The sequence below is a fragment of the Campylobacter concisus genome, assembly GCF_003048445.1.
Lineage (GTDB): Bacteria > Campylobacterota > Campylobacteria > Campylobacterales > Campylobacteraceae > Campylobacter_A > Campylobacter_A concisus_BF.
The window spans coordinates 1-44267 of the sequence record NZ_PIQW01000016.1; the positions used below are offsets into that span (position 1 = coordinate 1).

Here is a 44267-nt window from a genome sequence, read left to right on the forward strand (position 1 = left end):
ATTTAGTGCTAAACGAAGTGCAGCCTAGATTTAGTAGTCTGCTAAGGCGAGTGAGTAAGATTTTAAAATTTGCAAAATAATAAATTTCTACTTTTAAAATATAGACTTTAATTTTTAATCTCTTTTATCCAAAAGGAAGACAAGGGGACTTAAATTACGAAGCCGTCCCCTTATCTTCCTTTAGATCCCACAATCCCCTCGCACGTTCAAAGTGGCATGCCCCAGTGCTAACGCACTGCATGCGTTTTAAAACTCTAGCAAGTTTAAATTTGGCGATGTGATATACACGCTCATAAATTTTAAAATTTAATGAAAACTTTTGAAGGTCAAATTTAAATTTATAGCTATTTATGCTTGGCTTCGTGCTCTAGTAGCCAAATTTTAGTTGGCAAGCCTTCGCCGCCTGAGTAGCCACCAAGGCCGCTACTAGAGAGCACTCTATGACAAGGAACGATGATAGGCACTGGGTTTTTGGCATTTGCTGAGCCTGCTGCTCGGTAAGCGTTTTTATGACCTGCAGCAATTGCAAGAGCTGCGTATGTGGTAGTTTCGCCGTATGGCACTTTTTGTAAAACGTCATAAATTTTGGCTCTAAATTTGGTCGTTTTTATATCAAGTCTAACGCTAAATTTTTTAAGCTTGCCCTTAAAATAAGCCTCTAGCTCGTCTAAACAAAGCTTTAAATTTTCATCTTTTATCGCTACTTTTTCAAATTTATCTACAAAATTTATCTCGCAAATTCCACTTTCACTAGCAACGATCTCTAAAATTCCAATGGGCGATTTTAGGTAGGCTTTTGACACATTTGCTCCTTGAAATTTGAAATTTTGGGCAAATTTTACTTTAGATTGTTTTGCTTTTTGATAAAATGCAAGCAAAATCAGCGATTTTGGACTAAAAACGAGCAAAATCACAAAGGAAATTTATGAGCTTTTTTACCGACTACGAAAAACACGTGAGTGAGCGAGAAAAAGAGGGCGTGCCACCGCTTGCGCTAAATGCCAAGCAAACAAGTGAAATTTGTGAGCTAATGAGACTTGCTGGCGACTCTAGCGGCGATGAGAAGGCGCAAAACGAGCTAAAATTTCTTATAAATTTGCTCACAAATCGCGTAAATCCAGGTGTTGATGACGCGGCAAAGATAAAGGCGGAATTTCTTGGCGAGGTGATAGAAGGTCTTAAGATAGACGGCCTTGATGCAGTTTGTGCCATTAAAATTTTAGGCAAGATGCTTGGCGGATACAACGTAGAAATTTTGGTGCGAGCGCTAAAAAATAGCGATGATGTTATCGCGCAAGCTGCGGCAAATGAGCTAAAAAATATCATTTTGGTGCATGAGCATTTTGACGAGATAGCAAGGCTAGCAAATAGCAATAAATTTGCAAAAGAGGTGCTTGCCTCATGGGCAAACGCTGAGTGGTTTACACACAAAAAGCCACTTAGTGAGTGCATAAAGGCAGTGGTTTTTAAGGTGCCTGGCGAGACAAATACTGATGATCTAAGCCCTGCAAGCGAGGCCTATACAAGGGCTGACATACCGCTTCATGCAAAGGCGATGCTCGTTAAAAAGATGCCTGAGGGCTTAGAGGTCCTAAAAGAGCTAAAAAGTCGCGGCAAGAGCGTGGCGTATGTTGGCGACGTGGTCGGCACTGGCAGCAGCAGAAAGAGTGGTATAAACTCTATACAGTGGCACCTTGGCGATGAGATAGAGGGCGTGCCAAACAAAAAAACCGGTGGCATCGTGATCGGCACGACCATAGCTCCGATATTTTTTAACACCGCCGAAGATAGCGGCGCACTGCCGATAGTTGCAAACGTAAATGAGCTAGAAATGGGCGATGAGATAGAAATTTATCCATTTAAAGGCGAAATTTATAAGCTCGCAGGCAATGAAAAAAAGCTCGTGGCAAATTTTAAACTTAGCCCAAACACCCTAAGTGACGAGATAAGAGCAGGTGGCAGGATATCTTTGATGATAGGTAGGCAAGTCACCAAAAAGGCTAGAGAGGCCTTGGGACTTGGAGAGGAGCAAATTTTCATAAAGCCAGATCAGCCAAAAGAGCTAGGCGGTGGCTATACGCTCGCTCAAAAGATGGTCGGCAAGGCTTGCGGTAAGGCTGGCGTGAGAGCTGGGGCCTACGTAGAGCCTGAAATTTTGACCGTTGGCTCGCAAGACACCACTGGGCCTATGACTAGAGATGAGATAAAAGAGCTTGCTAGCCTTAGTTTTGGGGCGGATTTTGTCTTGCAAAGCTTTTGCCACACGGCTGCTTATCCAAAGCCAAGCGACCTTGAGATGCAAAAGAGCTTGCCTAAATTTATAAATTTACGTGGCGGTGTGAGCCTAAAACCAGGTGACGGCGTCATCCACTCGTGGCTAAACCGCATGGTCTTGCCTGACAGCGTTGGCACTGGCGGCGATAGTCACACGAGATTTCCTATTGGCATTAGCTTTCCAGCGGGCAGCGGTCTAGTGGCGTTTGCGGCGGTGCTTGGTATGATGCCGCTAAATATGCCAGAGTCAGTTTTGATCAAATTTAAAGGCGAGCTAAAAGAGGGCGTGACGCTTCGTGATCTTGTCAATGCGATACCTTATTTTGCTATCAAAAAAGGGCTTTTAAGCGTTGAAAAGAAAAATAAAAAGAACATTTTTGCGGGCAAAATTTTAGAGATAGAAGGGCTAGAGAGCCTAAAAGTGGAGCAGGCATTTGAGCTAAGTGACGCTTCGGCTGAGCGCTCGGCGGCTGCTTGCGTGGTAAATTTAAGCGAGGCTAGCGTCGCGGAGTACGTTCGCTCAAACGTTGCGCTAATTGAAGCAATGATAAAAGCAGGATACGAGAGCCATGAAACGCTTGCTAGACGAAAAGAGAAGATGCAAAAATGGCTAGAAAACCCAACTCTTTTAAGAGCCGACAAGGACGCAAGATACGCTGAAATTTTAGAGATTGATTTGTCGCAGATAGATGAGCCGATTTTGGCCTGTCCAAACGACCCAGACGACGTGGCGACTTTAAGTGAAATTTTAGCTGATAGCAAAAGAGCGCACAACATCGACGAGGTCTTTGTGGGTAGCTGTATGACAAATATCGGGCATTACAGGGCGCTTGCTAGGATCTTAGAGCGTGAGAGCAAGCTTACTACTAGGCTTTGGATAGCACCGCCAACAAAGATGGATAAAAAGACGCTTGAAGATGAGGGCGTTTATGAAATTTTTAAAAGGTTAAATGCTAGGACAGAGGTGCCAGGCTGCTCGCTTTGCATGGGCAATCAAGCAAGAGTGAACGATAATGCCATTGTTTTTTCGACCTCGACTAGAAATTTTGACAACAGAATGGGCATGGGCGCAAAGGTCTATCTAGGAAGTGCCGAGCTGGCCGCTGTATGCGCGTTGCTAGGGCGTTTGCCAAGCGTTAGTGAGTATAAAAAAATAGTAAGAGATAGTCTTAGTTTAAACAAAGATCAAATTTATAAATACCTAAATTTTAATGAAATAAGCGAGTTTAGTATATAAATTTGTTACAATATCGCGAAATTTTAAGGAGCTTTGATGAAAAAAGTAGCTTTTTTTCTCTTTTTTAGCAGTTTTCTTTTTGTAAATTTACACGCATTAGAGTGCGGTGATCTTGCTAAAAAAGATAGCTTTAAAACTACTCCAAACGAGCTTGCTTACGCGAATGAGGGGCTATTTTACTGTGATGGCTCACTTTTAAATTTAAAAGAGGTAAAAGAGCTTTTTGATGCGAGTGTGGCTGTGAGGAGTGAGTCTCAAAGCTGCGTTGGCGAGGGCGTTTACAGAGAAAATTTAAATAAATTTAGATGGATCTTACTAAAAGCCTCGTTTGCTCCTGATATCTATCAAAAAGAGCTTGCAAAACCAGAGGCTGCCGAGGCTCAAAAAGATGCTCAAATGGAGTACTTTAGATACTGGGCGAATGAGAGCTTGTTTAACTTTTTAAAATATAAAAAATTCAGCGAAGCTTATAAAAACGCTCAAACTCCGCTGGTTAAATTTTACGAGGCTTTAGGCGTTGATAGTGCAAGTGCCGCCTACTACGCAACTAGCGTGATAAATGAGTTTTTAAGCTTTAGTGTGGGCAAAAAGGTAAATAAGGCTAAAACTCTAACTTCTGAGCAAAAGATGATGGCTCAAAAGCTAAGCCAAGACGAGCTTGCAAATTTGCTTTATTCTAAAAATTTCACCACCGCTGAGCTTACAAATTTACTTGATATTGCACTGCTAAATGACAAAAGTAGCGAGATGATAGAAGAGATTATAAGGCGCGGGGCGGATCTAAATTTAGGCGATGAGACGCCGCTCTTTTTTGCTCTTAAAAATTTAGAAAATGTGAAAATTTTGCTTAAAAACAGAGCCGATGTAAATCACAAAAATTTCTTTGGCAAAAGTGCGCTTTTTTACGCTGTGCAGTTTGAGGATGCGCCTCTTTGCGAGCTTTTGCTAAAGAGCGGGGCCAATGCAAACGAGAGCTACATCGACGAGCAGTCTAAGATGAATATGATAAATTTAGGCATGATGCAAGTAGAAGATACGTGTGGTTTGGAGCATACAAATAGAAGCGTTTTCATGCATGCAGCAGCTCACGCGACGCCAGAAATTTTAAAGCTTTTGATAGATAACGGCGCTGATATGAACGCCACTGATGATGCTGGATTTAACGCGCTTGATTATGCGATTAAAGATAAAAACGAAAAAAATATTAAATTTTTAGAAGAGCTTGGTTTAAAGCCAAATTTTAATTAGGAAGAGATATGAAAAAGACGGCTTTTGTGACAGGTGCGACATCTGGCTTTGGCGAGGCGATCGCTAGAAGACTCTCTAAAGAGGGCTACAAGATAGTAGCTCTTGCAAGGCGCGAAGATAGGCTAAAAAAGCTAGCTAGCGAGCTTGGCGATACGCACATCATCGTAGCTGACATACGTGATAAAAAGGCTGTTTTTGACGCAGTTGATAGCCTGCCTGATAAATTTAAAGACATCGAAGTGCTTGTAAATAACGCTGGACTTGCCTTGGGACAAGAGAAGACGATAGACGCGAAAGTAGAGGACTTTGAGACGATGATAGATACAAATGTAAAGGGTCTTATCTACTCTACAAAGGCGGTTTTGTCATTACTTTACAAGCAAGAAAAGGGCTATATCTTTAATCTTGGCTCAACAGCTGGCTCGTGGCCATATCCAGGTAGCAACGTTTATGGCGCTACAAAGGCCTTTGTAAAGCAGTTTAGTCTAAATTTAAGAAACGATCTAGTTGGCACAAATATCAGAGTGACAAACATCGAGCCAGGGCTTTGCAAGACTGAATTTAGTGAGGTTAGATTTAAGGGAGATAAGGCAAAGGCTGATAGTCTTTATGAAAATACAAATTTCATCACAGCTGAGGATATAGCGACCATTTTGCTTAACTGCCTAAATATGCCTGAGAGTGTAAATATAAACAGGGTCGAAGTCATGGCAAATACGCAGACTTGGGCTGGACTTGCGATAGAAAAATTTTAAGGAGTTTATGTGAGACAAATTTTATTGTTACTATTTTTTAGTGCCGTACTTTTTGGAGTTGATCCAGAAGTGGCAAAGAGAAACGCTGAAATTTACGGCGTATTCACGCTTATACCGCCTGTTGTGGCAATAGCACTCGCTTTTATCACAAAAGACGTTATATTGTCGCTATTTATCGGTGTTTTTAGTGGAACTTTTCTTATAAATATCGTTAATGAAAATGTCTTTATGGGCATCATCAAAGGCTTTACAGGTATCGTTTCAAGAGTGGTTGAGTCAATGGCTGATAGCACCGATGCTGGCATATTGCTTCAAGTGCTTTGTATCGGCGGCGTGGTCGCACTCATCACAAAGATGGGCGGCACAAAAGCGGTTGCTCTTTGGCTTAGCAAAAAGGCAAAAACTGGCGTTTCAGCTCAAATTTCAACTTGGCTTATGGGTATCTTTGTATTTTTCGATGACTACGCAAACGCCCTAATCGTTGGTCCTATCATGAGGCCAATAAGCGATAAATTTAAAATCAGCCGCGAAAAGCTAGCCTTCATCATCGACGCTACTGCAGCACCGATTGCAGGTATTGCTATCATCTCTACATGGGTTGGCCTTGAGGTTTCGCTCATCGAAAAAGGCTATGAGCTTATCGGCGAGACTGGCATAAACGCTTATTCTATATTTATCGAGACCATTCCATATAGATTTTACAACCTCTTTATCTTGTTTTTTATCGTCTGCACAGCCTTGATGCAACGCGAGTATGGTCCTATGCTAGCAGCCGAAAGACGCGCTAGAAGAGGCGAGCTTCACTCAGGCAAAACTCAAATTCAAGACCTTGAAGATAAGACTCTTGAGCCAAAAGAGGGCGTAAAGCTAAGCGCTTCAAATGCTATCGTGCCGCTTCTTGTGCTAGTTATCGGTGCATTTACTAGCTTTTATTTCAGCGGTCTTGCTGCACTTGAGGGCGATACTCTTAAAAATGCACTTGCAAATCCACTTTCATTTTCAACATTTAAAGATACTTTTGGCGCAGCTGACTCTGCTACATCGCTATTTCAAGCAGCACTACTTGCTAGTATAGTAGCTATTGTCATGGGTGTTTGGCGCAAAATTTTTGATGTAAAAGAGGCTATTAGCACATGGGTAAAGGGCTGGAAAACTATGATCATCACGGTCGTCATCTTGCTTCTTGCTTGGAGCCTTAGCGCGGTTATAAAAGAGCTTGGCACTTCAAGATATTTGGTTGATTTGCTAAGTGATTCAACGCCTAAATTTATCTTGCCAGTGGCTGTTTTCATCCTTGGCTCATTTATCAGCTTCTCAACTGGCACCAGCTACGGCACGATGGGCATTTTGATGCCTCTAGCTATCCCGCTAGCTTATGCAGTGGGCAAAAACTACGGCTTAGATGGCGATGCGATGCATGCTTATATGATCGTAAATATCTCAAGCGTTCTAACTGGCGCTATCTTTGGTGATCACTGCTCGCCGATCTCTGATACTACGATACTTTCATCAATGGGCGCAGGATGTAGCCACATCGATCACGTCTCAACGCAGATGATCTACGCACTTAGCGTTTGTGCGGTTTGTGTGCTTGTTGGCTACTTGCCGGTCGCACTTGGTCTTAGCGTTTGGATTGCACTTCCTTGCGGATTTTTAGCGATTTGGGCTTTGGTTAGATTTGTCGGTAAAAAAGTCGAAGAGAAAGCGGCATAAATTTGGACTGCAAATACCTAAAAGAGTGCGGATCATGCACTCTTTTTACCCCTTATAGTGAGCAAATTTCATTTAAAACTGATCTTATCAAGCAAAATTTCTCCCACTTTTATGAGGGTAAATTTGATGTTTTTAGCTCAAGCCCAAAGCACTACCGCACGAGGGCTGAGTTTGGCATCTGGCACGAGGGCAGCAAGCTTAGCTATACGATGCACGCAAGCGAAAAAGGTAAAAAGGTCTTCATAGATGAGTGCCCAAAGGTTTGCGAGCAAATTTCACATCTCATGCCAAGGCTACTTGAGAGCTTGCAAGATGATGAAATTTTACGCACAAAGCTCTTTGGAGTGGAGTTTATCGCCTGTAAAAGCGGCACCTTAGTCACGCTTCTTTATCACAAAAAGCTTGATAGTGAGTTTGAAGCGGTGATGAAAACTCTAGCTAGCAAGCTTGATGTCATGATCCTAGCTAGATCTCGTGGTCAAAAGCTTCTAAGTGGCGAGCTAAATTTAGTTGATGAGCTAAATGTTGATGGGCAAATTTATAAATTTAGCCTAAGTGAAAATGCCTTTATCCAGCCAAATAAAGCGGTAAATGAGAAGATGATAGCTTGGGCAAAAGAGTGCGTGCAAGGTGGCGCTGACCTACTGGAGCTTTACTGCGGACATGGGAATTTTACTATCCCGCTTTCGTTTAAATTTAAAAACGTCCTTGCCACTGAAATTTCAAAAAGCTCGATCGCAAATGCCCTTAAAAACTGCGAGCTAAATGGGGCAGAAAATATCAAATTTTTACGCATGGACGCTGATGAGCTGATGAGCGCATTTGCTGGCGTTAGGGAGTTTAATAGGCTAAAAGATATAAGCTTAAACGACTTTAACTTCTCTCATGTCCTTGTAGATCCGCCACGCGCAGGACTTAGTGAAAGCGTCATAAATTTCATTAGAAATTTCAAAAACATCATCTACATCTCGTGCAATCCAGAGACATTAAAAGAAAATCTAAATGAGCTTACTAAAAGCCATAAAGTGATAAAATTTGCGCTCTTTGATCAGTTTGCTAACACTCATCACATCGAGTGTGGCGTGCTACTAGAGGCAAAAGATAAATTTTAAAAGGAAAGTTGAAAAATGGTTTCATTAAACAAAATCATCCAAGCAAAGATAACGATCGGTCACTTTGTAAATAAAACTCCGTTTGCGCTAAGTGCAAAACTTAGCAAAATTTTAGGCGCAAATGTCTATCTGAAAGAGGAAAATTTACAACGAACCGGAGCTTATAAGATAAGAGGCGCTTACAATAAAATAGCTAGCCTAAGCGAGGAGGAGCGAAAACGTGGCGTCGTGGCTGCAAGCGCTGGCAATCACGCTCAAGGTGTGGCGATAAGTGCAAAAGAATTTGGCGTGCATGCTTGCATCGTCATGCCAGAATCAACCCCACTTCTAAAGGTAGCTGGCACAAAGGATCTTGGCGCTGAAGTGATCTTAAAAGGTGATAACTTTGATGAGGCGTATGAATTTGCAGTAAATTACGCCAAAGAAAAAGATATGACCTTTGTTCATCCATTTAACGATGAGTACGTCATGGCAGGGCAGGGTACTGTGGGTCTTGAGATGCTTGATGAGATAAGCGACCTTGATATGGTTGTAGTGCCAGTTGGTGGCGGTGGCCTAGCTAGCGGCGTGGCAAGCTGTATAAAACAAGTAAATCCAAAAACTAAAGTCGTTTGCGTCGGCGCAAAGGGCGCTCCAGCGATGTTTAACAGCTACGGCGCTAAAAAGAGCATAAACTCAAAGTCAGTTCGCACCATAGCTGATGGCATCGCTGTGCGTGATGCGAGCGAGATAACGCTTAAAAATATCGTTGAGTGCGTTGATGAGTTTGTGCAGGTCGATGATGAGGAGATCGCAACTGCGATTTTATTTTTGCTAGAGACGCAAAAGATCGTGGTTGAGGGAGCTGGCGCAGCTGGCGTGGCAGCACTTATGCATGATAAGATCAAATTTAAAAAAGGCGCAAAGATAGGCGTGGTGCTAAGTGGCGGAAATATCGATGTTCAGGTGCTTTCTATCATCATCGAAAAGGGTCTTATCAAGTCTCACCGCAAGATGACCTTGCAAATCACACTTGTAGATAAGCCAGGAGCGCTCATGAGCCTAACTGATAGCCTAAAATCAGCAAATGCAAACATCGTCAAGATCGACTACGACCGCTTCTCTACTAAGCTTGACTACGGCGATGCAAGCATCACTATCACGCTTGAGACAAAGGGTCTTGAGCATCAAGAAAAGATCAAAGATACACTTAATAAAAACGGCTTTTCTTTCACTCAACTCTTCTAAATTTATAAGCTCGCTACCTTTTAAAGTAGCGAGCATTTCTAACTAAAACAATATCTCAAATTTAGCATTTACGCTGTTTGATCTTACATCTTTAGCAAAAGCTCCAGTGTAAGAAAGGCCTAAATTTACATTTTTATAGACATTTGCTTTTATGCCAAGGCTAGCTGTGCCAAGGTTTTTAACCTCTTTGCCCTCTAGCTCTAGGTATCCAGCATTTGCGACATTCACGCCGATAGTTGGTTTTGTGTCGCCAACTAGTCTGTTGTATGCTAGATCAGCTTCAAATTTCATCTTAGTGCTACCTAGGCTAAATGGTACGCTAGGGTTTAGACCAAGGCTAAAAATGCCTAAATTTCTAGTTTTTTCATCAACATCCATTTTGAAAATTCCTACATTTTGGCTTGTGCTATCAGTTTTCATGCGTAGATAGCTTGCACCCACATAAGGATTTAGTGAGAAATTTTCTGTATTAAAGCTAGTTAGGGCTAAATTTGCATAAGCATTAAGCGCTTTTTCTTTGCTTTTTATATGATCGTTTGAGTAAAAGCTTGCGATTGTTGCACCATTTTGAGTTTTGCGCTTAGCATCTGTGTATAGTACTCCAAGGTCTAGTTTAGTGCTAGCGATCTCGCTTTTGCCGTAGATGCCGATGCTTTTGCCTTTTGTCTTATAGACATCATCGCCGTCTTCTTTTACTTTTTCTGTGCTAGCACCAAGAACACCGCCAAGTACAAATGCGTCATTTACGCTGCCGTCAAATCCAAAAAGCTGTGTCATAGAGTTTGCTTTTATGTCATTAAATTTCATAGCGTCAAACATGGTATTTGACCAAAATTTCATACCATTTGAGTCGCTTGCTCTTATGCCAAATGGGTCAGATTCGTGGTTGATGACTGCATTTTTTAGCATGATACTTTCTAGTAAAAATGCATTGTGCTGAGCTAAATTTGCTTCATTTGCAAATGTTTTTAGGGTTTGTTTTGCCTCTTTTGGTGTAGTGTAGATGAAGTGTCTATAAAGATCGCTTGTAATAACTGCTGGCCTGCTTCTAAATGGCGAAGGAAGTAGCGCTGGCTTGCTAGCTGTGCTTTCTATGAGCTCTGCAACTTTCTTTTGGTTGTCATTAGCTGCGATGCTTGTCATTGTATTTTTTGATTTTTTAAGAGTAAGCTCTAGCTTGTTGTCATTATAGTTTTTGCTAAGATCAAAAAATGCATACTCTTTTGAAAGGGTATCTTCATAGCCTTTGAAATTTCCAGTTGCAGTAAATGTCTTTGATTTTGTGCTGTCGTTATAGAGCCTTTGCATGATCTCTAAGCTTGGCTCACTTATGTTTATAAATGAGTTTTTCTCAAAGTTTAGATCTAAATTTGAAGCGCCGTTTGAGACGATGTAGCTACCGCCTGATTTGATAGTGGCTTTTACTACGTCATTTGAGCTTTTTTTGGTCACTTCTCCTAAAGATAGTTGCAAGGTAAATTTATTTCTACTAACCTTTGGCACGCTCATTTCTCTTACAATTTCTAGTGCGCCGCCATTTTCTACTATCACGTCGCTTGATTTCAGAGATTGATTAAGAGCTGTGATCTTGCCGCCTTTTATTATGGTCTTGCCAGTGTAAGAGTTGTCTCCTGCTAGGCTTAGTGTGCCTTGACCTCTTTTTATAAGAGTACCTTCGTAGCCTTCACTTGCCCTTAGCTCTCTTGCTCTTTCTCTAGCATTACCTATCTCAAGTTCGGCTTTTTGCTCTGGTGTTAAATTTGCTATTTTCTCTAGCTCAGCCTTGCGCTCGGTCCAAATTTTAGCCTCTGCATCATCTTCTGTTTTTCTAAATTTGATAGCCACATCGCTTATATTGTTTGAGTAGATATCATCGCTATTTAAATTTACATCAAACACTCCTAGAAGCTGACCTGGTCCAAACATCGCCTTATATAGATCCACTACGCCCCAGCCCCAGCGCTCATCAGGCACTCCAAGTGCAGCACTAAAGCCTGAAATTTTTCTAGTATCAGCTGGCTCTTTGAAGTCATCATGAATTTGCCTTGCAGTAGTTAGTAGCACCTCTCTTATCTGAGCGTTATTCATATATGGGTATCTTTGCATGATGACACCAAGTGCGCCAGTGACGTGTGGAGCTGCCATTGATGTACCGCCTTTTGTGCCGTAGTCTGCTTTGCTAGTTTTTAGATCAACGACGGTTGAGTATATAGGTTTTGCAGGTGCTGCCACGCTCCACCATTTTGAGTGACCAGGTGTGTTGTAGCGCTGCGTGTCGCCCTCTAGCTGACCAGTGACGTTTAGCCAGTACTTCTCAGCATCAGGTCTAAAGTATGGAAGCATCGCTCTTGTATATGACTCTTTCATCCCATCTCTGTTGCCAGCAGTAAAAATTTGGATGACGCCATATCTTGTAGCGACCTCATAGGCTGCATCTAAGAAATTTTTGCCATTTACTACAAATGGATAGTAGCTTTTATATGCAGCATCAAGATCTTTGATATCTAGGTTATTGCTGCCATCATACCCAGTAGCACCTTCGTAGGCTTTGTAAAATTTACGGTTTGAGCCCCAGCTATTATTTATCGCTCTAGCTCCACTCTTTGCTAGTCCTTCGTAAGAATTTAAAAAGAAGTTGTAGTCTTGATTTGGACCATATGTCATGCCGTCAGTGCCGCCGGTATTGCCCATTATAAGCCTTGCATCAAATGCTACGCCGTGCATGCCCGCACCATCTCTTGAAGCAGCTATCGTGCCAGCTACGTGAGTGCCGTGAGAGTCGTTTACTCCAGCTATCCAGTCGCCATCTATGCTAAATTCCTCACCTTTTTTAAAGTCACCAAAGTCTTTTTTGTTTTTTTCTTCACTGCCTTTTTTAAGAAGAGGTGAGTTGCCATACTCTGTGTCAGGATATCTTTGACCATCTTTATAATAGCTACCAGAAACTTTTAGCGCACTTACTCTGCCATCACTAAATTCTGGATGGCTAAGTAGCACACCAGAGTCCATCACACCAAGCGTTACGCCTTTGCCAGTTGCTCCAAGAGCATATGCAACGGCTGCGTTCATGCTCACTAAACCCCAGTCGGCCTTGTACTCATCGCTCTGCCAGCTTTTTATATCGCCAAATTTACCTCTGTTTTGCTCGCTAGCACTTAGCTGATTAGCAAGCAAAAGAGTGCAGCAAGCAACACTTAAAAGGATGCACTTTTTGCTTGAAACGGATCTTTTCATATCTCGTCCTTTACATAAAATTTAAACCAATTCTAAAATTCTTAAAATAAATTATTAATTAAAATAATAATAATTTAATGAAAAATCGTAGGCTAAATTTACAAAAATATACGTCTTTTACGCTAGTTTTACATTTAATGAGATATTTTATAAAAGACTTAATCTAAAATTAGTTATTTAAATATAATTTTTCTTATCTCTATTTTTAAAACTATTATTTATATATTTTTTTAAAGGATTATTATTTTTCATTAAATTTACAGGACTAAAATTTCGCAAATTTATTCAAGGATGAGATATGAAAAAGAGTTTATTAAGCCTTGTGTTGTTTTGCACTTTAGCTTTTTGTGCCGATGATGAGGTGGTTAGCAAGCAAAACGATCAAGTATGGATAGGAGCTATGGGCGGATGCAATCTTTATGTATTTTCACTAAAGACGACTGACGCGCCAGTAGATAAGCTAATAGCCAAAGATGAGGCGCAAAAAGAGCTTGTGGCAAATACTAAAAATTTACCAAACAAACACAACGTAATGTTTGCAAAGTGCGATGACTACACAGCGCTCATAGATAGCGGCTATGAAGATAGCTTGGAGGTTTTAAAGTATGATCTGCAAACTTTTGGAAATATAAAGCCAGAGGATCTAACCTACGTCATCGTCACGCACGCTCATCCTGATCATATAGGCGGGCTCATAGATGGCGATAAAAAGACATTTAAAAACGCCAAGCTTTTTATAGATGAAAAGGAGTGGGACTACTGGATGAAGGGCAAAGATGAGAGGACAAAAGAAATTTTATCGCTTTATAAGGATGATAAAAGCTTTTTTGACCATAAAAAGCCACTATTTGACGGGGCGCTAAAGATCATGGCTATCCCAGCCTACGGCCACACTCCAGGGCACAACATGATAAGCTTTGAGTCAGATAACGACAAGATCATCTTTATAGCCGACCTGCTTCACGTCCTAGCAGTGCAAGAGGTCGAGCCAAGCATATCTATCACTTATGATATAGATCCAGTGCAAGCTGCCAAAACGAGAGAAAAGGTGCTTGATGGCTTGGAGGACGAGACTACAAAGATAGTAGGCGCTCACATGCCTTATAAGAGCCCCATCACCTTGCCAGAGTGATAAATTTCTTTTGCTTTACAAATTTAGGATAAAATGCGGGCTTTAAAGGAGAAAATATGAGCGAATACGCAAATTTGATATTAGCTATCTTGCTAGCTATTTTGGCATTTGCATTTTATAGGTCAAACAAGGCGCTAAAAAAGGCAAAAGATGATAGCGAAAATGTCTCAGTCAGCACTGAAATTTCGCAGCTAAAAAGCATCGGCGAGCTATCTGTTTTTCAAGTTTATAGCAAAGAGATCGTCACAAAGACAGATCATGCGTTTGGAAATTTTGGCAAAGAGTATCTAAGGTGGCTAGTAAGCGAGAAGAAGCTTTCGATGATATTTGAGTTTGAGATAAATTTCATCTACGATCTAACTAGCCCTAGACTCGAGATCATACAGATCGCAAACTCTAGCTACAAGATAAAAATGCCTCCATGTAAGTATAAATTTTCAATCGCAGATATGAAATTTTACGATGAAAAAAACGGCAAATTTATACCATTTTTGCTGCCTGACTCGCTAAATGGTTTTTTTGGTAGCACATTTACAGAAGAAGATAAAAATAGACTAATCGAAGAGGCAAGAAACGAGGTTAAGAAGATGAGCGTTCGCCTTATCTCACAGCTTCAAAGCAAAATCCACAAATCAGCTCGCGATACGCTTGAAGCGATAGCTAAGAGCTTTGGCGCGAATAAGGTTGAGTTTGTCTTTGACGATAGCGACGAGCAGATAAATGAGCAACTAAATTTAGAAAACATTGCATAAAAACAAAATTTAAAGGAGAAAAAATGAGTGTAAATTCACAAGAGGTCACACAAACACCTGGTAACAACACAGTCTTTCAAACATGGGTCTTAAAAGGCGATAAAAAGGCATGTAAAGAGGGCTTTGCTAAGCTTTGTGCTTTGGTTGTAAATTTAAATAAAACCGCAAAGGTTAGATTTGGCGCAAATGAAAATGTAAATTGCGTCCTTGGCGTGGGTCATGATGCTTGGAAAAAGCTTGAAATTTCAAAAGATCTGCCAAAAGAGCTTGTAAATTTTAAAGCGATCAAAGGCGATAAACATGAAGCCGTTAGCACAAAGGGCGATATACACATCCATATCCGTGCGCTAAATGCGGCTGACTGTTTTGACATGGCGCAAAATATCAAAGAAGTTTTATTTAAATTTGCAGAGCTTACAGATGAGACTCAAGGCTTTAAGTATCACGACGGCAGAGCGATAATTGGCTTTGTCGATGGCACTGAAAATCCTGATGGCGAAGATAGAGATCTTTTTGCAAAAGTTGGCAAAGAGGATGCTAAATTTAAAGGCGGAAGCTACGTTTTCGTGCAAAAATACTTCCATAAAATGCAAGAGTGGAACGCCACAAGCGTGAGCGAGCAGGAAAAGGTTATAGGCCGCTCAAAAGAGTATGACATCGAGATGGACGAGAGCGTAAAACCTACAAATTCACACTCGGCTGCTGCAAATGTAGGCGACGATAAAAAGGTCGTGCGTGGCAATATGCCATTTACTGAAGGTAGCAAAACAGGCACTTACTTCATCGCTTATGCTAGCACCTTTTCAACGGTTGAGCTTATGCTTAAAAAGATGTTTATCGGCGAGCCAAAAGGCAACTCAGATAGGCTGCTTGACTTTAGCACGCCAGTGACTGGGGCTCTCTTTTTTGCTCCTACGCTTGATATGCTTGGCGACTACGAGGGATAAATTTAGCTTGGGGCGAAGCAAATTTGCCCCTTTAAATTTAAGAGGATAAAGATGCCAGAGTGGTTTATCTACGCAGCTCTTTCGGCTGTTTTTGCTGCGCTTACCGCGATCTTTGCAAAGCTAGGCGTAAAGGATATCGACAGCGATTTTGCGACATTTTTAAGAACGATCGTTGTCGTTTTTATGCTTGTTTTGCTTTTAAGCGTGGCTAAAAAATGGCAACCACTAAGCTCACTAAGCCCTAAAAACTGGCTCTTTCTCATACTAAGTGGCATAGCTACTGGGCTGTCTTGGCTTATGTATTTTAAAGCGATGCAAGCGGGCAAGGTCTATCAAGTGGCACTAGTTGATAAATTTAGCGTTGTGCTGGCTATCATTTTGGCTGTTGTCTTTCTTGGTGAGAGGCTAAATTTAAAAGAAATTTTAGCCGTCTGCCTTATCGTATCTGGCGTGTTTTTACTCATTTTTAAATAAATTTTTCTGCATTATTCTTAAAGCATATTTTTAATTTTAATTTGTAATTAATCAAAAAGCCCCTAGAATTTGAACGATTTCATTTTAAAGGGAGAAATATGAAAAAAATTATTCTATCAGCCATCGTGGCTTGTGCGGCATTTGGTGCAGGTATGAACTACACAGATGTCGTAAAGGACGTATATGCTGACGCTAGCTCAGCTAAGAGCATAGGCAGGCTGCTACCAACCAACGCAGTTGAAATTTTACAAACAAGCGGCGATAGAGCGCAGATCAAAGTAAAAGGCTATCAAAACCCAGCCGTTAGCAACGTAGTTTATTTCGCTGATGGCGCGAGGATCATCTCAGTAGCGTTTGCAAAAACTGCACCTTTTGATATCAAAGTGATAAAAGAGGGCAAAAACGGCAAATGGAACGAGGTAGAGACAACAGTTTTTGTTCAAAAAGATGGCTTTAGCGCTGATGTAAATGCGATGTTTGCAAAAGCTGATAAGATGTATAAAGAGAGCTGTGGCGTCTGCCATGCGTTGCCTCAAACTACGCACTTTAACGCAAACCAGTGGCCGTCACTTCTAAAATCAATGATCGGCAGAACAGCGATAGATAAAAAAGACGAGTGGCTAGTTATCGAATACCTACAAAAACACTCATCTGATGTAAATTTAGGCAAATAAGGAGAAAAAATGAACGAGAACAGACGAGATTTTCTAAAAAAAGGTGCAACAGCACTTGCAGCTACACCTTTGCTTTCAGGTGTAACAGCTTCAAATTTGTTTGCTGATGAGATTAAAAAGGGCGTTGTAAAAAATGGCGAAACTCTTACAGCTGCTCACTGGGGCATGCTAAAAGTGACAACTAAAAACGGCATCGCTGTAAAGTCAGAGCCTATCCAAAAGACAAGTGAAATTTACAACCCACTTCAGCACTACACACCAGATATGATCTATAAAAGTCGTATCAAACACACAATGGTAAGAAAGAGCTACCTTGAAAATCCAGATAGCCCAAAACCAGAGCTTCGTGGCATTGATGAGTGGGTTGAGGTGCCTTATGAGGACGCGATCAAGCTAGTTGCTAAAGAGCTTAAAAAAACAAGAGCGCAAAAGGGCTTAGAGAGCGTTTTTGCAGGTAGCTACGGCTGGAAGTCAAGTGGCAATGTGCATAACTCAATAATTTTACTTCATAGATTTATGAACCTTAGTGGCGGTTTTGTTGGCTCACTTGGCGACTACTCAACAGGTGCTAGTCAGATCATCATGCCTCACGTTGTAGGTAGCATCGAGGTTTATGAGCAGCAAACTAGCTGGCCAGTCGTGCTAGAAAACTCAAAAGTCGTAGTCATCTGGGGCGCAAACCCACTTGCGACACTTCGCATAGCTTGGACAGCGACTGATGAGCAGGGCTTTAAATACTTTGAAGAGCTAAAAAATAAAAAAGATATCAAAGTGATCGTTATCGATCCTATCAGATCTGAAACAGCACAATACTTCGACAAAGCTCAGTGGATCGCTCCAGTGCCAAACACCGACACAGCGATGATGCTAGGCATGATGCACTACCTATATGAAAGTGGCAAATACGATAAAGAATTTATCGAAAACTACACTTATGGCTTTGATAAATTCCTCCCATATCTACTTGGCAAGACAGACAACACTCCTAAAAATTTAGAGTGGGCGAGCAAAATTTGTGGTATCGACAAAGATACTTTAAAAGAGCTAGCTGATACATTTGTAAGCAACCGCACGATGCTAATGAGTGGCTGGGGCATGCAGCGCGCTCATCACGGCGAGCAACCACACTGGGCGATGGTGACACTTGCAGCTATGATCGGTCAGATCGGCCTACCAGGCGGGGGATTTGGCTTAAGCTACCACTACTCAAACGGCGGCGCACCAACATGCAAAGGTGCAGTCATCGGCGGCGTAAATAGCGCAAGTGTGGGTAAATTTAACGAAAAAGGCGAGTTCATCGGCACTGATACGGGCGAATTTGACAAACGCGGTCGCTTCGTCGCAAAGGCAGCCGCAGTAGCGGGCACAGGTCAAAGCTGGCTACAAAAAGCAACCAACTACGCTTTCCCAGTAGCAAGGATCGCTGATGCGTTGCTTCACCCTGGCAAAGTGATAGATCATGACGGCAAAAAGATCACCTATCCAGACATCGACTTTATCTACTGGGTCGGCGGCAACCCACTCGTGCATCACCAAGATACTAATACAAATTTAAAAGCGTGGAGAAAGCCAAGAACCGTAGTCGTTCACGAAGCCTACTGGACACCGACAGCAAAGATGGCTGATATCGTCTTTCCAGTCACTACAGAGTATGAGAGAAACGACATCACGATGACAGGTGATTATTCAAACATGAATATCGTACCAATGAAACAAGTCGTTGAAAAATACCGCGAGGCAAAAGATGACTATCAAATTTTCACTGATCTTTGCAAGGCTTATGCTAAAAATTTAGTCGTTGCCTATACAGATAACGGCAAAGATGAATTTGACTGGATCAAAGAGTACTATGACGCAGCCTACGCTCAGGTCAAGGCTGTGCCAGAGCTTGCAAGCGATATGAAGCCATTTGAAGAGTTTTGGAATGAAAACAAACCAGTCACATTTGCCTCATCTCAAGATAGTAATAACTGGGTAAGACTTGGCGAATTTAGAGAAGATCCTGTGCTAAACGCTCTTGGAACGCCAAGCGGTCTTATCGAAATTTACTCAGATACGATCGAGAAAATGGGCTATGACGACTGCAAAGCACACCCAATGTGGTTTGAGCCGATCGAGTGGCTAGGCATGAAAGATAAGCCAGCTAAATTTCATATGATAAGCGCTCACCCAACTGATCGCTTGCACTCACAGCTAAGCCAAACTTCACTTCGTGAGAAGTATGCTATCGCTAATCGCGAGCCAGTGTGGATAAACGAAAATGACGCAAAAGAGCTTGGCGTAAAAACAGGCGATTTGGTGTGTGTATTTAACGCTCGTGGCGAGGTGCTAGCAGGTGCGTATGTGACTAAAAACATCAAAGAGGGCGTTGTAAAACTAGCTGAGGGTGCTTGGTATGACGGCTTTGACAGTGGCATCTGCAAAAACGGCTCTGCCAATGTGCTAACCATAGATATCCCAACAAGTAAGCTAGCAAACGGCAACATCAGCCACACAGCTCTTGTAAATATCAGAAAATATCAAGGCGATGAAGTGCCTAAACTTACAGCGTTTTCTGAGCCAAAATTTTCTAAATAATTTCAAAGCAGGGGAGTGATCTCCTGCTTTCATGCTTAAAATTCTAAAGTAAATTTTCTATTTACAAAAAGCTTAAATTTATATTTGAAGTCCTATAATTCCGTAAATTTTATTTCACAAGGAGTGTTGAGATGAGGTACAAGGCAAACTACAACTATTTAAAAGACAAGGTTGTCGAGCTAATTATTCAAAATCAAGACCATATTTCAAAAACATTATGTCGGTAATTTTACTGATCTAATTTGCAAAATTTATACAAAAATTAAAAACAGCAGGAAGGGACAAATTTAAGGGATGAACAGGTTAAGTATAAAATTTAAGATATCTTTGATATCTTTTTTAGGTTTAGTTTTTTTAGTAGTTGCAAGTGTATATATTCTAAATGGACTTTTAAACACTAGAAATGCAGCTTCAAAAAGTGTTGAAATGGTTGAGAATATTACTCTACAAGGAGAGTTTATACATGAACTTCAAAAGGAGCGTGGATATAGTGGAGGATTCATTAGCAAAGCACCAGGTTCAGCTGAAGTTTTAAAAGCTCAAAGAGAAAAAGTTGATGCTATTATGCCTAGGCTTATCAACAAAGATGAGGTAATGCAAAAAGTAGTTGATACAAGATCAAAAATAGATGCTGGTGGTGATGCTTCATTGCTTAAAAATTTCAATGAAGTTATTGCACTTACACTTATAAATGCAAATGCTCAAAGTGAACAAGCACAACCCGATCTAAAAGATGAATTAACAAGAATTTTGACTATTTCAAAAATAAAAGAGTATTTTGGTATCACAAGAGCTATGATGAATGTAGTGTTTATCAAAAAAAGCATGAATGAAAATGCTTATGTAAATCTAGTTTCATATCATGCAATAATCTCTAACTTGATAAATGATTTCGAGAAATTTAATCCTAAGTCTTATCCGAAATTTAAAGAGAGTGTGCTTGATACAAATGAATATAAAAGCATTGATGACATAATCAGTAGTGCTATTGCAAATAAAGACGAAACTGCTGCAAAGATAGATGCAAAAGCTTGGTTTGGTACAATTACTACACTTATAGATGAATTTAGAGATTATGAACTTTATTTGTTAAATAATATGAAAGCCACAGCTATACAAGATAAAGCAGCAGCTGAACAAAGAGCCATATTTGTCGGTATTTTGCTTGGCATTGCTATTTTGATTTTGCTTGTTATATCATTTGTTGTTGGTAAAAATATAATAAGAGGCATTGACCTAACTAAAAATTCATTAAAAGATTTCTTTGACTTTTTAAATAATAAGACAAATAGTGCGCATCTTTTAAACATTAAAGGTAAAGATGAAATTTCTCAGATGGCAGCTTTAATAGATGAAAATATTGAAAAGATTAGAACAGCTAAAGAAAATGAAAATGCTTTCATCCAAAAAGCCAACACCTTTGTAAATGAGATAAAAGATGGCAACTATGAAGCAAGCCTAGAAGCTGATACAAACAATCCAGCTCTAAATCAACTAAAAAGCACATTTAAAGATCTACAACTTGCTCTTAAAAATGCAATCTCAAGTAACGGCAAAGATGTACTTGATCTACTTAACACTTATAAAAACCAAGACTTTACAAAAAGACTTGATGATGATGGTAAGATAGCAAGTGGTATAAACTCTCTTGGCATAGAAATATCTAAAATGCTAAATGACAATCTAAACCAAGCTCAAGTACTAGAAGAAAAAGCTAAACTTCTAGCTAGCTCAGTATCAAAAGTAGCAAGCTCAGCAAACACTCAAGCAAATAGCTTACAAGAAAGTGCAGCTGCAGTTGAGCAAATGTCAAGCTCAATGAATGCCATCTCTCAAAAGACAGCTGATGTTATAAGACAAAGTGATGAGATTAAAAACATCATAACTATCATTAGAGATATAGCAGATCAAACAAACCTTCTAGCTCTTAATGCTGCAATAGAAGCAGCTAGAGCAGGAGAACACGGACGTGGCTTTGCAGTTGTTGCTGATGAAGTTAGAAAACTAGCAGAGAGAACTCAAAAATCACTTGGTGAGATAGAAGCAAATACAAATGTATTAGCTCAATCAATAAATGAGATGAGTGAATCAATCAAAGAGCAAAGTGAAGGCATAAATATGATAAATCAATCAGTTGCTCAAATAGATAATCTAACAAAAGAAAATGTTGTAATTGCCAACCAAGCAAACGAAGTAACATCAGAAGTAGATGAGATGGCTAAAGCCATAGTTGAAGAGGTTAGGAAGAAGAGGTTTTAATTTCTTAATAAACAAACTTAAATTTGTTTAATGCAAACTACTAAAATTAATAAACTCCAATCTGGTTTAAGCTGGGTTGGGGTTTAATAAATTATCTTTTTAAATTTAATTCTTTATATAGCTGCTTTAAATTTTATCTCGGTTTTTTCTTCTCATACCTTTAGTGTTTGCAAATTTTAAAACTTTCATTCACTTGCAAGAATTGACTACTGATTTTAGGTCTCGCAAAGCTTGCCACTAAAATCAGAGCCGAAATTACTCGTTCATGAAATTTTAAAATTTGATAGACGCTTACTAAAATACTTAGCAGATTTAGAGATATTTATTATTTGATATATAAATTATATGTATTTTTATTTGTAAAATTTTACAAAATTTCAAGTCTTGCGCTGATGTCAGCAACGCCTTTTGAATACATTGCAGAAGTGACTATCGCATCGGCATTTGCATAATCTTTTGCATTTGTTAAATTTACACCGCCAGCTGTTAGAATCATAGTATTTGGCGAAATTTCATCTCTTAAGGCTAGCACGTTTTTAATAAGCTCTGGGCTAAATTTATCACACTGCACGACGTCGCATTTTGCCTTTAAAAGCTTGCTTGCTTCGTCTAAATTTTCAGCCTCGACACAGATCTTTCGCTCGACCATTTTGGCTTTAAACTCTGGTAAATGTGATAGAAATTCATCAAAACTAGCGTAGGCTTTTATGTGATTTTTAAAGAAAAGAACGCTATCACTAAGCCCCAGCCTGTGCATACCGCCACCGCCTTCAAGCACGGCTTTTACGCAAAATTTTTTTGCAAATGGGAAACTCTTTCTGGTTGCTAAAATCTCGCATTTTTCATTGACGCTTTTTGCAGCTTTTGACATTTTATTTGTATAGGTTGCGATGGCGCTAGCATATTCTAGTGCGACTTGGGCTAGTTTCCAAGCCTTATGCACATCTTCGTAGTCGCCATAAATTTTTATGATCACATCGCCAGCCTTGCAAATTTGAGAGTTTTTGACAAAAATTTCGCTCTCACACCCAAGTAGTCTCGCCACACTTGCTGCTACATCTACGCAGCTAACGCAAATTTCATCACGCGAGTAAATTTCAAGTGAGGCTTTTTTATCGATACTTTGAAGCGACGTTGTGAGGTCAAAGTAGGGTAGGTCCTCATTTATGTAGTCTAAAATTTCAGCGTCGCTTAGTCTCATTTTATGCCTTTTTTGAAGCGGTTTTTGCTTTTACGATCATCTTTTTAAAGATGCCGTTATCGTAAAGTCCAGCGTGGTAAAGCGCAAAGCATGTAAATGCGATGCCAGAAACTACGTGGAATTTTTTAACAGATCTATTTTTCATAAAAAGTGCGCTTAGGCAAACAGATGCTAAAGTGACGCTCATGCCGACCTTTGCTACTTGTCTATGGGTGTTTAGATCTAGTAGTTTGCCGCTTATCTTTATATCTTTTCCCAAATTTTCTCCTTTAGTTTTTGCTCCAGCAGCTTGTATTTTTGATACCTAGACTCTCTGGGTCAAATTCTGGGTTTTTACCAGCTTTTCTTTGAGCTTCGTAGTCTTTTATAGCTATTATCACCACTTTTGAAAGCAAGAAAATAGCGATGATGTTGATAGTTGCCATCGCAGCCATCGTGATATCAGCGATGTTCCAAGCTAGTTTTAAGTTCATCTGAGCGCCTATAAATATCATAATCACTGCTGTGATCTTAAATGCTAGAGTTAAATTTTTGCTTTTTGTTAGAAATTTCATATTTGCCTGTGCGTAGTAGTAGTTGCCGATGAGTGATGTGATGGCAAACAGCACTACTGCAAGGGTTGTAAAGTGTAGCCCAAAGTCGCCAAAATACTCTTTCATTGCTGCTTGAACGAGAGGTAGGGCGGTTAGCACTTCGCCACTTACGCCAGTTTGTTTTGTAAGATATGCCTGAGAAAAAAGCACGATCATACCAGAAGCGATACATATCGTCATATCGATAAAGACCGCCATTGCTTGTACTAGGCCTTGCTTGACTGGGTGGCTTGTGTGCGCCGCAGCCGCTGCATTTGGCGCTGAGCCCATGCCAGCTTCGTTTGAGAAAAGTCCCCTTTTTATGCCTATCACGATCACGCTTCCAGCAAAACCGCCAAATATCGCTTTAAAATCAAATGCACTTTCTATAATCATCTTGATAACGGCCGGAATTTCTTTGAAATTTAAAACGATCGCGATGATAGCTAGTAAGATGTAAGTAAGCGCCATGAAAGGCACGATATATGAGCTAACTTTGCCGATGATGTGACTCTTGCTAAAAAACATCACAGCCGTAAATGCTGTAAGGATAAGTCCGATGCCAATAGGCAAGCCACTTTGCGCAAAGGTGATGTTGCTGCCTGCTTGGTCGTAGTAAATTTCAAAGGCAGAGGTCATGGTGTAGCTTTGAAGCCCATTAAAGCCGTAAGCATAGGTGATGATGAGGATGATAGCAAACAAAGAGCCAAGCCACTTTATGCCAAGACCATTTTTGATGTAGTAGGCTGGGCCACCTTTAAAGCCAAAGACATCTTTAGTCTTATAAATTTGAGCCAAAGTGCTCTCTATAAAGGCTGAAGCTGAGCCTAAAAACGCCATCAAACACATCCAAAAAAGTGCCCCTGGACCACCTGCGACGATAGCCGCTGAAATTCCAGCGATGTTACCGATACCAACGCGTGAAGCAGTCGAGATCATCAGCGCTTGAAATGGCGTTAGATGGTGCTTGTTATACTTGTCCTTTTTTTCTACCAGAACTCTGCAAGCTTCAAAGAACATCCTAAACTGCACAAAACGGGTAAGATAGCTAAAGTAAATTCCTGAAGCTACAAGGATGATAACCAAAAAATATCCATATAAAAAGTCGTTGGCTACATCCATTTTGCCGTTTAAAAAGTTTAAGAAATTCTCAAACACCATCTATCCTTTCAAATTTATTTTGACTTGATCTTCACGCCCTTCATTGAGTTGAGCAGAAGCCAGATCGTCGTGCCATTGTGAAGCATAGCAGTTGCTATTGGATTTAGCATGCCAAGCGTTGCGGCACTTAGTATGGCTGTATTTACGCCAACGGTTGAGCGGAAATTTGAGCTTATTAGCTTCATCGTCTTATTTGCGAGCTCTTTTGCAAGCGCAACGCTCATGATGTCATCTTTTAAAAGGCTTATATCAGCCGTTGCTTTAGCGATATCTGCACCTTTGTGCATGCTTATGCCAACATTTGCTTTTGTTAAGCTTGGCGCGTCATTTATGCCATCTCCGACAAAGGCGACCTTTTTGCCTTCATTTTTTAGCTCTTCGATGATCGCTGCTTTGTCCGTTGGTAAGCACTCAGCATAGACCCTATCAAGCCCTAGCTCGTGCGCTACCTCTTCAGCCTTGCTCTTGATGTCGCCACTTAGCATAACTATCTCTTTTACGCCAAGATTTCGTAGTTTCGCCACCATATCTTTAGCGTTTGCTCTCATATCATCTTTCATGGCTATGACGCCAACAAGCTCTTTGTCGTATCCTACGTAAAGCAAGGTTAGACCGCTTTGCAAAGCCTTATTTATGAGCGTTTCGTGAGCTTTAAAGCTTATCATCTCATCATCTTCTAAGAAGTGCCTACTGCCGATAACCACCTCTTTGCCGTTCATCGCAGTTTTTACGCCGTGAGCCACGATAAATTCAACCTCGTCGTGGTGGATATGACTAAATCCACGCTTGTTTGCAGCCTCAACTATCGCTTCAGCTACTGGGTGGAAGTAGTGTTCCTCGGCACTTGCGGTTAAATTTAAGATATCAGCCTCTGAAAATCCATCTTTAAAAGAGTAAATTTCAACCACACTTAGGCGTCCGTGAGTTAGAGTGCCAGTTTTGTCAAAGACAAATGTATCAACCGAACTTAGAGCCTCGATCGCCTTTGCGCCTTTTATGAGGATGCCGTTTCTGCCAGCCTTTGAGATGCTTGACTTAAACGCAACTGGCGTAGCAAGCTTAAGCGCGCAAGAGTAATCAGCCTGAAGCACGCTAGCAACGCTGTTCATATTTTTATTTATAACATACGAAAGCCCAGCAAGAGAGAGCGTGACTGGCACCAGCTTATCAGCTAGTTTTAGAGCTTTTACGCCGATGGCTGATTTTTCATTAAGTGAAGTTTGGATGTACTCTTTGATCCTTGCGGTTGCGGTGTCGCTACCTACGTTTTCAGCCCAAATTTTTATCCTACCCTCATCGACAACAGTGCCACTTATGACGCGGTCGCCTCTAGCTTTTGCCACGGGTTCTGCTTCTCCAGTCATTGAGACTTGATTGACGTCAGCATTACCCTCGACGATGTAGCCATCAACGCCTATCGTCTCGCCAGCTCCCACAACTACGATGTCGCCCTTTTTTAAATTTTCGGTTTTTACCTTTTCAAGTGTCTTTTCGCCGTTTAAATTTCGCTCGACCCAGACCTCTTCGATATTTGGTTTGGCTAGCTCTTTGATGAGATCATCACTTCTGTGGCTAGCACTTTCTTCCATGTATTCGCCAATATTTATCATCAAATTTGTGCTATTTGCAGCCAAATGATCACCCATTGCAAGGCTTGTGCCAATAGCAGTTGCCTCAAGCACTTTTGAGGTGATGCCCTCATGCCTTAGCTCTTTTGCGCCTTCTATTAAATTTGGAGCTGTGGCGTAAAGAGTTACGGCTGATTTTAGAGTTTTATTACTCATAAATGGCGTTACACCAAGTGCAGCAGCAGCTTTGTAGATATTTGCTTTGCTAGGCAGGCTCTCATCTTTTGGCTTGGTTGGAAAATCATAGCTTTTTATAAAATCTAAAATTTTCTCATAGCTCTTATCAAACTCAACAACGATGCTTTTTGCGTATTTATTTACACGCACGCTTTTTGCATCGGTTCGCTCTGAGATCGCAGCCTCGATGGCGCTGACATCGCTTCTAGCGTTTAGGCTCTCGCAAATAAACCTCGCTCTATTTTTGCTCTTGTGAGCTAGAGTGACCTTATTTTTGTGAGTCAAGTTCTGCTTTGACATCTTCAAAACGCTCTTTTAGTTCTTCTATGCCAGCGTTTATTAGCTCGCCACCTTTGATGATCGCTTTAAATACGCACTCTTGTGCTTTTGGATTAGTTAGCACATAAGCTGCTATGCCGCCTAAAAGTAGGCCTTTAACAAAGCCAGCTGCGTTAAAATTTTCAGGTACAAATGGTAAATTTTGAGCTGCATTATTTATCGCATTATCAACCGCACTTGGCTGAGTTGCTGCAGTATTATTTACCGCACTTGCGTTTTCTGCGTTTTCTTCATTGATATAAGGGTTATTCATTATTTACTCTCCAATTTTATTAGTTCTTCAGCTATCAAAAGACCGCCGATGCCAGCTGCAGTAAAAGCTGCTGCGTTTAGATATTTTTTTTGTGCTATCAAATTTGAAGCGTGAATGCCAACAGCACCTACAAAACCACCAGTTACGGCGTATTTTACTATCTTCTTAGCGACATCTTTTTTAGTTGCTCTGTTGTTTAGATAGTCGTTAAAGCCAAGCGCAGCCGCACCCATACCAGCGATTAAGGCTCCACTTATGAAGTGATCAAATGGAAGCCTTGTGTTTGAAAGTGTAAAAAGACTATTTTCTTGCATTCTCTATCCTTAAGCTATATCGTTTGGTGTGATAGCTTTTGGAGCCGCTGGCTTTTTAGCACGTGGTTTTCTTGTTTTTTTAACCACTTTTTCAGCCTCTTTTTCTACTTTTTTAACGCCACGTTTTGCTTTTTTCTCTTCTTTGACCATGAAGTCTTTTGCGTCTTTTGCGACGTTTTTGCCCTTTTTGTAAAGATCTTTTGCAGCCTCTTTGCCTTTATCTAAGCCGTCTTTGGCGCACTCTTTGATCTTATCTCTTTTACTCCAAGCAACTACTGCTAAACCGCCTACTGCTAAACCTGCTAAAAATGGTAATGCCATTTTAAATCCTTTCTTTGTTTGATTTTGTAAATTATTCATCTTCTTCATCCTTATTTAAATTTTTGCTAACTACTGAAATGCCTAATGCCCCAAGCGCAAGCCCGCTAAAAAACGAGAAATTTGGGTTGTTTGTGATCTTTGCCAACTCGCTTTTATCAGCCTTGCCACTTGCGATATTTTGCAAGCTTTTAGTTATCTCATTAAAGTCATTTTGATAGCTTTCTAAAATGTTTGTTATGCCATTTTGCTCAAAATTTTGCGAAATTTCATTTAAATTTAGCTCATTTTTTGCCTCACATCCGCTATAAATTTCTTTTAAGCAGTGCTTTAAAGAGGCGATATATTCGTTATTTGAAGTAGCCCAAAGTCTAAAAAATAGATCTTTTAGCTCTTCATCGTCTAAGCTTTCACAAAATTTCTCATACATTTTGTTTAGCTCATTTTCATAGTTTAGTGCCTCTATTAGCGCATCTTCTTTATTTTTTGCTGGCAAAAAGATAGCTTCATTTTCGCAAACAAGCTCATACTCATGCGCACTTGCAAATTTCTCTATCAAGATGATCGCATTTTTTCTCACGCTTGCGATTTGATCAAATACTTCGCCAAATGAAGCTATGCTTTCATATAGCCTAAGTGCGTTTTTTTCGCTCGTATAAGAGGCGTTTAAAAGCTCGTTAAGCATATTTTACTTCTCTTGCTACTTCATTTACTTTAGCTGAAATTTCTTCTAAATTTTGCCCTTTTAAGAGATCCTCCCAAAGATTTTTAGGGAAAATTTCATGATCATATTCTATCGTTACAGAGCCGATTAGCTTGTTAAATTTAACATTTTTTATGCCATTTATTTGAGCTATCATGTCATCTAAACTGGCTAAATTTACGCTACTGCTTAGCTCTTTTATCTTTGGGCTAACTCTTACTCTTAGTCTGCCATTTGTGTGAGCTATCATCGAAAAATAGCTTGCAACTTGTGCTAAAGTTTGTGTTTTTATATCCATTTTCATCCTTTTATTTTGTCTGCGTATTATCTAATCTGTAACTTAAACAAATCTGAAATTTTTTTGTCTTTCATTATCAAAAAGCAAAATGAAATGATAAATTTAAATCCCATTTTTTGCTTGGCAATCACTGCAAATTCCATAAAGTATCATCTTATGAGACTCTGCACTAAATGATCTTTGGCTACAAATTTGATCTTGTCTTTGCTCTATCATCTCATCTTCAAAATCAACCACCTTTCCGCAAATTTCACATATCAGATGATCGTGAGAGGATTTTAAATTTAGCTCATAGTTTTTAACACCATTTTGCTCAAAACTATTTGCCAGATGGTGCTCTTCAAGAAAATTTAAAAAGGTATATATCGAAGTCATTGAAATTTCATTTTTGTAAGTTTCATAAATTTTTTGGCAAATTTCTTGAGCATTTAGATGCGACTTGCTAGCAAAAAGCACACGCAAAATTTGCTCTTTTATCTCAGAGCCTTTTTGACCAAAAGCTTTTAAAAACTCGTTAAAATGCTTGTAAAATAGTTCAAAGTCTTCCACAAAATCCCTATCAAATTGATAATGAAAGTAAAGATTTTACAACTTTGCTACTAAAAAATGCATAAAATTTCTTACGAATTTAAAGTAAAGTATTTTATAAGCTTCTTTTGGTATAGTTTCGCATTTTTTAAATCAGAATTAAGGAACGAAATGACTTACGACGAGCTAGAATTAGACGCCGTTTTGTTAGAGGTTTTGGAAAATAGAGGCAGCTTTGACTCGATGGACGACGAAGAGCTTTACGAGCTTATCGAGCAAGTCGCGCAATACACTGACGGCGACTACGAAGAGGCGTTTGAATATATGACTCAATTTTCTCCGATCCCTAAAAAACGCTTTGTATCACTATTTATGGTTTAGCAAAAGGCTAAGCCATAATCTTGCTAATTTATAAACTAAATTTCTAAAATCTTTAAAATGTAAAAAAGAGCTTGACTCTTTTAAAAGAGCCAAGATGCTAGGTTTTTATAAAAAGTATTTTGAGATTATCTCTTTAAATTTGATTGTATATTTGCTAGCTTTTGGGCTGTTGTTGTAGATATCTTCAAATTCATACATTCTATCGTAGTAGTCGTTTGTATCTTGTGCGTTTATCTTAAGTCTTGCCACGTCTAAGCTGACGCCAACAAAAGCTCCACTAGTCTTGCCATGCTCCTCGACAAATGCTGAAATTTCAGGCAAATCGCTAGCTATCGCCACTTCGTTACCAACGCCGCCAGTTGCTTCTGCTTTTAGGCTGATCGTATCTTTTGCGTTAAATAAGCTTGCGTAGGCTTCTGAGTTTTTAAATAAAATGATCATATCAGCCGAGCTATATCCTAGCTGAAGGCCGATGCTGCCAGATGTGTAATTTACAAAAAACGGGCTTGACCACTCGCCATCGTCGTTTTTAGCGATAAATACGCCTTTGCCTTTTGAGCCAGTGATGATCGCACCTGCTTTTGTTACGTCTGGGATGATGGCGATGGCTTTAATGCCTGTAAATTTGGTATTTGGTTTTAAATTTCTAGTGCCAAAAGCGTTTAAGATGTTTATCGCATTTTTTAATTTTTGATTTTGGATCACGTCAGCGTTTAAATTTAACGCAAAAAATGAGCCGATCAAAAAGAGCAAAGTTAGAATTTTTTTCATCAAATTTCCTTATTTAAAATTTTTGTTATTATAGCCTAAAATAAACTATTATTTAAAAATTTATTAATGAAATTTTATGAGATTTCATTATAAAATGCCCATTTTTAAGGAAAAAATATGAGCTTAATACTTTTTGTAGAATACGTCGGTATCGCATCAGCTGCGCTTAGTGGCTTTTTGTTTGCAGTAAAAAGAGAGTGTGACTGGCTGGGCGTCTTTTTGTCTGCATTTTTGACCGCACTTGGAGGCGGTATCGTGCGTGATATGCTAGTTGGCAGGGCAGTTTATTCATTTACTCACTACATGCCAGTAAGCGTCGTCATCTTTATGCTTGTCGTATCTAGGATCACAAATTTGCATATTAAAAGAGATGGTTTGGAAAAGAAATTTGTCTTTATCTTTGCCGATGCGATCGATGTTATCTGCTTTTCGATCGTTGGAGCGATGGTTGCCATCGAGTATAGCTACAACATCTTTGGCGTCATGATGATCGCCTTTTTTAACGGCGTTGGCGGCGGTATCTTAAGAGATATCTTGCTAAATGAAGTCCCGTGGTTTTTACGCACCGGACTTTATGGCACGATAAGCCTTGGCGTGGGGCTTGCTTACTTTATCCTTTATCATCTAGGCCTTACCAACATATTTTTTACCATGCTGTTGCTTGCTGCTGGCATAACGGTCAGGATGTTTGCATTTTATAGAGGTTGGAAGCTACCTGATCTATGAAATTTAGCGAGTTTTTTGATATCTGGGTCAATGAAAACTACTATAAATTTGGCGTGGATATTGGCAAAAAGGGTGATTTTTACACAAATGTAAGCGTTGGATATCTCTTTGGCGCTTGCCTTGCAAACTACTTTGTAAAGCTACTTAAAAATGGCGAAATTTCTAGCTCTTGCAAGGTCGTGGAGATCGGCGCAAACTCAGGTGATATGCTGGCTGATTTTGCACAGGGCATTTTTACGCTTGAGCCAGAAATTTTGTCAAATTTAGAGTTTATCATCATCGAGCCTCATGAAATTTTACGTAAAAAACAGCTTGAGACATTTAAAAATCGCTTTGGTGACGAGGTTGGAGTAGGGCACTATGAAAATTTAGACGAGTGCTCGTTTGATGAAATTTTTGTCATCTCAAATGAGCTACTTGACGCATTTAGCTGCGAAGTGATAGACGCAGATAATATGCTTTTTGTGGATAGTGATCTAAAATTTCACTGGCAAAAAGCGGATCAAAATTTACTAGCTCTTGCAAAGAAATTTGGCATAAAAAAGGGCGAGATATCAACTAGCTACGCTAAATTTGCGCTCCAGCTTGCAAATGCGGCAAAAAAGGTGAGATTTTTAAGCTTTGACTACGGCGAATTTGAGCCGAAAAATGAATTTAGCCTAAGAATTTTTAAAGATCATCAAGTTTTTTCTTTGTTTGAAATTTCAAACCTTGCGCCATATTTTAAAAGCTCAGATCTAACTTATAGCCTTTGTTTTAAGCAGGTCAAAGAGGCTTTTTTCGAGGCTGGCTTTTTGATGCTTAAATTTAAAAAACAAAATGATGCCTTAGTTTGCGACTTTGGCGTGGATGAAATTTTATCTTTGGTGCTTAAAAAGGGCAGTAAGCAAGCCTATGAAAATGCCGCAAAACAGGCAAAATTTCTACTCTCGCCTGAGTTTTTAGGCGAGAAGTTTAAATTTATAGAGTTTTTAAAGGGCTAGCCTGGCGATATCAGCGTAATCCGCTTCGCAAGCTTTCAAAAGGTCATTTGGAGCTATCTTTATCTGCTTGCCTCTTACTCCAGCGCTTACTAGCACGTACTCTTGCTCTTTTGCTCGCTCATCGATGAAAGTCGCAAAGTGCTTTTTCATAGCAAGTGGCGAGCAGCCGCCTCTGATGTAGCCGGTGATCTTTTCTAGGTCTTTTAAATTTATAAGCTCGCAGCGTTTGGCTCCACACGCATGAGCAAGTGCTTTTAGATCAAGCTCCAGATCGCCTTGCAAGCAAGCAACGACAAAATTTTTAGGCTCGCACTGGCAGACGATTGTCTTATAAATTTGCTTTATATCTTGCTTGGTGCTAGCTGCTACGTGAACGGCTGAAAGATCGTTTAGATCGACTTCGTATTCTAATATCTCATACTCTATTTTTAGCTTGTCTAAAAGCCTAGCGGCGTTGGTTTTATGTATCATCTTTTCTCATTTTTGTGAATTTTTTGTATAATTATAGCCAAAACTTAAAGGAGGAAAGATGGCTGAAGAAGTTGAAGAGAAAAAAGCAAAAAAAGGTGGCAATGGCGCTTTGATGATAATCATCATCGCGATATTTGTTTTATTGCTAGTTATCGGAGGGCTAGTGGCGTTTTTGATGCTTAGTTCTGACGAGCCAAAAGAGGCAAATATGGCGCAAACACCAGCTCAGACTCAAACTCAACCAGCACCCGCTCAAAACAAAGCAAAACGCGGTGGCAACGACTATTCGAACATGGGACCGATATATCCGCTCGATCAGTTTGTCGTAAATTTACTTAGTGAAAATGGCTCGAGATTTCTTAAAACTAAGATCGATCTAGAGCAAAGCGACGAGCTACTAACAGCCGAGCTTGATAAGAAAAAGGCACTTTTAAGAGATATCATCATAAGAACGCTCTCTTCTAAAACTTACGAAGAAGTAAGCACTGCAAAGGGCAAGGATAGGCTAAAAGACGAGATCGTCGGTAAGCTAAATGAAGTGCTAAATGATGGCTACATCAAAAACATATTTTTTACTGATTTTGTGGTGCAATGATAGGCATCGATATCGTTAAGATAGATAGGATTTCAAGACTTAAGGCTCGTCACGGCGAGCTTTTTTTAAAGAGATTTTTAAGTGATAGCGAGATCGCGCTAGCAAAAAATGATGCGACTTTGGCTGGATTTTGGGCGGCCAAAGAAGCAGCTAGCAAAGCCCTTGGTGTGGGCATCAGCAAGGAGTGTGGCTTTTTGGACATTGTGCTCAGCAAAGACGCAAGAAACGCACCAAAGATAAAATTTAGCCCAAGAATTTATACAAAATTTAATATCAAAGAAGCAAGCCTTAGTATAACTCACGACGGCGGATTTGCCGTAGCTGCAGTGATGATCGTGTGAAATTTATCTATTTTTTCTAACTTTTAGCTACTTTTTGATGTAAAGCCTAATTTACAAATAAATACTTATATAAACTTTTTTACAAAAAAGACGAAATTTGATGTAACTTTTGGTGATCATAAAAACTAAGGATAGTAAAATGCAAATTTCTAATAATCTTTCAACCCCTAACTATCTCTCAAGAGAAAATATAGCAAGAGAGATGGGCTTTAAATTTAACGATATAAACGAGATACTTAGTAACGATATGGGTCATGGTATGACATTTCCTAAGTATGTAAGCCTAGATGATAAAGAAAGAGCAAGAGAATACGACAGATACGATCACTCACTCACTGGCTTCGTAAAAGGCGAAGGAGAGCCAAGAGTAAGCATACTTGGTAAGCTAATGGGCTATGATGACGCTTTTTCAAAAGATGAGATAGATGAGCTAAAGAAATTTATAGATGATAGCGGTGCTTTAGGGCTTGAGAGAAATCCAGCGTTTGAGCCAAAGGGAATTTTCAAAGATCCATTAAATAGTAAAAAGCTCAGTGTTGATGATTTTATAGATCAGTTTGCAAATAAAAAAATCCTCTCTTTTATAGCTTTTGGTGGTAGCAAAACAGCTGAACTGCTTGATAGCGATATGAGTATTGATGAGTTCAAGGGCAAATGGGCTAAATTTGCACTAAAGGAGCGTTTTGGTTTAGAGCTTGACGAAGAGCTAGCAAAAGAGACCATAAATTCCGTAAATGATCTTGAAACACAAAACGAAGAAGATAAAAAAGAGAAGAAATTTACACCTATACAAGTTACTAAAAAGTCTCAAACATATAAGCTTGAAGCCGATGAGAGATTTAAGGAGCTTTATAAATTTATAAAGAGTGAATTTGATAGTGGCAAGAGTATGTTTGAAATTTTAGAAAAAGTGGCAAAGCTTAAAGTGGATAAGACGGCGTAAGGGGGGGGGGAGCTGAAATGATAAGCATAAACGGACTTAGCAACACATCGATACAAGAAACCACTATCCAAAAAGAAAATGCAAAAATGTCAAAGGAGCAAGAAAAGGCTCTAATTGATTCATATATGCAAAATTTAATAATTGATAATGTCGAAAAATACATCAAGGAAGACAGAAGTAGTAAAAACTGGATAACAGAAACCATAGAGAAGATAGACAGTATGCTCTCCGAAAAGTATAGCTATACCATTGATGAAAGGCGAGCTTTATCAGCAAAAAGAGAACCAGAAAATATGGAAGAATTTAGAGTTCGCGAACTCCAAGATTACATGGACTGGTTGCTTTCTAACTCAGTAGATGGCAAGCCAACAATATCTGGGCTAATGGTTGGTATCGGCACAAAAGAAGAAGAGGCTGAGCTAGAAGATTTTATGAACTCGTTTCCTGAAGATACAATGATGAGTAATGATGGTGCTGCTTTGTTTGTTAGAGCAGATCTAAGCATAGAAGAGTTTAAGAAGCTTTATAGAGAAGATGTAGAAAAAACTACAAAAGAGCATAAAGAATTTCTAGCCAAGCTACACAAAGAAGAACAAGAATACAATGCAAATTTTGCTAAAGAGCAAAGTGAAAAGAAATTTAAACCTATGCAGGTTAAAAAGAAGTATGAGACCTATGATATAAATAAGGATCAGAAATTTCTCTTTGCAAGAGAGCTTTTAAAATTTAAAGAAAAAAGAGGCATAGATGTCTTAGAGCTTATGCAAAAGATAGACAAGAAGCAAATTTTAAATAAGATGGCTTGATGGATTAAAGATAGCTACCTTTTAAATTTATCTATTTAAACTTTTGTCTCGTTTTGAAGCTTTGTGGCATGAGCTAGCACACTATCTACTATCTCGCCAGCACTTTTGCCATCTTTTGAAGTGAGTAAATTTTTCTTTAGTAGCTCTTCTAAGATAAATTTGATCATCTTCTCATTTTTTAAAAGCCTTGAGAGAGGCACTATATCATCAGCTAAGCTTTGCTCGTTCATTAGCTTTGAGTAAGAGCTTGCCTCTACGCTAAGCTTCGTCTCACCACTATCACTAGCGATAGGACTAAAGCTCTTTAAAAATCCCACAAACACGCCAGCACTGCTGTAAGTATCATCTACTTGATATACCGACATATCAGGGTTAAATGTATATTCGTCACTGGCTCTTGTGTCAAGATGCTCTTTGCTAAAATTTAGCTCATAGACCTCGTGGCTTATCCCAAAGCCTCTAAGCTCATCTCTAACGCTCTTTGCTTCACTAACTTGATCAAAAGTTTTATATACATTTGTAACAGATATCAGGCTCACATCTTTTAAGAAATTTGCATTTTTACCAAAGGTTTTTTGGTTTGTATCCATGCTAAAGCCTTTTGGTAAATTTGCTAGATCAGCCTCGCTATATCTATCTTTTTCATCCCCTACAATGCTTTTAAAAAGTTTATAGTAGTGCTTTGTGGTATCAGCTACGTCTATCTTTTCAAAGGCAGCCTTGCTTCTATTTTGTGTGAAGAGATATGTTTTGTTGTTGTATCTAACTATCTCATCAAGCGTGCTTTTGTGGATTTTAAAGTCTTGTGGCAAGCCTGCAGCTTTGTTAAAATCAGCTCCCATAAAGCCAGCCTTATCTACTGTGTAGCCATAAGCTTGAAAATCATTAAAATTTAAATAGATGAGGCTATTTTGTGAAGAAGAGATATAAGTAAATTTAGCTGGCTCTTGGCTTGGTTCGCTAATCTTTTCTTTGACATTTTGCTTCAATATATCACTAAAATTCGCAGACCTATTTTGTTTGTGCTGTTGCTTGGTGTATGAATTTACATTTGTGCTTAAGATGTTAATATCATTCATGGTTTGCCTCCTTGATATTATCTGCCAAAGAGCAAGCATGATTTGTTCCAGAGTAAATTTACATCCACTCAAGTACTTGCGTGATATCTTTGGCGTAAAAGCACTTTAGACCTTGCGTGTCAAGCGGTTTGTTTGGGATGATCGCATTTTTAAATTTCTGCGTTTTTGCCTCTTTTAGACGCTGATCGAGATTGAAAATTTCTCTTATCTCGCCGTTTAGACTTAGCTCGCCGATAAAGACGCTGTCTTTGCTGATAGGGCGGTTTTTGAAGCTGCTGATTATCGCTGCGATGACGGCTAGATCGGCAGCGGTCTCGCTTATCTTAACGCCACCTGAAACATTTATGAAGACGTCGTAGTGCCCAAGTGGAATTTCAAGCTTTCGCTCAAGAAGTGCGAGCAGCATATCTAGGCGGTTTCTCTCAAAGCCAGTCGAGCTTCGTTTTGGATAGGCGCTTTCGCAAACAAGTGCCTGAATTTCGATGCTAAGCGCCCTTGAGCCTTCCATTATGATGGTGATCGCGCTGCCACTCATCGCCCCGCCACGTGTGAAAAATTTACTCGATACCTCATTTGCGCTCACGAGCCCTTGCTGGCTCATCTCAAATATGCCAACCTCGCTTGTCGAGCCAAAGCGGTTTTTAAATCCACGTAAAATCCTCAGCTCTCTGCTCGCGTCGCCCTCGAAATAAAGCACCACATCGACCATGTGCTCAAGCACTCTAGGCCCTGCGATCGAACCCTCTTTGGTGATGTGACCGATGATGAAAACGCAGATATTTTGGCTCTTTGCAAGCCTCATCAGCTCAAATGTGATCTCACGAACCTGCGTGATCGAGCCTGGAGCGGAGGTTATGTTTTGGCTATAAAGCGTTTGTATGGAGTCAATGACTAGCACCTTGTAGTCGCTCTTTTGCACTTCTAGCAGGATATCTTCTAAGCAAATTTCAGTTAGCAGGTATAAATTTTTATCCACCGCATTTAGCCTATCAGCTCTCATTTTTATCTGGCTTTGGCTCTCTTCGCCGCTTACATAGAGCGTTTTTTTGCCGTCCTTTGCTAAATTTGAGCCGATTTTTAGAAGCAGGGTTGATTTGCCGATGCCTGGGCTGCCGCCTATAAGTACAAGCGAACCCTCGACCACGCCGCCACCAAGAACAAGGTCTAGCTCGCTATCTTTGGTGCTAAATCTCGTGAAATTTTGAATTTCAACTTCGTCTATGCTTATGGCTTTGCTAGGTGTGCCACTACTTTTTGCTATCTCTTTACTTATCTTTATCTCTTGCTGGCTAAGCTCGACAAAGCTATCCCAAGCCCCACATTGTGGGCATTTGCCCAGCCACTTTGCCTGTTGATTACCACACGCTTGACATTCAAAAACTGGCTTTGCTTTTGCCATAATATATCCTTTTTAAAATTTCAACTACTATCACTCCAAAAGCCGCTCCGATCATGTCAGCTACGATGTCAAGCAGGCTAAAGCTCCTATTTGGTAAAAATGCCTGAACGAGCTCTATTTGCACGCCAAAGGCTAAAAGTAGGGCTAAATTTTTTAAAATTTTAAACTCATAGCCAAGGTAGAGCAGTATATAAAGGACGAAAAAAGCTAAAAAATGGTTTGCTTTGTCCCACGAATTTTCGATGATCGCAGGACTTTTTGGGGTAAATGCAAGAATATCAATCGCCAAAAGAGCAGCGAAAAAGCAAATTTTACTAAGAAATTTTACCCTACTCAAAAATGGCGTCCATCAGCTCGTCTAAAAACTCGTCTGGGTTAAATTTGATGATATCGTCCATGCTCTCGCCAACGCCTATATAAAATATAGGTAGCTCAAGCTCTCTTGCCACGCCAAATAGTGCTCCGCCCTTTGCAGTGCCATCAAGCTTTGTGATGATGACGCCATCAAGCGAGACGATCTCGTTAAATGCCTTTGCCTGCGCGACGCCAGCGTTGCCCTGCGTGCCATCAAGGATGAGGATCTTGCGGTGAGGCGCCTTTTCGTAGGCTTTTTTGCTGATACGAACAATCTTATCAAGCTCGTTTGCTAAATTTGTCTGATTTTGAAGCCTGCCAGCCGTGTCTAGGATGACGCGGTCGATGCCTTTTGCAAGGGCCGAGCTGATCGTATCGTAAGCAACAGCTGAAGGATCATGTCCTTGCTGAGTGGCGACTATTGGCACATTTAGTCTGATTGACCACTGGCGTAGCTGCTCGATCGCACCAGCTCTAAATGTATCACAAGCGCCCAAAATGACGCTTTTGTCATTATTTTTATATAAATTTGCTAGCTTTGCGATGGTTGTCGTCTTGCCAGCGCCATTTACGCCAAGGATGAGATCGACAAATGGCTTGTCGGGCTCGATCACACGCTCTTTTTCGTAGATAAAATAGCTACTCATAACGCGTCTAAGGTCGGCTCTGCTCACTTCATCTTGTGGTGGCAGATAGTATAAAATCTCCTCCACGATCTCGTAAGCCACGTCAGCTTCTAGTAAAATTTCCTCCAAGCTCTCTTTGTCGATCTTTTTTGACTTTTTAGCCGAGCTTATCGCTCCAAAGGTCTTTTCAAAGCCTCTTTTTAAAAACTCAAGCATTATTTTATGGCCCTATTTATGTCAGTTTCGAGCATCTCTTCAGGCACAAGACCGATGTAGCCTTGAGCGTAGTCGCCATTTGCTTTGAAAAGTGCAGATGCAGGGAGTCCTTTGATGCCGCCCATCGCCTTTTCAAATAAGAAATTTCCCTCGCCAACTGCGATGTCGTATTTGATCTTATACTTTTGAGCAAATTCTTTAACCTCGTCCTCGCTCTTGTCTTCAAGCAAGACAGCAACGATGTTTAGCTCGTTTTTAAATTTCTCACTTAGGTTGTTTAAAGATGGGATCTCAGCCTTGCAAGGTGGGCACCAAGTGGCGAAAAATACGTAAAGTGTCGCTTTTTTGCCATCTTTTACGTCAAAGCCGTTGCTTCTTTTTGTGATCTGCATAGTTGTGCCGTTAAGCAGTTTTAGGCTTATATCTTTTACTTCGTCACTTTGTGTGCTCTCGCTTATCTTTGGTGTGAGCGTATCTTTGCTTAAATTTTCATCTTTGCTGGCATTTTCTTCTAAATTTTTACTTTGCACAGCTGGCTCGCTAGTGTTTTGCTCGCTCTTTTGGCTTTTGTCGTCGCCGCATCCGAAAAATGCAAAAAGACAAAGTGATGTTATAATTGCGCGTTTTAGTGTCATAAATTTCCTTTTGAAAAATGTTTCAGGATTATACAAGAAAGAGCATAAAATGAGCGTTAATTTAGAAAAAAACGAATTTAGAAAAAATGCAAGAGCAAATTTGATAAAGCTTACTAAATTTAGAGCAAAATGCACACATCACAAGGCAGCAAAAACGCTTTTAAATTTGATAAATTACACAAATTCTAAAAAGGTGCTCTTTTACTTACCGCTTAACTACGAAGTCGATGTGCTTAAAATAAGACGAAATTTATCACAAAAATGTGAAATTTTTGCCCCTTTTATGGTAGGTCTTAGCTTAGAGATGGTAAGATTGCGACTGCCATTTATAACTTATAAATTTAATGTCAGGCAGCCATCTGGCAAAAAAATGAATAATGTTAAACTCGATATGGCGGTAGTTCCAGCGATTGGGGTTGATGGAGCTATGGCAAGGATAGGGCACGGAAAAGGATTTTACGATAGATTTTTTGACACTTTGCCCGTTAAGCCAAAACTGATAGTTTTCTTAGAGGTAAAAGACTTTTACACCAAAGATGTGCTCTCGCAGGCGCACGATGCGGTAGCAGACTTTTATATAACCCCAAGCAAAAATTATATAAAAAGAGGAATAAATGATAGAGGTTTTAATAGGCTTAGGAGCCGGTGTGGTGGGCGTTGGAGCAGGGTATCTCTACGCCAAAAAGATAAATGATGCAAACTACAACATATTTTTAGAGCAAGCAAAAGCAAAGGCAAAGGCCATCGAGTATGAAGCTGAGCTAACGCTTAAAAACTCTAAAATTTCAGTCCAAGAGGCTGAATTTGAGGCTAAAAAAAGATATGACGACAAGACAACAAAACTTCAAAAAGAGTATGCAAGTAAATTTGATGAGCTGACTAAAAAAGAGAAAATTTTGCTAAATGAGCAAGAGCTTTTAAATGAGAGTAAAGAGCTTTTTGAAAAAGATAAGCAAGATGCGAAGGTCACTTACGAAGAGGGTTTAAATTTAAAAGCAACTTATCAAAACAAAGTAGAAGAGGCAATAAGAGTGCTTGAGCACGCTGCTGGCTTAACGGAAGAAGAGGCAAAAGAGGTCGTGCTAAAAAAGGTCGAGGAGAAGTCACGCGCCGACATCGCTCACATCGTTAGAAAATACGAAGAAGAGGCAAAAAGAGAGGCTAAAAAGAGGGTTAATTACATCTTGGCGCAGGCTACGTCAAGATTTGCTGGAGAATTTGCGGCTGAGCGTCTAATAAACGTCGTAAATATCAAAAACGATGAGCTAAAAGGCAGGATCATCGGCAAAGAGGGACGTAACATCAAAACCCTTGAAATGGTGCTTGGCGTTGATATCATCATCGACGATACCCCGCATGCTATCATACTAAGCAGCTTTAATCTTTACAGACGTGCGATCGCAACAAGAGTGATCGAGCTTTTGGTGGAGGACGGCAGAATTCAGCCAGCTAGGATAGAGGATCTTCACAAAAAAGTGACTGAAGAATTTGAGCAAAGCATACAAGAAGAGGGCGAGAATATCGTCATGGATCTTGGTCTAAATAAAATTCATCCAGAGATAGTAAAACTAATAGGCAAGCTTAAATTTAGAGCAAGCTATGGTCAAAATGCCCTTGCTCATAGCCTTGAAGTGGCTCACCTCGCTGGCATCATCGCAGCAGAGTGTGGTGGAGATGAAAAGCTAGCAAAAAGAGCTGGCATACTTCACGACATCGGCAAAGCGCTAACTCACGAGTACGAGGGCAGCCACGTCGATCTTGGAGCTGAAATTTGCAAACGCTATAAAGAGCATCCAGTCGTCATCAACGCGATCTATGCTCACCACGGACACGAAGAGGCTACAAGTATAGAAAGTGCTGCTGTTTGCGCAGCTGATGCACTAAGCGCAGCTCGTCCAGGAGCAAGACGCGAGGTGCTTGAGAGCTTCTTAAAACGTGTCGAAGAGATCGAAAACATCGCAAAAAGCAAAGAGGGTATCAAACAAGCTTATGCGATCAACGCTGGCCGTGAGATCCGCGTCATCGCAAATGCTAAGCTTATAAACGACGATGAGGCAGTGCTTGTAGCAAAAGAGATCGCTCAAGAGATCGAGAGCAAAGTGCAGTATCCTGGTGAGATAAAAGTAAGCGTCATCAGAGAGACTCGCGCTGTTGATTTTGCGAAATAACGGCAAGATATGAAATTTCTTCTATCATTAATAATGTTTTTCTCGCTTGGCTTTGCCAGCGAGGAGCTCGTGCTAGACTCGGCAAATTCGTTTATAACGACGATGAGAGGCGCTAGAAACGCTCCTATAAAAGAGCTCATCGAGCAGTCAAAAGCTACGATCATCTTTCCAAGTGTAAAAAAAGTCGGTTTTGTGGTCGGTGGCATGGGCGGAGATGGCATCATGGTCGTTGGCAACATCAACTCGCCAAGTGAAATTTTGCCAGTTAGTATAAGTGGCGGCAGCATCGGCATACAGCTTGGCTATGAAGATAGCTCGCTTGTGCTATTTATATTTAAAGATAGCATCATCTACGACATAAAAGATGCCAAGATCACGCTTGATACGAAGCTTTCAGTGGCATTTGGCGATATCGGACGTAATTATAATAAAGTAAGCGATTTTAAATTTTCAAGTGACATCTACGCGTATGCTGCAAATGATGGATTTTTCGCAGGAGCTAGCTTTGGCGGAGCAGTCATTAGCGCAAAGGATGAAATTTTAAAACAAAGTGGCTACGCATACGAGCAGCTAATATCTTCTGCTTCTAAACTTTTGGGGCAATGATGCAAGATATTATAAACTCAATCTCAACTTACGGCTACGTTGTGCTGTTTTTTTACAGCCTTGGTGGTGGCATGGTTGCGCTTATCGCTGCTGGAATATTAAGCTTTGCAGGCAAAATGGATATCACTCTTAGCATAATCGTCGCTGCCGTAGCAAACACGATCGGCGATACTTTGATCTTTTACGTCGCAAGGTTTAACAAAAGCTCGCTTATGCCTTATGTGAAAAATCACAAAAGAAAGCTTGCCTACGCTGGAATTTTGGCAAAAAAGCATGGCGATAAGATAATATTTATCAAGAAATTTATCTATGGCGTCAAAACTTTGGTGCCTATCGCGCTTGGACTTACAAAATACTCTTTTTATAAATTTAGTGTTATAAATTTGATCTCCTCGGTTCTTTGGGCGGTGATCGTCGGTCTTGCAAGCTATAAAGCAGGGGATTATTTCGTGAGTGTGAGTGACTATCTTGGCGCGCATGGATATATCATGCCACTTGCTATGGTAGGCTTATTATTTGGTATCTGGTTGTTTTTACAACACATTACAAAAAGGAGAAAAACATGAAAAAGGTGATATCTGCTCTAATCGTAGTTATCGTGATCGTCTCAGGCGCTGTTTATTTCGCCTCAAACAAGGTCGAGGAGAACTATCAAAGGATAGTTGATAGACTAAATGATGTAAATGGCTTTAAAGTTTCAGAAAATAGCTATCAAAAAGGCTTTTTTGGCTCAAAAGGATCGTTTGATCTTATCGTTTCAAAGGATCTTTTGAAAAATTTGGCTAGCAAAGATGTAGATGAGGATCTAAATTTTAAGGTAGAAAATGAAATTTCTCACTCAGTGCTTGCATTTGTAAATGGCTTTGATATCGACTCAAAAATTTCTATACAAAATGAGGCGATAAAAAATATAGTAGCTTCATTTCTTGGATCAAACGTCGTCGCAACGGCAAAAACAAAGGCTAGCGTGAGTGGCGATAAAGATGTGAATGTTAAATTTAGTGATATCGACTTTAGTGACAAGCTAACTATGAACGTTCATACAAAGGATGTGAAATTTGGCTTGAAACTGGACGCAAAAGATAATGTAAATAGCGCAAACTTGGGTCTTGAGAAAGTTGCATTAAAAGACCTTAATGAAGAAAATAAAGCAGAAGTTAATCTTGAAGGCGTCGATATAGATACAAGCTACACTGTGCCAGTTGAAATTTCAAAGATATTTGAGAGCAAACTAGCTCCTTACGTAGCAAAGGCTAAGATCAAAAAACTAGCATTATTAGATGAAAAAGATGGTAATGTTGCTTTAGATGATCTTGAGTATAACTCGAAATTTGAAGTCTCAAATGATCTTGGTAGCTCAAATGACGTGGTGAAGATAGGTGCAGTTGCTGTTAACAAAGTGAAATTTACAGACTTTATCCTAGATAGCAAAATAGCAAATATCAACGTGCCAACTATAAATAATATACTTGATAGACTAAGTAATGTAAATGTTGATACAAATGAGAGTGTCTTTGCTGGGTTAAATTTAGACGAAGTAATGGGTCAAATTTTAGAGAAAAATCCAAGTGTGAAAGTGGATACATTAAGCTTTAAAAATGGCAATAATGCGATAAATTTAAAACTAGATGCTGTTATCAATGGCTTTAAAAGCGGAGAAAGCCAGCTTGCGATCTTTGATAAGCTATCACTTAACGGTGAGCTAAGCGTGGATGAGACTTTGGCTAAATTTTTTGATACGCTCTTCCCTGAGATGACTCTTATCGAGCCAACGCTTATATCTGCTGGATATTTAAAAGAAGATGGCAAAAAAGTAGTAAGTAAATTTAAGTACGATCCAAATAAAAAAGATATTATTTTTAATGAAAAGGTTGGACTTCAAAATTTATTTATGGGCTTTTAAAAAATAGCCTGATTTTTATCTACTTTTAAGCATCACTTCTATATACTTCACTTTCTGTTTTGCAGAACGCAGAGCAGAAAGTTCTTTTAACTTACAATTGTTAAAACTATTAGTCAATCTTTGAAATCTAAACAAGTGATCGATTGAGCCAGTCTAT

44 protein-coding genes and 1 pseudogene are annotated in these 44267 nt (G+C 39.8%); 26 read left to right on the plus strand and 19 right to left on the minus strand.

Translation table 11 applies throughout. The features are described from left to right. Positions 1–344 precede the first annotated feature (344 nt). A complete protein-coding gene (locus CVT14_RS09500) occupies positions 345–803 on the minus strand; it encodes a methylated-DNA--[protein]-cysteine S-methyltransferase (RefSeq protein ID WP_107850224.1) in 459 nt (152 codons plus the stop codon). A gap of 122 nt (positions 804–925) precedes the next feature. Between CVT14_RS09500 and CVT14_RS09505 the strand changes: the two genes are divergently transcribed. From CVT14_RS09505 to ilvA, 6 genes are read left to right on the plus strand one after another with little or no spacing between them, the layout of a single operon-like run. Beyond that, on the plus strand, positions 926–3511 hold the full coding sequence (locus tag CVT14_RS09505) for a bifunctional aconitate hydratase 2/2-methylisocitrate dehydratase (protein WP_107850202.1): 2586 nt from the start codon (positions 926–928) through the stop codon (positions 3509–3511). Positions 3512–3547: 36 nt separating this feature from the next. After that, positions 3548–4759: an ankyrin repeat domain-containing protein gene (locus CVT14_RS09510; RefSeq protein WP_107850203.1), complete on the plus strand. Its 1212-nt coding sequence runs from the start codon at positions 3548–3550 to the stop codon at positions 4757–4759. Between the two features lie 8 nt (positions 4760–4767). Further along, positions 4768–5514 (plus strand): SDR family NAD(P)-dependent oxidoreductase, encoded by a 747-nt coding sequence (locus CVT14_RS09515; protein ID WP_107850204.1) that lies wholly within the window; start codon positions 4768–4770, stop codon positions 5512–5514. Positions 5515–5523: 9 nt separating this feature from the next. Then, on the plus strand, positions 5524–7227 hold the full coding sequence (locus CVT14_RS09520) for a Na+/H+ antiporter NhaC family protein (protein WP_107850205.1): 1704 nt from the start codon (positions 5524–5526) through the stop codon (positions 7225–7227). A 2-nt stretch (positions 7228–7229) separates the two neighbouring features. Then, a complete protein-coding gene (gene trmA, locus CVT14_RS09525) occupies positions 7230–8339 on the plus strand; it encodes a tRNA (uridine(54)-C5)-methyltransferase TrmA (RefSeq protein WP_107850206.1) in 1110 nt (369 codons plus the stop codon). Positions 8340–8354: 15 nt separating this feature from the next. Continuing rightward, positions 8355–9566 (plus strand): threonine ammonia-lyase, encoded by a 1212-nt coding sequence (gene ilvA / locus CVT14_RS09530; RefSeq protein ID WP_009293964.1) that lies wholly within the window; start codon positions 8355–8357, stop codon positions 9564–9566. Positions 9567–9608: 42 nt separating this feature from the next. On the opposite strand, the gene CVT14_RS09535 is transcribed toward ilvA, so the two are convergent. Then, positions 9609–12800 (minus strand): S8 family peptidase, encoded by a 3192-nt coding sequence (locus CVT14_RS09535; RefSeq protein WP_107850207.1) that lies wholly within the window; start codon positions 12798–12800, stop codon positions 9609–9611. A 298-nt stretch (positions 12801–13098) separates the two neighbouring features. On the opposite strand from CVT14_RS09535, the gene CVT14_RS09540 reads away from it, so the two are divergent. From CVT14_RS09540 to CVT14_RS11100, 8 genes and pseudogenes are all read left to right on the plus strand, one after another. Further along, positions 13099–13932, plus strand: a complete 834-nt coding sequence (locus tag CVT14_RS09540) for an MBL fold metallo-hydrolase (RefSeq protein ID WP_107850208.1) — start codon at positions 13099–13101, stop codon at positions 13930–13932. Between the two features lie 56 nt (positions 13933–13988). Further along, positions 13989–14684 carry a DUF4230 domain-containing protein gene (locus tag CVT14_RS09545; RefSeq protein ID WP_107850209.1) on the plus strand — a complete coding sequence of 232 codons (696 nt, stop codon included), beginning with the start codon at positions 13989–13991 and terminating at the stop codon, positions 14682–14684. A gap of 23 nt (positions 14685–14707) precedes the next feature. Further along, positions 14708–15631 (plus strand): Dyp-type peroxidase, encoded by a 924-nt coding sequence (locus CVT14_RS09550; RefSeq protein ID WP_107850210.1) that lies wholly within the window; start codon positions 14708–14710, stop codon positions 15629–15631. A gap of 51 nt (positions 15632–15682) precedes the next feature. Continuing rightward, a complete protein-coding gene (locus CVT14_RS09555; protein WP_107850211.1) occupies positions 15683–16105 on the plus strand; it encodes an EamA family transporter in 423 nt (140 codons plus the stop codon). Positions 16106–16203: 98 nt separating this feature from the next. Next, on the plus strand, positions 16204–16779 hold the full coding sequence (locus CVT14_RS09560) for a cytochrome C (protein WP_107850212.1): 576 nt from the start codon (positions 16204–16206) through the stop codon (positions 16777–16779). Between the two features lie 9 nt (positions 16780–16788). Beyond that, positions 16789–19356 carry a molybdopterin-dependent oxidoreductase gene (locus tag CVT14_RS09565; RefSeq protein WP_107850213.1) on the plus strand — a complete coding sequence of 856 codons (2568 nt, stop codon included), beginning with the start codon at positions 16789–16791 and terminating at the stop codon, positions 19354–19356. Positions 19357–19782: 426 nt separating this feature from the next. Further along, positions 19783–20445: pseudogene (locus tag CVT14_RS11095) on the plus strand (nitrate- and nitrite sensing domain-containing protein); the annotation flags it as partial. Positions 20446–21024: 579 nt separating this feature from the next. Beyond that, positions 21025–21615 carry a methyl-accepting chemotaxis protein gene (locus CVT14_RS11100; protein ID WP_232527126.1) on the plus strand — a complete coding sequence of 197 codons (591 nt, stop codon included), beginning with the start codon at positions 21025–21027 and terminating at the stop codon, positions 21613–21615. A 367-nt stretch (positions 21616–21982) separates the two neighbouring features. Here the strand turns inward: CVT14_RS11100 and modD are convergent, their stop codons facing one another. The 10 genes from modD to CVT14_RS09620 form a co-directional block, all read right to left on the minus strand. Continuing rightward, the gene (gene modD / locus CVT14_RS09575; protein ID WP_107850215.1) at positions 21983–22816 is read right to left on the minus strand and encodes a ModD protein; all 834 of its coding nucleotides are present in this window, start codon (positions 22814–22816) and stop codon (positions 21983–21985) included. Position 22817: 1 nt separating this feature from the next. Continuing rightward, complete coding sequence (locus tag CVT14_RS09580; RefSeq protein ID WP_021088499.1) at positions 22818–23075, minus strand: hypothetical protein; 258 nt, start codon at positions 23073–23075, stop codon at positions 22818–22820. A 10-nt stretch (positions 23076–23085) separates the two neighbouring features. Next, on the minus strand, positions 23086–24549 hold the full coding sequence (locus CVT14_RS09585; RefSeq protein WP_035170309.1) for an alanine/glycine:cation symporter family protein: 1464 nt from the start codon (positions 24547–24549) through the stop codon (positions 23086–23088). A 14-nt stretch (positions 24550–24563) separates the two neighbouring features. Further along, complete coding sequence (locus tag CVT14_RS09590) at positions 24564–26654, minus strand: heavy metal translocating P-type ATPase (RefSeq protein WP_413784382.1); 2091 nt, start codon at positions 26652–26654, stop codon at positions 24564–24566. Next, entirely contained in the window at positions 26623–26946 is a 324-nt protein-coding gene (locus CVT14_RS09595) for an oxidoreductase (RefSeq protein ID WP_103579188.1), read from the minus strand. Before CVT14_RS09595 ends, CVT14_RS09590 begins: the two co-directional genes overlap by 32 nt. Next, positions 26946–27260, minus strand: coding sequence for a hypothetical protein (locus tag CVT14_RS09600; protein WP_021090128.1), 315 nt, complete (start codon positions 27258–27260; stop codon positions 26946–26948). The genes CVT14_RS09595 and CVT14_RS09600 overlap by 1 nt, the downstream gene beginning before the upstream one ends. Before the next feature lie 9 nt (positions 27261–27269). Then, complete coding sequence (locus CVT14_RS09605) at positions 27270–27581, minus strand: hypothetical protein (RefSeq protein ID WP_035142523.1); 312 nt, start codon at positions 27579–27581, stop codon at positions 27270–27272. A 31-nt stretch (positions 27582–27612) separates the two neighbouring features. Beyond that, entirely contained in the window at positions 27613–28263 is a 651-nt protein-coding gene (locus CVT14_RS09610) for an aminotransferase (RefSeq protein WP_107850217.1), read from the minus strand. Further along, on the minus strand, positions 28256–28579 hold the full coding sequence (locus CVT14_RS09615) for an HMA2 domain-containing protein (RefSeq protein WP_009293946.1): 324 nt from the start codon (positions 28577–28579) through the stop codon (positions 28256–28258). The genes CVT14_RS09610 and CVT14_RS09615 overlap by 8 nt, the downstream gene beginning before the upstream one ends. Before the next feature lie 102 nt (positions 28580–28681). Beyond that, positions 28682–29128, minus strand: coding sequence for a Fur family transcriptional regulator (locus tag CVT14_RS09620; RefSeq protein WP_087582204.1), 447 nt, complete (start codon positions 29126–29128; stop codon positions 28682–28684). Between the two features lie 150 nt (positions 29129–29278). Between CVT14_RS09620 and CVT14_RS09625 the strand changes: the two genes are divergently transcribed. Continuing rightward, on the plus strand, positions 29279–29488 hold the full coding sequence (locus tag CVT14_RS09625) for a hypothetical protein (protein WP_002942234.1): 210 nt from the start codon (positions 29279–29281) through the stop codon (positions 29486–29488). A 105-nt stretch (positions 29489–29593) separates the two neighbouring features. On the opposite strand, the gene CVT14_RS09630 is transcribed toward CVT14_RS09625, so the two are convergent. Then, positions 29594–30259 (minus strand): lipid-binding SYLF domain-containing protein, encoded by a 666-nt coding sequence (locus CVT14_RS09630; protein WP_107850218.1) that lies wholly within the window; start codon positions 30257–30259, stop codon positions 29594–29596. Between the two features lie 117 nt (positions 30260–30376). On the opposite strand from CVT14_RS09630, the gene CVT14_RS09635 reads away from it, so the two are divergent. Next, complete coding sequence (locus CVT14_RS09635) at positions 30377–30985, plus strand: trimeric intracellular cation channel family protein (protein ID WP_087582202.1); 609 nt, start codon at positions 30377–30379, stop codon at positions 30983–30985. Beyond that, positions 30982–31968 carry an SAM-dependent methyltransferase gene (locus CVT14_RS09640; RefSeq protein WP_107850219.1) on the plus strand — a complete coding sequence of 329 codons (987 nt, stop codon included), beginning with the start codon at positions 30982–30984 and terminating at the stop codon, positions 31966–31968. Before CVT14_RS09635 ends, CVT14_RS09640 begins: the two co-directional genes overlap by 4 nt. Here the strand turns inward: CVT14_RS09640 and ybaK are convergent. Then, positions 31957–32439, minus strand: a complete 483-nt coding sequence (gene ybaK / locus CVT14_RS09645) for a Cys-tRNA(Pro) deacylase (RefSeq protein WP_021090136.1) — start codon at positions 32437–32439, stop codon at positions 31957–31959. The genes CVT14_RS09640 and ybaK overlap by 12 nt on opposite strands. A gap of 58 nt (positions 32440–32497) precedes the next feature. On the opposite strand from ybaK, the gene fliL reads away from it, so the two are divergent. The 4 genes from fliL (at position 32498) to CVT14_RS09665 (ending at position 35124) form a co-directional block, all read left to right on the plus strand. Further along, positions 32498–33034 carry a flagellar basal body-associated protein FliL gene (gene fliL, locus CVT14_RS09650; RefSeq protein ID WP_002942267.1) on the plus strand — a complete coding sequence of 179 codons (537 nt, stop codon included), beginning with the start codon at positions 32498–32500 and terminating at the stop codon, positions 33032–33034. Then, the gene (gene acpS / locus CVT14_RS09655; protein WP_021090129.1) at positions 33031–33375 is read left to right on the plus strand and encodes a holo-ACP synthase; all 345 of its coding nucleotides are present in this window, start codon (positions 33031–33033) and stop codon (positions 33373–33375) included. The genes fliL and acpS overlap by 4 nt, the downstream gene beginning before the upstream one ends. 139 nt (positions 33376–33514) lie before the next feature. After that, complete coding sequence (locus CVT14_RS10885) at positions 33515–34318, plus strand: hypothetical protein (protein WP_021090120.1); 804 nt, start codon at positions 33515–33517, stop codon at positions 34316–34318. A 17-nt stretch (positions 34319–34335) separates the two neighbouring features. Beyond that, complete coding sequence (locus tag CVT14_RS09665; protein ID WP_021090126.1) at positions 34336–35124, plus strand: hypothetical protein; 789 nt, start codon at positions 34336–34338, stop codon at positions 35122–35124. Positions 35125–35159: 35 nt separating this feature from the next. On the opposite strand, the gene CVT14_RS09670 is transcribed toward CVT14_RS09665, so the two are convergent. Genes CVT14_RS09670 through CVT14_RS09690 form a run of 5 tightly spaced genes read right to left on the minus strand, consistent with a single transcriptional unit; the run spans position 35160 to position 39433 of the window. Continuing rightward, positions 35160–36203, minus strand: coding sequence for a Cj0814 family flagellar-dependent secreted protein (locus CVT14_RS09670; RefSeq protein ID WP_021090121.1), 1044 nt, complete (start codon positions 36201–36203; stop codon positions 35160–35162). Between the two features lie 58 nt (positions 36204–36261). After that, complete coding sequence (gene radA, locus CVT14_RS09675) at positions 36262–37602, minus strand: DNA repair protein RadA (protein ID WP_021090131.1); 1341 nt, start codon at positions 37600–37602, stop codon at positions 36262–36264. Further along, positions 37577–37939, minus strand: a complete 363-nt coding sequence (locus CVT14_RS09680; RefSeq protein ID WP_012001849.1) for a VanZ family protein — start codon at positions 37937–37939, stop codon at positions 37577–37579. The genes radA and CVT14_RS09680 overlap by 26 nt, the downstream gene beginning before the upstream one ends. Further along, positions 37932–38798, minus strand: a complete 867-nt coding sequence (gene ftsY / locus CVT14_RS09685) for a signal recognition particle-docking protein FtsY (protein WP_107850220.1) — start codon at positions 38796–38798, stop codon at positions 37932–37934. The genes CVT14_RS09680 and ftsY overlap by 8 nt, the downstream gene beginning before the upstream one ends. Then, on the minus strand, positions 38798–39433 hold the full coding sequence (locus CVT14_RS09690) for a TlpA family protein disulfide reductase (RefSeq protein ID WP_103580802.1): 636 nt from the start codon (positions 39431–39433) through the stop codon (positions 38798–38800). Before CVT14_RS09690 ends, ftsY begins: the two co-directional genes overlap by 1 nt. A 49-nt stretch (positions 39434–39482) precedes the next feature. On the opposite strand from CVT14_RS09690, the gene CVT14_RS09695 reads away from it, so the two are divergent. The 5 genes from CVT14_RS09695 to CVT14_RS09715 are packed head-to-tail and all read left to right on the plus strand — an operon-like array spanning position 39483 to position 44110. After that, a complete protein-coding gene (locus CVT14_RS09695; protein ID WP_107850221.1) occupies positions 39483–40127 on the plus strand; it encodes a 5-formyltetrahydrofolate cyclo-ligase in 645 nt (214 codons plus the stop codon). Further along, positions 40048–41601 carry a ribonuclease Y gene (gene rny, locus CVT14_RS09700; RefSeq protein WP_034901872.1) on the plus strand — a complete coding sequence of 518 codons (1554 nt, stop codon included), beginning with the start codon at positions 40048–40050 and terminating at the stop codon, positions 41599–41601. Before CVT14_RS09695 ends, rny begins: the two co-directional genes overlap by 80 nt. Positions 41602–41610: 9 nt before the next feature. Next, complete coding sequence (locus tag CVT14_RS09705; RefSeq protein WP_021085236.1) at positions 41611–42207, plus strand: lipid-binding SYLF domain-containing protein; 597 nt, start codon at positions 41611–41613, stop codon at positions 42205–42207. Then, on the plus strand, positions 42207–42773 hold the full coding sequence (locus CVT14_RS09710; protein WP_199907336.1) for a DedA family protein: 567 nt from the start codon (positions 42207–42209) through the stop codon (positions 42771–42773). Before CVT14_RS09705 ends, CVT14_RS09710 begins: the two co-directional genes overlap by 1 nt. Then, the gene (locus tag CVT14_RS09715) at positions 42770–44110 is read left to right on the plus strand and encodes a DUF945 family protein (RefSeq protein ID WP_107850223.1); all 1341 of its coding nucleotides are present in this window, start codon (positions 42770–42772) and stop codon (positions 44108–44110) included. Before CVT14_RS09710 ends, CVT14_RS09715 begins: the two co-directional genes overlap by 4 nt. The last annotated feature ends 157 nt before the right edge of the window (positions 44111–44267 follow it).

Excerpts from the sequence above, each read along its gene's own strand:
- CVT14_RS09505 (WP_107850202.1), top strand. The coding sequence starts at position 926 with ATGAGCTTTTTTACCGACTACGAAAAACACGTGAGTGAGCGAGAAAAA.
- CVT14_RS09510 (WP_107850203.1), top strand. The coding sequence starts at position 3,548 with ATGAAAAAAGTAGCTTTTTTTCTCTTTTTTAGCAGTTTTCTTTTTGTA.
- CVT14_RS09515 (WP_107850204.1), top strand. The coding sequence starts at position 4,768 with ATGAAAAAGACGGCTTTTGTGACAGGTGCGACATCTGGCTTTGGCGAG.
- ilvA (WP_009293964.1), top strand. The coding sequence starts at position 8,355 with ATGGTTTCATTAAACAAAATCATCCAAGCAAAGATAACGATCGGTCAC.
- CVT14_RS09535 (WP_107850207.1), bottom strand. The coding sequence starts at position 12,800 with ATGAAAAGATCCGTTTCAAGCAAAAAGTGCATCCTTTTAAGTGTTGCT.
- CVT14_RS09540 (WP_107850208.1), top strand. The coding sequence starts at position 13,099 with ATGAAAAAGAGTTTATTAAGCCTTGTGTTGTTTTGCACTTTAGCTTTT.
- CVT14_RS09545 (WP_107850209.1), top strand. The coding sequence starts at position 13,989 with ATGAGCGAATACGCAAATTTGATATTAGCTATCTTGCTAGCTATTTTG.
- CVT14_RS09550 (WP_107850210.1), top strand. The coding sequence starts at position 14,708 with ATGAGTGTAAATTCACAAGAGGTCACACAAACACCTGGTAACAACACA.
- CVT14_RS09555 (WP_107850211.1), top strand. The coding sequence starts at position 15,683 with ATGCCAGAGTGGTTTATCTACGCAGCTCTTTCGGCTGTTTTTGCTGCG.
- CVT14_RS09560 (WP_107850212.1), top strand. The coding sequence starts at position 16,204 with ATGAAAAAAATTATTCTATCAGCCATCGTGGCTTGTGCGGCATTTGGT.
- CVT14_RS09565 (WP_107850213.1), top strand. The coding sequence starts at position 16,789 with ATGAACGAGAACAGACGAGATTTTCTAAAAAAAGGTGCAACAGCACTT.
- CVT14_RS11100 (WP_232527126.1), top strand. The coding sequence starts at position 21,025 with ATGCTAAATGACAATCTAAACCAAGCTCAAGTACTAGAAGAAAAAGCT.
- modD (WP_107850215.1), bottom strand. The coding sequence starts at position 22,816 with ATGAGACTAAGCGACGCTGAAATTTTAGACTACATAAATGAGGACCTA.
- CVT14_RS09585 (WP_035170309.1), bottom strand. The coding sequence starts at position 24,549 with ATGGTGTTTGAGAATTTCTTAAACTTTTTAAACGGCAAAATGGATGTA.
- CVT14_RS09590 (WP_413784382.1), bottom strand. The coding sequence starts at position 26,654 with ATGTCAAAGCAGAACTTGACTCACAAAAATAAGGTCACTCTAGCTCAC.
- CVT14_RS09595 (WP_103579188.1), bottom strand. The coding sequence starts at position 26,946 with ATGAATAACCCTTATATCAATGAAGAAAACGCAGAAAACGCAAGTGCG.
- CVT14_RS09600 (WP_021090128.1), bottom strand. The coding sequence starts at position 27,260 with ATGCAAGAAAATAGTCTTTTTACACTTTCAAACACAAGGCTTCCATTT.
- CVT14_RS09605 (WP_035142523.1), bottom strand. The coding sequence starts at position 27,581 with ATGGCATTACCATTTTTAGCAGGTTTAGCAGTAGGCGGTTTAGCAGTA.
- CVT14_RS09610 (WP_107850217.1), bottom strand. The coding sequence starts at position 28,263 with ATGCTTAACGAGCTTTTAAACGCCTCTTATACGAGCGAAAAAAACGCA.
- CVT14_RS09615 (WP_009293946.1), bottom strand. The coding sequence starts at position 28,579 with ATGGATATAAAAACACAAACTTTAGCACAAGTTGCAAGCTATTTTTCG.
- CVT14_RS09625 (WP_002942234.1), top strand. The coding sequence starts at position 29,279 with ATGACTTACGACGAGCTAGAATTAGACGCCGTTTTGTTAGAGGTTTTG.
- CVT14_RS09630 (WP_107850218.1), bottom strand. The coding sequence starts at position 30,259 with ATGAAAAAAATTCTAACTTTGCTCTTTTTGATCGGCTCATTTTTTGCG.
- CVT14_RS09635 (WP_087582202.1), top strand. The coding sequence starts at position 30,377 with ATGAGCTTAATACTTTTTGTAGAATACGTCGGTATCGCATCAGCTGCG.
- CVT14_RS09640 (WP_107850219.1), top strand. The coding sequence starts at position 30,982 with ATGAAATTTAGCGAGTTTTTTGATATCTGGGTCAATGAAAACTACTAT.
- ybaK (WP_021090136.1), bottom strand. The coding sequence starts at position 32,439 with ATGATACATAAAACCAACGCCGCTAGGCTTTTAGACAAGCTAAAAATA.
- fliL (WP_002942267.1), top strand. The coding sequence starts at position 32,498 with ATGGCTGAAGAAGTTGAAGAGAAAAAAGCAAAAAAAGGTGGCAATGGC.
- acpS (WP_021090129.1), top strand. The coding sequence starts at position 33,031 with ATGATAGGCATCGATATCGTTAAGATAGATAGGATTTCAAGACTTAAG.
- CVT14_RS10885 (WP_021090120.1), top strand. The coding sequence starts at position 33,515 with ATGCAAATTTCTAATAATCTTTCAACCCCTAACTATCTCTCAAGAGAA.
- CVT14_RS09665 (WP_021090126.1), top strand. The coding sequence starts at position 34,336 with ATGATAAGCATAAACGGACTTAGCAACACATCGATACAAGAAACCACT.
- CVT14_RS09670 (WP_021090121.1), bottom strand. The coding sequence starts at position 36,203 with ATGAATGATATTAACATCTTAAGCACAAATGTAAATTCATACACCAAG.
- radA (WP_021090131.1), bottom strand. The coding sequence starts at position 37,602 with ATGGCAAAAGCAAAGCCAGTTTTTGAATGTCAAGCGTGTGGTAATCAA.
- ftsY (WP_107850220.1), bottom strand. The coding sequence starts at position 38,798 with ATGCTTGAGTTTTTAAAAAGAGGCTTTGAAAAGACCTTTGGAGCGATA.
- CVT14_RS09690 (WP_103580802.1), bottom strand. The coding sequence starts at position 39,433 with ATGACACTAAAACGCGCAATTATAACATCACTTTGTCTTTTTGCATTT.
- CVT14_RS09695 (WP_107850221.1), top strand. The coding sequence starts at position 39,483 with ATGAGCGTTAATTTAGAAAAAAACGAATTTAGAAAAAATGCAAGAGCA.
- rny (WP_034901872.1), top strand. The coding sequence starts at position 40,048 with ATGATAGAGGTTTTAATAGGCTTAGGAGCCGGTGTGGTGGGCGTTGGA.
- CVT14_RS09705 (WP_021085236.1), top strand. The coding sequence starts at position 41,611 with ATGAAATTTCTTCTATCATTAATAATGTTTTTCTCGCTTGGCTTTGCC.
- CVT14_RS09710 (WP_199907336.1), top strand. The coding sequence starts at position 42,207 with ATGCAAGATATTATAAACTCAATCTCAACTTACGGCTACGTTGTGCTG.
- CVT14_RS09715 (WP_107850223.1), top strand. The coding sequence starts at position 42,770 with ATGAAAAAGGTGATATCTGCTCTAATCGTAGTTATCGTGATCGTCTCA.